Genomic DNA, 57,494 nt, shown 5'->3' with positions numbered 1-57,494 from the left:
TTTTTGAATGCGCTGCGCCGTGAGCGGATTCCTGTTTCTATCTATTTGGTGAACGGCATCAAACTGCAGGGTCAGATCGAATCGTTTGACCAGTTTGTCATTTTGCTGAAGAACACCGTGAGCCAGATGGTCTACAAGCACGCCATTTCCACCGTGGTGCCGGCCCGTGCCGTCAACCATCACCAGCACGCCCCGGGCGCCGCCGGTGAAGAGCAGGGTGAAGCCGAGGCGTGATATCCCGCGGCGAGCCCACTCGCCAACTCAGAATCATCATGATACCTGTCAAGGAGCAAGCGCTTGTTTGACCGTTACGAAGCTGGTGAACAGGCCGTTCTGGTACATGTCAACTTCAGCGATGAGGGTGAGCGGGAGGATCTGGACGAGCTCAAGATGCTGGTGAGCTCGGCCGGGGTCAATGCGCTGGGGGTGATCACCACCAGTCGCAGCGCGCCCAGTGCCAAGTATTTTGTCGGCAGCGGCAAGGCGGAAGAGATCGCGTCCCAGGTCCAGATGCTGGGCGCGGACGTGGTCATCTTCAACCATGCCCTGACCCCTGCCCAGGAGCGCAACCTGGAGCGTCTGTTCCAGTGCCGTGTGGTGGACAGGACAGGCCTCATCCTCGATATCTTCGCCCAGCGCGCCCGTACCCACGAAGGCAAGTTGCAGGTCGAATTGGCCCAATTGCGCCATCTTTCTACTCGCCTGGTGCGAGGCTGGACCCACCTCGAACGTCAGAAGGGCGGGATAGGTCTGCGCGGCCCGGGTGAAACCCAGCTTGAAACCGACCGACGCCTGCTGCGAGAGCGCATCAAGGCGATTCTGCGCCGGCTCGACAAGGTGGCGAAGCAGCGGGAGCAGGGTCGTCGCGCCCGCAACCGCAACGAGGTGCCGACCGTGTCGCTGGTGGGCTACACCAACGCCGGAAAGTCCACTTTGTTCAACCAACTTACAGATGCCAGCGTGTATGCTGCCGACCAATTGTTCGCAACCCTGGATCCCACCCTGCGTAAATTGGTGATCCAGGATGTGGGTGATGTGATCCTGGCGGATACAGTTGGATTTATTCGGCACTTACCCCATGATCTGGTCGCGGCCTTCAAGGCGACGCTGCAGGAGACCCGTGAAGCGGACCTGCTGCTGCACGTCGTGGACTGTGCCGATGAGCAGATGCAGGAGAATGTCGATTCGGTGCAGACAGTCCTGGCCGAGATCGAGGCGGACGACCGCCCCCAGCTGATGATCTGCAACAAGATCGACAAGCTGACCGATCGTCCGGCCGGTCTGGAGCGGGATGACGAAGGGCGCCCGCAGCGAGTCTGGCTGTCGGCCCAGACGGGTGAAGGCAGTGAATACCTGTTCCAGGCCCTGACCGAACTGCTGGCCGGATCCATGGTCCATCACACCCTGCAGTTGCCGCCCTCGGCCGCGAGATTGCGCAGTGCGCTCTATCGGCTGAAAGGCATCGAGCAGGAAGGTTTCAGCGAGGAGGGGGATTTTGTCCTGGAGGTACGCTTGCAGCTTGCCGACTGGAACCGCCTCATGAAACAAGAAGGTGAGAGTTTACAACGCTTTATCAGGCATTGATCCGGCGATGAAGACAGGCTTCGTCAACGGTTGATGGCCCGATAGAGATGATATCCATCCGCATGTATTAATGGAGACGCTGATGGCTTGGAATGAGCCTGGTAACAACGGCAAAGACCGTGACCCTTGGGGGAACAACGGCAAGAATCAGGGACCCCCTGATCTGGATGAAATGCTGCGCAAGGTGAGCCGTCGTTTCGGTGGCCTGTTCGGTGGTGGCAAATCGGGTGGTGATGTGGGCAAGTTTGGCCTCTCCATCGCCCTGGTGGTGGCCGTGGTGGTGTGGGTCGTCAGCGGCTTCTACACCATTCGCGAAGCCGAGCGGGGCGTGGTGCTGCGTTTTGGGGAGTACTCCCATAACGTGGATCCGGGCCTGCGCTGGAAGCCGACCTTCATCGATCGGGTGATCCCGGTGGATGTGGAATCGGTGCGCTCCCTGCCTGCCTCCGGCTTCATGCTGACCCAGGACGAGAACGTAGTCCGGGTCGAGATGGACGTGCAGTACCGCGTGGTCGATCCCGAGCAGTATCTGTTCAGCGTCACCAATGCCGACGAGAGTCTGAGCCAGGCCACCGACAGCGCCCTGCGCTACGTGGTGGGTCACACCAAGATGGATGATGTCCTGACCACGGGTCGGGAAAAAGTTCGTCAGGAGACCTGGCAGGTGATCGATGGCATCATCGAGCCCTACCAGATGGGTCTGCAGATCGTCGACGTCAACTTCCTGCCGGCGCGTCCGCCGGAAGAGGTGAAGGACGCCTTCGATGACGCCATCTCCGCCCAGGAAGATGAGCAGCGCTTCATCCGTGAAGCGGAAGCCTATGCCCGTGAAGTCGAGCCCAAGGCCCGTGGTCAGGTCAAGCGTCTGGAACAGGAAGCCGAAGGCTACAAGTCCCAGATCGTGCTGAAGGCCAAGGGTGAAGTCGCGCGCTTCAACGAGCTGCTGCCCCAGTACCAGTCCGCCCCCGAGTTGACTCGTGAGCGTATCTACCTGGAAACCATGGAAGAGCTCTATCAGCAAGCCAACAAGGTGCTGGTCGACATGCCTGCTGGCAACAACAGCATGATCTACCTGCCGCTCGACAAGCTGTCCGGCAAGGCGAATGCCGTGCAACCGGCGCGTCCGGCGGGCACACCTGCGGTGGAGCCGGCCCAGCCGTCCAACGAAGGGGCCAACTCCACTCCGACCCCGCTCCGTGGCGGTGATCGTTTCAGCACAGGGAGAAACTGATAGATGAAAAAGCTAGCTATTGGTGTCATCGCTGTGGCCGCCATGGTCTGCTTCTCTTCCGTCTTCATCGTCGATGAAGGGCAGAAGGGAATCGTGGTGCAGTTTGGCAAGGTGAAGCGGGTTGACTCCGGCGAGCCGCGTCTCTATGAGCCGGGCCTGCACTTCAAGGTGCCGCTCATCGATCAGGTACGCAAGATGGATGCCCGCATCCAGACCCTGGAAGGCCAGGCGGATCGTTTCGTCACCTCCGAGAAGAAAGACCTCATCATCGACTCCTACGTGAAGTGGAAGATCGAGGACTTCTCCAAGTACTACCTGGCGACCGGTGGTGGCAACAAGATCCAGGCCGAAGACCTGCTCAAGCGCAAGATCAACAACGGTCTGCGTTCCGAGATCGGTAACCGCACCATCAAGGACATCGTCTCCGGCGAGCGCAGTACCGTGATGGAAGACGCCCTGATGAAGATGGCGCGCTCCTCCGAGCTCGGCATCAAGGTGGTGGATGTGCGCATCAAGCAGATCAACCTGCCGGTGGAAGTCTCCAGCTCCATCTATCAGCGGATGCGTGCCGAGCGGACTGCAGTCGCCCGTGAGCACCGCTCCCAGGGCCGCGAGCAGGCCGAGATCCTGCGTGCCGACATCGACCGCAAGGTCACCGTGATGATCGCGGACGCCGAGAGTAATGCGCGTCAGCTGCGTGGTGAAGGGGATGCCGAAGCCGCCAAGATCTACGCCGACAGCTACAAGAAGGACCCCGAGTTCTTCAGCTTCGTGCGCAGCATGGAGGCCTACCGCAAGAGCTTCGCCGGCGGCAACGACCTCATGGTCCTCAAGCCTGACAGCGAGTTCTTCCGCTACCTCAAGTCGCCTCACGGTGACAAGCAGTAAGCAGGCATAGCGCCGTAACCCAAAGGGCCTGATGATTCAGGCCCTTTTGCTTGATGAGACAAGGGCCCAGAGGGCAGGAGGAGTCATGCTGACAGCCATCTTGATGGGAGTGGGGCTGTTGCTGCTGTTCGAGGGGCTGGGCCCCTTGCTGGCGCCGAGGGCCTGGCAACAGATGCTGAGACTGATGAGCGATCAGCCGCCGGAGCAGTTGCGTCGCATCGGCGGTTGTCTGGTGGTGGCGGGTGCCGTCATCCTCTGGGCGCTGGCCCACTGAGCAGTCAAGGCAGCGCCTGAGTACAAAGTGCAGACCATAAAAAAGAGGCCATAGGCCTCTTTTTTCTTGGATGCTGACACAGTGGTTCAGGCGCTGCGCTGTACCGCCATCTGGGCCAGGGTCTCCAGCGCCTGCCTGTGCTGGGAGTCCGGCAGGATGGCGAGGGCGGCAATGGCCTTGTCGGCCTCTTCCCGGGCCCGCTCGCGGGAGTATTCCAGGGCCCCTGTGCGATCCAGGATGGCCAGGATGCGCTCGAGATGCTCCATGCCGTTGCGGTGCTCGATGGCGTCGCGGATGAGCTGACGCTCTTCCGGGGTGCCCACGGCCATGGCGCGCAGCAGCGGCAGGGTGGGCTTGCCTTCGGCCAGATCGTCACCGACGTTCTTGCCCATATCATCGCTCTGGGAGCAGTAATCCATGACGTCATCGATGATCTGGAAGGCGGTGCCCAGGTACTTGCCGTAGTCGGTCATGGCCTGTTCGACGGGCTCGGGCTGATGGGTCAGCACGGCGGCGAGGCGGGTGGCGGCTTCAAACAGCTTGGCGGTCTTGCAGTAGATGACCGTCATGTAGCTCTCTTCCGTGGTGTCCGGATCGTTGCAGTTCATCAACTGCAGCACTTCCCCTTCGGCGATGGTGTTGGTGGCATCCGACAGGATCTCCATCACCCGCAAGTTGGAGAGTTCGCTCATCATCTGGAAGGAACGGCTGTAGAGGTAGTCACCGACCAGGACGCTGGCGGCATTGCCGAACAGCGCATTGGCGGTCTCCCGGCCGCGGCGCAGGTCGGATTCATCGACCACGTCGTCATGCAGCAGGGTAGAGGTATGAATGAATTCGATGATGGCGGCGAGCTTGAGATGGTCCTGACCTTGGTACCCCAGTGCGCGGGCGGCCATGACCGTCAGCATGGGGCGCATCCGTTTTCCGCCTGCACTGACAATGTAGAAACCCAGCTGGTTGATCAGGCTGACATCGGACTGGAGTCTGGCCAGGATCAGTTCATTGACCGCCGTCATGTCGGCGGCACAGAGCGCACGGATAGTCTGTTGGTCCATAAGTCTCGTAACGTGACGGCAGCAATTACTGCGTTTTTAGCAATGGCGGGGATTCTACACGATTTCACAATGGGTTACAGTTAAGCGTTTATTCACGGCGGCAGATATGCGCACAAAATAAACTTTTTGCTAAATTGGCCTTGCCTAGGCAAATCGTTCTGCGTAGAATGCCCGCCCATTGTTATAGGTTTTTGCGCGTGTCTGGCCTTGAGCAAAAGACACGCCTTTACGGAGTTAATCAAATGTACGCGGTATTCCAAAGCGGCGGAAAACAACACCGTGTGGCCGAAGGTCAAATCGTTCGTCTGGAAAAGCTGAACGTTGAGACTGGCGCTACCATCGACTTCAACGAAGTTCTGATGGTTGCTGCAGGCGACACTTTTAAAGTAGGTGCTCCTTTCGTTGAAGGTGGCAAGGTTGTAGCTGAAGTTGTGGCTCACGGCCGTGGCGAGAAAGTGACTATCGTCAAGTTCCGTCGTCGTAAGCACCATCGTAAGCAAGCGGGCCACCGTCAGTGGTTCACTGAAGTCAAAATCACTGGCATCAGCGCTTAATTAGAGGAGTCCGATAAATGGCACATAAAAAAGCTGGCGGTTCATCCCGCAACGGTCGCGATTCTGAAGCTAAACGCCTTGGCGTTAAGCGTTTCGGCGGCGAAACAGTTCTGGCAGGCAGCATCATCGTTCGTCAACGTGGCACCAAGTTCCACGCTGGCACCAACGTTGGCCTGGGCACCGATCACACCCTGTACGCGAAAGCGACTGGCAAGATCCTGTTCGAAGTTAAAGGTCCGCTGAATCGTAAGTACGTCAGCATCGTTGCTGAGTAATTACGGACCGCAAGGATCCGAAGCCCCGCCAACAGGCGGGGCTTTTGTTTTTCTGACGTCTTTCCTGATGTCGTTGACGAAAAAACGGAACGCAGCTGACTTTGGCTCTGACGAGCATGATTGGCAAGATGCGTATCGCCCGCAGGGGTCTGTACCACTATAATTGCGTATCGGTTTTTCGAATTAAGGTGACGGTTACCTATGAAGTTTGTTGATGAAGTCCAGATTCGAGTCGATGCCGGTGACGGTGGTAACGGTTGTGTGAGCTTTCGCCGTGAAAAGTACATCCCGAACGGTGGTCCGGACGGCGGTGACGGTGGTGACGGTGGCGATGTCTATCTGATCGCCGACGAGAACCTGAACACCCTGATCGACTACCGTTTCGAGCGTTTCCATGCCGCCGAGCGTGGCGAGAACGGCCAGAGCGCCAACTGCACCGGTCGTCGCGGCAAGGATCGCACCCTGCGCGTCCCGGTCGGTACCCGCGCCAGCGATGAGGATACCGGTGAACTGCTGGGGGATCTGACCACCCACGGCCAGAAGCTGCTGGTCGCCAAGGGCGGTTTCCACGGCCTTGGCAACACCCGCTTCAAGAGCTCGGTCAACCGCGCCCCCTATCAGAAGAGCAACGGCACCCCGGGTGAAGTGCGCACCCTGAAGCTGGAGCTGCTGCTGCTGGCTGACGTCGGCATGCTGGGTCTGCCCAACGCGGGCAAGTCCACCTTCATTCGCGCCGTCTCTGCCGCCCGCCCGAAAGTGGCCGACTACCCCTTCACTACCCTGGTGCCGAACCTGGGGGTGGTGCGTGGGGAGAACTCCCGCTCCTTCGTCATCGCCGATATCCCGGGTCTGATCGAGGGTGCCGCCGAAGGTGCCGGCCTCGGTATCCGCTTCCTCAAGCACCTGGAGCGCTGCCGTGTGCTGATCCACCTGGTGGATATCTGCCCGGTTGACGGTTCAGATCCCGCCGAGAATGCTGTGACCATAGTCCGGGAGCTGGAGAAGTACAGCCCCGAGCTGGCGGGCAAACCGCGCTGGCTGGTATTCAACAAGATGGATCTGATCCTGGAAGAAGAAGCCCAGGAAGTGATGGACAGAGTCAAGGCAGCCCTGAACCACGAAGGCCCTGTCTATGCCATCACTGCCATCAGCAAGGAAGGCACCAAGAAGGTCTGCTACGACATCCTGGATCTGCTGGACACCATGCCCCGTCAGCTGGAAGCCGATGCCAAGGCCGCCATCGAGAAGGTCGAGTTCAAGTGGGACGACTACCACAAGAACCAGCTGGCCCAGGCCGAGGCGGAAGCCCTGGCAGCCTCCAAGGCCTTCGATGAGGCGCTGGACGATGACGACGACTGGGATGACGAAGATGACGACGGCGTCGAAGTGATCTACGTCCGCGACTGAGACTCTCTTTCGTGACAAGACCGGAGCCCCGACAGGCTCCGGTTTTTTTTATGGGAGGATCGACGGGATCACCTTATAGATATATTTCTCATGCCACTTATTGCCTGCCAACCGCAACTGATTATACTGCGCCCCTGAACGTAACCTGTATGAAACATTATGCTAACCTGTTGAATTGAATTGATATGCATGACTGTTTTGGTTTGTTCTTATGGATGGTTTGCCTGATAAAATATTTATGCTTGAAATAATCCATTAAAAGCTTGTTTGTGCAGTTTTTTGGGTTATTCTTGCGCCCGTTTGTCGGGCGAGGGCATGAATATGCAGGCGGCCTGGCTGAAGGAAAAGTCACATTTAAGGCTGTCTATCATGTTGGAAAAGACCCTGCAGGCACCGGCGATCCATACTCGCCGCAATGTGCTGATGTTTTTGATCCCGTCGCTCATCGGGATCCTGCTGTTCATGACCCCCGTCATCTATGACGGCAATGTCACCATCCCTGTCGCCGTGCTGGCGAAGCTGGTACAGACGGTGTTCGCCGACTATCTGGTGGCCATGGTCAGCGCCATCATTACCACTACCATGCTGATGACCTTGATCGCCTGGTTGTTCAAGCCGGCGATCCTGGTGAGACGCCCCTTCCTCAACAGCCTGTTCAACGTCTCCCCCTTCTGGGCCTGCGTGCGGGTGCTGGGGGGCCTCTTCGTGCTGCTGACCTTCTTCGAGGCCGGTCCCGAGGTGCTGCGTTCCGGGGCGACCGGCGGCCTGGTGCTGCACGATCTGCTGCCGGTGCTGTTCTCCGTCTTCATCTTCGCCGGCTTGCTGCTGCCGCTACTGCTGGACTTCGGCCTGCTGGAGTTCGTCGGCACCATGATGACCCGCATCATGCGCCCTGTGTTCCGCCTGCCCGGTCGCTCCGCCGTGGATTGCTTCGCCTCCTGGCTCGGGGATGGCAGCGTCGGCATCCTGCTTACCAGCAAGCAGTACGAGGGCAAGTTCTACACCCAGCGTGAAGCCGCCGTCATTGGCACCACCTTCTCCGCAGTCTCCATCACCTTCTGTCTGGTGGTGATCTCCCAGGTGAAGCTGGAGCACATGTTCGTCCCCTTCTACCTGACCGTCTGCCTGGCCGGCGTGGTTGCCGCCATAGTGGTGCCGCGCCTGCCCCCGCTCTCCTGGAAGAAGGATGTCTACAGCGACGGCACTCCCCTGTGCCGCAAGCAGGAGGCCATTCCCCATCAGCACAGCGTGCTGAGCTATGGCTATCAGCGTGCCCTGGCCAAGGCCGACAGCATGACTGATCTCGGCGCCGTGGCGCGGGAAGGGGTGAAGAACGCCCTGGACATGGTGTTTGGCGTGCTGCCGGTGGTGATGGCGATCGGGACCTGTGCCCTGATGCTGGCGGAGCACACCCCCATCTTCAACTGGCTGGGCGCTCCCTTCGTCCCCTTGCTGGAGCTGCTGCAACTGCCGGAGGCCGAGGCGGCGTCCAAGACCATCATGGTGGGCTTCGCCGACATGTTCATCCCGGCGGTGCTGGCCTCGACCATAGAGAGCGACATCACCCGCTTCGTGATCGCCGCCATGTCGGTGACCCAGCTCATCTATATGTCGGAAGTGGGCGCCCTGCTGCTGGGCAGCAAGATCCCGGTCAAGCTGTGGGAGCTGTTCGTCATCTTCCTGCTGCGTACCCTGGTGACACTGCCGGTGATCGCCGGTGTGGCGCACCTGCTGTTCTAAGGGGCAGCCTGGAGATGAAAAAACGGTCAACCTCGGTTGACCGTTTTTTTATGGGCGCCCGGTAATCGCGGCTAGCGTGGCTCCGCCAGCAGGGCCTGGCAGGCCGCCTCGTCCAGCTGCTCGGGGGTGAGGAAGCGCAGGGCATAGTCCCGCCAGACGCCGCTGTCGAGGAAGAGGGAGAACAGGGCCGGGTCTATGTGCTGCTCCTGCACCATCCTCTGCATGATGGTCAGGGACTGGGAGACCGTCTTGCCCGACTTGTAGGGACGATCGCTCGCGGTCAGGGCCTCGAAGATGTCGGCGATGGCCATGATGCGGGCGGGAATGCTCATCTGCTCACCCAGCAGCTGGCGCGGGTAGCCGGTGCCGTCCATCCGCTCGTGATGGCCCCCTGCGATCTCCGGCACCTTGCGCAGGTGGCGGGGGAAGGGGAGCCGCTCCAGCATGCGGATGGTCTGGATGATGTGATCGTTGATCTTGTAGCGCTCCTCCTCGGTGAGGGTGCCACGGCCGATGGCGAGGTTGTAGCGCTCTCCCCGGTTGTAGAGGTGGGTGGGCACCCGCACCTTGAAGCCCCAGGGATTGTGCCTGGCCAGGTTGTCGTGGGCGGGGCGGGGAATGAGGTGCGCCGGCTTGTCGGCCAGCAGTGGCTCGCGGCAGGGCAGCGGCGCCGCCTCCCCGGGATGGCGCCTGAGCTCCTCCGGGCTGACGCCGAGGCGATCATCCAGGGTGCGCAGCCAGGTGCGGCTGGCGATGGCATCGAGCCGCGCCAGTTTTTCCGGTGCCATCCACTCGCCCCCCAGGTTGCACTCGGCGACGAAGGCGAACTCCTGATCCAGCATCTGCCAGGTCGGGGTCACGGCCTCGAGGGCTGCCTGCCGATCGGAGGCGGGCAGCCGGGCCGCCAGCGCCTCTATATGGGCGTCGCGCTTGAGCACCTCGAAACGGGTGCGGATCTCGTGGATCCTGTCGTAGATGGTCTCCAGCTTGGTGGCCTTGTCCACCACGAACTCAGGTGTGGTGACCTTGCCACAGTCGTGCAGCCAGCTCGCGATATGGATGGCCTCCCACTCCTCGTCGCTGAGGGTAAAGTCGCCAAAGGGCCCCTGCTGCTGGGCGCAGGCCGCCTCCGTCAGCATGCGGGTCAGTTCGGGCACGCGCTGGCAGTGGCCTCCGGTGTAGGGGCTCTTGGCGTCGATGGCGCCGGCGATGAGTTCGATGAAGGCCTCCAGCAACTGCTTTTGCTCCTCCAGCAGGCGCTGATTCTCGATGGCGGAGGCGGACATGCCCGCCAGCGCCTCGATGAGGCTGATGCGTGACGCCAGCTCCCGTGGTACGCAGTCCGGCAGGATCAGCAACAGGCAGCCGATCAACTCCTGGCGGTGATTGTAGAGGGGCTCGGCCAGCAGCTGGCGGGGGCCGGGGAAGGGGCCCCAGTCGGCGAGGTAGTGCGACCACTGCTCGGCGTTGAGGGGCAGGCTGAGCCGCTCGCTATGGTAGAGGCCGCCGAGCAGGGACTCCTGCCACTGCACCCGCTCACAATCCAGGGGCTGCCGTTGCCAGATGGCCTGAACCGCCTTCATCTGCCTGTCCTGGGCCAGATAGAGGCAACCGCCCTCCGCCTGGGCCGCCGCCACCGTCTCCTGCAGTATGCGGCTGAGCAGGGAATCGAAGCGGTGCTCGGCCGTCAGCGCCAGACCCATGCTCATGAAGTTGCCCAGGGTCAGCCGCATGCTGGACATGGCCCGGGCGAGATCGTCTATTTCGCGGATCGCCGAGTCGGGCCGCTCGCTCTCGCCGAAGTCGAAGTGCTGGATCCGCTCGGCCTCTTGCGTCAGCGCCAGCAAGGGGGCGGCGGTGCGCCGCGCCACCAGCCAGATGACGGGCAGCAGCAGCAGCAGACCGGCACATGCCCAGGCCAAGTTGCGCAGGGCATCGTGGCGGGCCGGTGCGGTGAGCGCGTCCGCCGGGACCAGCAGGGCCAGGTAGAAGGGGGAGTCCTCGTCGAGGGAGGAGAGGTTGACCAGCCAGTCACGGCCATTGCCATCGTCCAGCGTCAGCTCGGCCGGCTCGTGCAGCAGGGCGGGCCTGGAGGCCATCTCCTGTTGCAACCTGGCCAGTATGGGGTGCTTGAGCGCAGACAGCATGGGCAGGCGGCTCAGCTGTTCGAAACTGGGCAGCTGCTCGGGATCCGTGGCCAGCAGGGTTCCGAATTCGTCGAACATCACCAGCTGGCAGTGGCTCGGCAGGGGCAGCTCGCCGATGAGGGAGGAGAGCCCCTCCACGCCGGCATCCAGCCCGATCACAGCCCGGCGATCGTCGCTCTCCACCGCCAGCGTCATGCCCGGCTCCTTGGTGGTGAAGAAGAGATAGGGGTGGGTCACTATGATGCCGGTGCCCCAGCGAGCCTCCTTGTACCAGCCACGATCGCGGGGATCGAACTGGTAGTCCGGCATGGGCCGCCGCTCCAGCAGCCGCAGGCGCTGGTTGAAATAGAGGTACTCTCCCCGGCCCTGGCTCAGGCTCTGCACCAGCAGGTGGCTCCCGGGAGGGGGGTTGTCGAGCAACCCCCTGGCCCGCTCGGTCAGCTTGCGCACCAGGAAGAAGTCGCCGTTCTCGTAACCGGCATAGATGGCGCCATAGCTGGCGCTGTTGGCCAGCACCTCGGCCAGCTGGGGCAGGTAGCCGAGGCGGGACTCCAGGCTGGTCATGGCGGCCAGCTGGCCACTGCGCAACAGGCTGAGCGACATGCGGGCCGGGCGCTGGTTCAGCTTGATGGCGAGCGCCAGCTGTTCCCTGTACTGCTGGAAGTTTTGCCGTTCGTGCTCCAGCCCCTGCTGCATGCCCTGTTGAAACTGCAGCATGATGAGGGCGCCCCCCAGCACGGAGAACAGCAGTATGAAGAGGGTGGCAATGTGCACGTAAAAGGGCTTGCTGCCGAGGCTTGCTTTTGTCATGGACCTGTCCTTGTCCTGCGGGGGCTCCCCGCGATGATCTGCTAACAGTGTGCTCGCAAGATGACAAAAAGCATAGGAGGTGGGGCCAGAAGGGGGGGGGGGCTTTATCTTCTGGCGTTCCCCTTGCCGCGAGCTGCATGGCGCGGGTCCCGGCAGCCTGGTCAGGTGATTCATTCAGATATCTCGTGCTACATTGCTCAACTGGTGAATCGCCTGTGAATCAATGGAGTGTCCCATGTCTGCCATCCCCTATTCCGTCCTGGATCTGGTGCCCGTCCCCGAAGGAAGCCAGCCGGCCGAGTCGTTTCGTCATTCGCAGGATCTGGCCCGCCATGCCGAGCGCTGGGGCTACCACCGCTACTGGCTGGCGGAGCACCACAACATGCCGGGGATCGCCAGTGCCGCCACCTCTGTGCTCATCGGCCATCTGGCCGGTGCCACCAGCACTCTGCGGCTGGGGGCCGGCGGCATCATGCTGCCGAACCACTCCCCCCTGGTGATCGCGGAACAGTTCGGCACCCTCGCCTCTCTCTACCCGGATCGCATCGATCTCGGTCTTGGCCGTGCGCCCGGTACCGATCAGCGCACCATGCAGGCGCTGCGCCGCCAGCGCAGCGGCGAGGTGGATGACTTTCCTGCGGACGTGCGCGAGCTGATGGGTTACTTCGGTGACGAGGTGGGCGCTGTGCAGGCGGTGCCCGGTCAGGGGCTGCATGTGCCGATCTGGCTGCTGGGCTCCAGCCTCTACAGTGCCCAGCTGGCGGCCGCCATGGGGCTGCCGTTCGGCTTTGCCTCTCACTTTGCCCCCGGCCTGCTGTTGCAGGCACTCGAGATCTACCGTACCCAGTTCCGCCCTTCCGCGCGCTGGCCCAAGCCTTATGCGGTGGTCTGCATCAACCTGATCGCCGCCGACACGACCCGGGAGGCCCGCTTCCTGTTCACCACGCTCCAGCAGCAGTTCCTGCGCCTCTACCGGGGGGATGCCGGCAAGCTGCCGCTGCCGGTGCAGAGCCTGGGAGAGGCGTGGTCACCCCGGGAGCTGATGGCGATGGAGCAGACCCTGGCCCGCTCCCTGGTGGGGGATCCGGATCAGGTGCGTCACGGCCTCAAGGCCTTGCTGGCCGAAACCGGGGCCGACGAGCTGATGTTCAACGGCCCCATCGTCGATCATCAGGCCAGACTTCGCTCCTTCGAGATCGCCGCCGAGCTGATGCGGAGCCTGTGACGGCCTGTGCGGGCACACCAGCTCGTGTGCCCGCACCGGGGTGAACCTCCCGTTCATATTTCAAGTCTTTGATTTGAAACGATAGTCAGGTTTATGTCGGCCCTCTGTCGTGTCACCTCTCGCCGTGTCGGCTCTATGCTGGCCCCGTCAATCACCACAAGGAGTCCAAGATGATCGTCAGGAAGTTGAGATTGCAGCGGGGTTGGTCCCAGGATCAGTTGGCGACCCTGACTGGCTTGAGTGTCCGCACCATACAGCGGATCGAGCAGGGCCAGCAGCCCGGACTGGAATCCCTCAAGGCCCTGGCCGCCGTCTTTGAGCTCGATGTGACTCAACTGCAGGAGAGCGAGATGAAAGGGAACGAGACCGACAGCCAGGGGACAGTGCATGTGGCCAGGGATGAGCGGGAGGCGATGAAGTTCGTCGAGGGGCTCAAGGGCTTCTACGGCCACCTCATCAGCTATGTGCTGGTGATAGGGGGGCTGTTTGTCATCAACTACCTGAGCAACCCGGACTATATCTGGGCCTGGTGGCCCATGCTGGGCTGGGGGCTGGGCCTGATGTCCCACGCCATCAACCTGTTCCAGCCATTCAGGCTGTTCGGGCCCGAATGGGAGCGGCGCCAGGTCGAGAAACGGCTGGGGCGCAAGCTGTAAACCACGACCTCACCCCATAAAGCACGGGCCCGGCAATGCCGGGCCCGTTTTATATCAGCTCTTCCTGATGACTGCTTGCCATAAGGAGGCAGGGGGTCGCCTCACTTGGCATAGGCAGGGCAGGGGGTCGCTATCAGGGCATCGTCCTCGTAGCGCCAGAGGGTGAGGCTGTTGCCCCAGACGCAGCCGGTGTCCAGCCCCTTGATGTCATCTTTGCCGGTGGCTCCCATCAGGGCCGCCCAGTGGCCGAACACCAGTATGGGATCGTCCACATGGTGCTCCCGCTGCTCGAACCAGGGACGCAGACCGGGAGTGGACTCCGTGGGCCCCTTCTTACACTTGAAGTCGAGCCGGCCATCGAAGTAGCAGAAGCGCATCCGGGTGAAGGTGTTGATGATGTAGCGGTAGCGCTCTATCCCCAGCAGATTTTCGTCCCAGCTATCGGGCTGATCGCCATACATGTTGTGCAGCAGCCAGCTGTACTGATCGCCGCGCAGCAGCGTCTCCACCTCGCGGGCACAGCTGCGTGCCGTGTGGGCATCCCAGGCCGGAGAGAGACCGGCATGGATCATCATGATGGGGAGATCCGGGTGCTCCGCCAGCAGGGGACGGTGGCGCAGCCACTCCAGCAGCTCGTCCCGATCCGGGGCTTCCATCAGGGCCTGCAGCTTGTCTTTCTTCTTGAGGGGGGCGACCCCATGAGCCACCGCCAGCAGGTGCAGGTCGTGGTTGCCGAGCACGGTCACGGCGCGGTTTCCCAGTGACTTGACGAAACGCAGGGTGTTGAGAGAGTCCGGCCCGCGGGCGACCAGATCGCCGCACAGCCAGAGGGTGTCGTTGTCGGGGTCGAATTCGGCAAGATCCAGCAGACGGCGCAGATCGTCGTAGCAGCCCTGGATATCACCGACGAAACAATTCGCCATGAAACCTCAGTTGATAATGTTGGGAACGGCCAGTGTGAAGGGGGCTATGGGGGCCTCAAACTGCTGCCCCGATTCGTCTTGCAGGGTGTAACTGCCTTCCATCACGCCGAAGGGGGTGGGGAGGGGAACGCCACTCTGATAGGTGAAGGTCTCGCCGGGGGCGATGAAGGGCTGCTCGCCCACGACCCCGGGACCTTCCACTTCCAGCATCTTGCCATTGGCATCCGTGATGAGCCAGCGCCGATGCAGCAGCTGCACCTTGCCCGGCCCCAGATTCTCTATCTCGATGAGATAGAGAAAATGGTAGGGATCCTCGGTGCCCGCCACATAGCTGGGGTGCGGGCGAACCACTATCCGGGGGGATGCCATGGGATCAGGCCTGCTGCTGATCGGCCAGCCAGTTGGCTATCATGACGAACTGCTCGAGGGAGAGGTTCTCCGGGCGCAGGTTGCCATCTATGCCAAGCTCGGTCAGCTGAGCGTCGGTGATGAAGTTGGAGAAGCTGTTGCGGATGGTCTTGCGACGCTGGCCGAAGCCCTCGGTGCAGACCCGGCTCAGACAGCGGATGTCTTTCGCGACTATGGTCGGGTTCTTGTGCGGGATGAGGCGCACCACGGCCGAGTCGACCTTGGGGGCCGGCTTGAAGGCGCCCGGGCCCACTTCCAACACGGGGACGACCTGGCAGTAGTACTGGGTCATCACGCTCAGGCGGCCATAGGCCTTGCTGCCGGGACCGGCGGCCAGACGCAGTACCACTTCCTTTTGCAGCATGAAGTGCATGTCCTCCACCCGGTCGGCGAACTCGCACAGGTGGAAGATGAGCGGGGTGGAGATGTTGTAGGGCAGGTTGCCGAAGATGCGCAGGGGCGGTTTGCCTTCTCCCATCAGGGTGCCGAAGTCGAAACGCATGGCATCGGCCTCGATCACCGTCAGCTTCTCCTTGAGGGTCGGGTGCTCGCGCAGGCGAGCCGCCAGATCTCGGTCAAGCTCGACCACCGTCATCTTGTCCATCTGGGAGGCGACCGGTTCGGTCAGTGCCGCCAGACCCGGGCCGATTTCCACCAGGTTTTGACCCGGTTGCGGATTGATGGCGGCGACGATCTGGTCGATCACATAACGGTCGTGCAAGAAGTTCTGACCGAAACGCTTACGGGCCGTGTGGCCCATGTGCACCTTGTTGCTCTGCACCTTACTGCTCATATCTTTTTTTCTCTACCATCTGGATGGCGTGGTTAATCGCGGTGACCAGGCTGCCCGAGTCTGCCAGGCCCTTGCCTGCCAGATCCAGCGCTGTGCCGTGATCCACCGAAGTACGGATGAATGGAAGTCCGAGGGTGATGTTGACCGAGTTGCCAAAGCCCTTGTATTTGAGCACCGGCAGCCCCTGGTCGTGGTACATGGCGAGTACCGCATCCGCATCCTTGAGGTATTTCTCCTGGAACAGGGTGTCGGCCGGCAAGGGGCCGACCAGATCTATCCCCTCCTGGCGCAGACTGGCCAGGGCGGGTTCGATCACGTCGATCTCTTCACGGCCGAGATGGCCCCCTTCCCCGGCATGGGGGTTGAGGCCGCAGACGTAAATTCTGGGGTGTGCTATGCCGAACTTGCCCTTGAGATCCGCATCCAGGATGCGGATCACCTTGGCAAGGCGCTCCTGCGTGATGGCCATGGCCACGTAGGCGAGGGGAATGTGGGTGGTCGCCAGCGCCACCCGCAACCCTTCGGTAGCCAGCAGCATCACCACGTCGGCGGTGTCTGACTGCTGGGCGAAGAATTCGGTGTGGCCGCTGAACGAGACGCCCGCCTGGTTGATGATCCCCTTGTGCACCGGGCCTGTCACCACGGCGGCGAATTCGCCGCTCAGGTTGCCGTCGCAGGCGCGCTGCAGGGTGGCCAGTACATAGGCGCCATTGCCCTCGTCGAGCTCGCCCGGCACCACGGGGGCGCCGAGGGGGACGGGACAGACCGTCAGGGTGCCCGCCCGCTGACCCCTCACGGGGGCAGCGGGATCATAGGGTTCCAGCTCGATGGGCAGCCCCAGCAGGGCGGCGCGCTCGCGCAGCAGCGCCGGGTCGGCAATCACCACCAGCTGGTGCGGCCAGTCCCGCTGGGCTATCTGCAGCACCAGGTCCGGGCCTATGCCGGCGGGCTCACCCGGCGTGATGGCAAGACGATGGCTGTTCATCTGCTCGTCGCCCATTAATTGGGTTCGATCTGGATGTAGGCTTCGTCGCGCAGCTCATCCAGCCAGGCCTGGGACTCTTCGGTGAAGCGGCGGTTGAAGATGAGCTGATAGGCGCGCTGTTCCTGGGCCTTGCCGGTGGCATCCTGGCTGCGGCGATCTTCCAGCTGCACTATGTGCCAGCCGTGGCTGGTACGGAAGGGCTCGCTGATCTGGCCCGGTTGCAGGCGGTTGACCATGTCGCGGAATTCCGGCACATAGACGTTGGGATCAGACCAGCCCAGCTCGCCACCCTGCACCGCAGAGCCCGGATCCTCGGAGTACTTCTCCGCCATGCTGGCAAAGCTCGCCTTGCCGCTCTTGATGTCGTGCAAGATGCCGTCCAGGGTCCCCTTGGCCTTCTCCTCGCTCAGTATGATGGAGGGCTTGATCAGGATGTGGCGGGCCTTCACCTCGGTCTGCATCACTTGCTGCTGACCCTTGGTGTCGAAGATCTTGATGATGTGCAGACCGGCGCCGGAGCGCAGCGGACCGACGATATCGCCCTTGCCGGCGCCCTGTACCGCCTCGGACATCAGGGTGGGCATCTCCTGCGGGCTCATCCAACCCCAGTCACCCCCTTCCAGGGCCTTGGGGCCGTTGCTCTCGGCGATGGCCAGCTTGCGGAAGTCCGCCCCCTCTTTCAGCGCAGCCAGGATGCGCTCTATCTTGGCCTTGGCGGCGTTGAGCTGTTCGGCATTGGGGTTGTCAGGCAGGGCAACCTGGATGTGGCCGACATGGTACTCGGTCTGTTGCTGGCCCTGCTTGCTCAGGGCCTCGACCACCTGCTTCACCTCCTGCTCGGAGATGTTGATGCGGCGGCGAACCTGGCTGCGGCGCACCTCGTTCATCAGGATCTCGCGGCGCACCTCTTCCCGGTACTGGGCATAGGTCAGCCCTTCCCGTTCGAGCTGGGCACGCAGCTGCTCCAGGTTCATCTTGTTGTCGGCGGCTATGCTCTGGATGGCCTGCTCCAGCTGGGTATCACTGATCTTGAGCCCCTGGCGATCCGCCAGCTGCAGCTGCAGGCTCTCCTGGATCAGACGATCCAGCGCCTGCTTGCGCAGGGTGACGTCATCGGGCAGGGATTGGCCGCTCTCCTGCGCGGAAGCCTTCACCTTCTGTACCAGGGCTTCCTGCTGACTGGCCAGCACCACGTCCTTGTTGACCACGGCAAGCACCTTGTCCACCAGCTCGGGCGCGGCAAGGGCGCCCTGGCTCATGACTCCAAACAGGCCTGCGGTCAGCAGGGAAATCAACGTCTTCTTCATATCCATCTCTCAAGGCGTTTGCCAGACCCGTTATTGGTCTCGCAGGTTAAACGGACGAATGTAAGGCAGTGCTTCGGTGTCAAGGGAGGTGCCCTTGGAGCCGGTACCCACGCTACCCAATCCTTTCATTTCAAATTGAATGCCGAGGCTGCGCTCGGACGTCGGGGCCAGGTTCACGTTGTCCGGCGTATTGACCCACTCCAGGTTGAAGTTGATGCTCCAGCAGCAGGAGTCATATTTCAGGCCCACCTTGCGGTCAACTTTGACGTTCTGATCGAGCTCCTGATAGTAGCCGCCATAGAGGTGCCACTGATCGTTGAGCGGTGTGGTCAACAGCAGGCCGATCTGGTTGAGATCCGTCACCTCGCCCTTGCGATCCAGGTCGTAGTTGGCGTCCCGCACGAAGCGATGGCTCAACTGGCTGATCAGCTTCTCGTGGCGGTACTCCAGGGCGCTGTTGGAGGAGCTTATCTGACGCTGCTCCAGATCATATTGTGCCCCGGCATGGGCATACCACTGCTCGTTGATCTTGGCGTCACCCTCGAACGACAGCGGGGAGCGGGTATTGGTGCTCAGCTCGTCGCTGGAGTAGAGCTTGACCCTGGGCGCCACGAAGTCGAAGGCTTGGGCAACGGCCAGCCGAATTCGTTCATCTCCGGCCGGATCATAGATACGGGTGGTGACGCCGACCGAGAGCCGGTTGGAGTCGCTGATGCGGTCCAGGCCGGCGAAGCGGCGGTCGCTGAACAGGCTGTAGTAGTCCTGGCGCATGGTGGTGGAGTCGTAGACCCCGATGTTGTCCTGATCCTTGTAGGGCACATAGAGGTACTGGAACTCGGGCTCCAGGGTCTGGCTGGCCCCTTCGCCGAACCACTGCTGGTCGCGCTCGAAGGTCATGCCGCCCTTGAGGCGAAACGAAGGCAGCACCCGGGTGATGATGCCCTCTTCCAGGGTGACATCCCCCCCACCCTGCGGCGTGAATCGGTTGGTGAAGGTGCTGCTCATGTCATCCGGCACCGTCTGATCGTAACGGGTGTACATCAGCTTGTACTGGCTGTCGAGGAAGTAGCCGGCTTCGTCGATGAGCGGTATGGTCAGGGTGGGGGCCGTGTAGACCCGGGTGCCGGTGTAGGCGCTACCCTTGTTCTGCTCGATGGCCTGGTCGTTGTTGTAGCCGAAGTTGGTCAGCTCTGTGTTCCAGGCCAGATCGTACCAGCTGCCCTGCTGGTAGTAGTTGTGGTTGATACGCGGCATCAGCTCGTGGGGCTGCTGGGCGCTGGCCAGCAGGATCTGGTAGGTGCGCACCTCGGCATTGAGGTTCCAGCTCTGCTGGAAATAGCCGGCTTTCAGGGATTGCTGCAACTGGTTGTCGACCTGGGTCCCCACCTTGGGGGAGAAGTCGTTGAAGTAGTTGTAGTCCTGATCCCGCACCTTGGTGTAGTCCACCGACACCCGCATGGCGTTGTCCATGAACATGGAGGTGTGGCGGGCACTGAGCAGGTAGCGGTGACCATCGGAGAGGTGATCGTTGAGGCTGTCCGTCTCGTCGTACTGCTTGTCATCCGCCAGGTTTTCGAAATAGAGGCTGCCCACGTGGGCCGGGTCCGGCATGTAGCGGAACTCGACCTGCTCCATCAGGCCCCGTCTGTCCATGAAGCGGGAGGTGATGGTGGCATCGTAGTTCGGCGCTATGTTCCAGTAGAACGGCTGGGTGATGTCCATGCCGTTCTTGGAGCTTTGGGTATAGCCCGGGTAGAGCAGGCCCGTCTTGCGTTCATCCTTGATGGGGAAGTTGATATAGGGGAAATAGAAGACCGGATAGTCATAGAGCCAGAGGCTGGCGTTCCAGGCTTCCCCGAACACCTCGGACTGATCGATGTCGATGCTGCCCGCCTTCAGGGTCCAGGCCTCCTGACCCGGTGGGCAGGTGGTGTACTGGGCCCCCTCCAGGGTGATGTTCTGGTTGTTGTTGGTCATGGTGACTTTTTCGGCGAAGCCGCGCACCGGTGAACCATGCACCTGATACTTGCCCTCTTCCAGCTCGGAGTTCTTGGTGTCTAGGTTGGATTTGAGGGTCTTGTCGCTGGTGACAGTAATCTGGCCATCGTTGTAATAGATGTTGCCGATGGCGATGACATCCCGGCTCTTCTGATCGAGCTGGGCGTAGTCGGAGTCAAATTTGCGCACGCCCTGACGCACCTTGACGTCACCTTCATAGACGGCGGTGCCACCCTGCTTGGCCTCAAGGCGATCGGCATCCACTTCGACGGGCTGGGCATTGGCGTCCTGATCCGCGCTGGGTTTCTCGACCTTGGGGACATAGTCATAGCAGAGGCTGTTGAGGATCCCGGTGGCCGGTGGCGCATTGAGGGGCGCCGCCTGTACCGTGAACGGACTCAGGGCAGGAACAAGGCTGATGGTCAGGGCGATGGGATAAGAAGACCCCAGTGTCCATTTTGTCATGTGAAGGGCTCGCGCAATCCGTAGTAAAAACGGTTGATTCAGGGCATGCATTTTATGTCAGGATCCATCGAGTTGACATTGCATGTCATTGCTTTATGTTAGCCGGCAATGATAAAGCATTATTGCGGCCAGGGCTAACAGCCAAGTGCTGCTTTCCAATTTGGTTCCCGACTCATGCACGATCGCGCTTCCCTGCTATTGCAATGGGCACGCCGGATTACCGGTGATGCCAACCTCTCGTTGACGCTTATTTCCGGTGACGCCAGTTTCCGCCGCTACTTCCGTGGAGGTGGCCTGGTGTGGGTGGATGCTAATCCGAAAACCGAAAAAAATCATGAATTCGTTCGCAATGCCGCCGCCCTGCACGGCGTTGGGCTGCTGGCCCCCGAGGTGAAGGGGGTCGACTATGAGCAGGGGCTGCTGGCGGTCAGTGACCTTGGCGATACCCAGCTTATCGGCTGCCTGAACGATGACAACGTGCTGGCCTGGTATGGCAAGGCCATCGCCCTGCTGCCCCGGCTCGGATCGGTGGGGCTCGAGCTCGAGCCCTTCGACGAGGCCTTCATGGCCCGCGAGAACGCCATCTTCCCCGAGTGGCTGCTGGGTCATCACCTGCATCTGAGTCTCGGCGAGACCGAACAGCAACTGCTGGACGAGATGTTCGCCTGCCTCACGCAGAACAACCTGGCCCAGCCCCAGGGGGTGATGCACAGAGACTTCCACAGCCGCAACCTGATGGTGTGCGGCGGCGATACGCCGGACGACAGCCGGCTTGCCGTCATCGACTTCCAGGACATGGTCATCGGGCCCCTGAGCTACGATCTGGTCTCCCTGCTGAAAGACTGTTACGTGCGCTGGCCCGATGAGGTGATCGAGCAGGGCATGCGACTCGGCTTCGACACCCTGCAAGGGGCCGGCCTGCTCGACGGGCTCGATTATGCCAGCTTCCGTCGTCACGCCGACCTGACCGGCATGCAGCGCCATCTGAAGGCGGCCGGCCTCTTCACCCGTCTCTACCATCGCGACGGCAAGTCCGGCTACCTCAAGGACATCCCCCGCACCCTGGGCTATGTGGTGGACGTGTGCCGCCAGCATGGGGCCGAGCATCCTGTGCTGGCCCGCTTCGGCGACTGGTTGCAGCAGGTAGTGCTGCCGGGCCTGGCCCGGGCGGCTGAGGCACGGCGTGCCGGGGAGCCGTCATGAAGGCGATGATCCTGGCCGCGGGCCGTGGGGAGCGGATGCGCCCGCTCACCGACCTGCTGCCCAAGCCGCTGCTGGCGGTGGGGGGCAAGCCTCTCATCGTCCACCACATCGAGAAGCTCAAGGCGGCCGGGGTGACCCGGCTGGTCATCAACCACGCCTGGCTCGGTCACAAGCTGGTGGAGGCCCTCGGCGATGGCCGCCAGTTCGGGGTCGAGATCCTGTGGTCGGCGGAGGAGAGTGCCCTCGAGACCGCTGGCGGCATAGTGCAGGCATTGCCACTGCTGGGGGCAGAGCCCTTCTTGGTGATCAACGGCGATACCTGGATTGATGCGGATTATGGCGCTCTGGTGAATCAGCCGTTGGAGGATGACCTGGCCCATCTCTGGCTGGTACCCAATCCGCCCCAGCACCCTCGGGGGGATTTCTCCCTGCGAGACGGCCGGGTGCTGGACGTGCCAGCCCTCACCTTCAGCGGCGTCGGCCTCTATCACCCGGCGGCCTTTGTCTCCCTGCCTTGCGGTGCCCGCAAGCTGGCACCCCTGCTGCGCGACTGGATGGCACAAGGCCGGGTCGGTGGCAGTTTGCTGGCCGGCGAGTGGCGGGACATAGGCACAGTCGATCGGCTGCGGGAGCTGGATGATCAGCTGCTTGCCGGCACTCATTAACATCACGAGGTCTTGAACCATGCGTATTTGGGGTAAGGTGCTTGGCGCCTTCTTCGGTTTTCTGCTCGGCAACATCTTCGGCGCCCTGCTTGGCCTCTGGATCGGCCACCGCTTCGATCGGGGCATGGGCATTCGGGGGGCGTTCCAGCGAGCTCCCAGCCAGCAGCAGCAGGCGGTCTTCTTCCACGCTACCTTTGCCGTCATGGGCCACATCGCCAAGGCGAGCGGTCAGGTCACCGAGCACGAGATCCGGGTCGCCTCCAGCCTGATGGACAGGATGCGACTCTCCGGCGAGCAGCGGGTGCGGGCCCAGGAGTCGTTCCGCCAGGGCAAGGAGAGCGATTTCCCGCTGCGCGAAACCCTGGCGGAGTTCCGCCGCGCCAGCCTGGGGCAGCGCGACATCTTGCGTTTCTTCCTCGAGGTGCAGCTGCAGGCCGCCTTTGCCGATGGCAAGGTGGAGGCCAACGAGCGTGCCATCCTGCAGACCATAGCGGACGAGCTCGGCTTCAGCCGTATCGAGCTGGCGCGGATCCTGGCGATGGCGGAGGCGCAGATGAACTTCTTCCACCGCCAGCAGCAGGGTGGACAAGGGCAACAATACCGCCAGGAGGCCCCCTCCGAGGATCGCCTCAAGGATGCCTACCAGCTGCTGGGGGTGAGCGAGAGCGACAGCGATCAGGATATCAAGCGCGCCTATCGCAAGGAGATGAGCAAGCATCACCCGGACAAGCTGGCCGCCAAGGGGCTGCCCCCCGAGATGATGGAGATGGCCAAGGAGAAGACCCAGGAGATCCAGCAGGCCTGGGAGTGGATCCGCGAGGCCCGCGGCATCCGTTGAACCCTGCCCTTTGCCAGCCATAAAAAATGCCCGTCGATGACGGGCATTTTTGTATGCGAAAGCCGGGATTAGTGGCTGTCGACCCAGACGAACTTGAGCACGAACAGCAGGGCCACCACCAGCACGCAGGGGTTGATCTCGCGCCAGCGGCCGGTGCCCGCCTTCATCACGCAGTAGGAGATGAAGCCCACGGCTATCCCCTCTGTGATGGAGAAGCTGAACGGCATCATCACCGCTGTCATGAAGGCCGGCACCGCTTCGGTCAGGTCTTCCCACTTCACCCGGGTCAGCTCGGAGCACATCAGCACCCCCACGTAGATGAGGGCGCCGGCGGCGGCATAGGCCGGTACCATGGCGGCAACCGGGGAGAAGAAGATCGCCAGCAGGAACAGCACGCCGACCACGATGGCGGTCAGGCCGGTACGGCCGCCGACGGCCACCCCTGAGCTGCTCTCGATATAGGCGGTGACCGATGACGTGCCCATAAAGGCGCCGCCGACCGAGCTCACGCTGTCCACCACCAGCGCCTGCTTCATGCGCGGGAAGTGGCCCTTGTCATCCGCCAGCTTGGCGCGGTTGGTGACGCCGATCAGGGTGCCGGAAGAGTCGAACAGATTGACCAGCATAAAGGAGAAGATGATCCCCGCGAGGCTGATGTCCAGCGATCCCATCAGGTCCAGCTGACCGAAGACGGGGGTGATGCTCGGCGGCACAGAGACGAAGCCTTTGAAGGTCACGTCGCCAAACAGCCAGCCCAGGGTGGTGGTGACGACGATGGCGATCAGCACGGCGGAGTGCACACCGCGGGCGGAGAAGATGCAGATCAGGAAGAAGCCGAGCAGCCCCAGCAGGCAGGGCAGGGAGGTGAGGTTGCCCACCGTCACCATGGTAGCGGGGCTTGCCACCACTATGCCGGCGTTGTGCAGGCCGAGCAGGGCGATGAGCAGGCCTATGCCGGCTGTGATGCCGACCCGCAGGGTGAGGGGGATGTTGGCAATCAGCCAGTAGCGTACCCGCAGCAGGGTGAGGATCAGCAATCCTAAGGCGCCCCAGAAGATGGTGCCCATGCCGACCTGCCAGGAGTAGCCCATGCCGGCCACTACCACGAAGGCGAAGAAGGCATTCAGCCCCATGGCGGGGGCCAGGGCGATGGGCAGGTTCGCCAGCAACCCCATGAGAATGCTGCCGATACCGGCGATGAGGCAGGTGGTGACGAATACCGCCTGGGTGTCCATGCCCGCCGCAGAGAGGATCTGCGGGTTGACGAACACTATGTAGACCATGGTCAGGAAGGTGGTGATGCCGGCGATGACCTCGGTGCGGGCCGTGGTGCCATGGCCTTTCAGGGCAAACAGGCGCTCGAGCAATCCTTGCCCGGCGGCCGGGTTGGCTGCCTGCTCTGTGGCGTTGTGTGGTTGATTCATGTTGGATTCCAATGGGTGACGTGAAATAAGCAGCAGGCGAACAGTCAACTCCATCCATGGGGGCTGGGTTGCCCTGTTTCTGGCGACTGAGCGACCAGACTCGTCCTGATACCGTGACAGCGCGCACATTTTTACACAGGCGGCGACGTTTACAAACCCCGGATCTGCGAGGCGGATCAATGAATAGAGTAAAAATTCAAACGTTTGCCCGTCGAGGTGCAAAAACAAGGTTCGATAGAGGCTTGTGTTGCCATGGTGCCCCTCAGCGGCTCTTGAGGTAGCGCTCCACCAGCTGGGCCAGCACGGCGTCGCTGTGCTCCTGCAAGGTGGCGAGCGTCAGCCCCATGCGCTGCAGCAGCAGGCCGGCCTGTGCCTCGCTCAGGGTGCGCCCGTCGATGAAGTAGGCCTGCTCGGGCAACTGCTTGTCATGGCGGGGAAGCAGCACCCAGCTCACCCGGTCGGGTTCGATGGCGGCAAAGATCCGGCTGGCCGCGGTGCAGAAGGTATCGATGTGGCGCTTGCCATCCGGGCCCAGGCAGCCGGGTTCGATCCGGATCTGGATGGTGACTCTCTTCGGGGGGGCGCTGGTCTGGGTCATCGGTGAGTGCCGGTAGGGGGAAGCGGGAGAGTGTAAGCGAAAAGGCAAAAGAAAGGGGAGCCCGGGCTCCCCTTGTGACGTTGCAATCCCCCTGATGGGGCGACGCATCACTTCGCTTGCATGGCGGTCCGCTTACTTGGCGATGCGCTTGTACTTGGCGCGGTGCGGCTGGACGGCGTCGGCGCCGTAGGTCTTCTTCTTCCACTCTTCGTATTCGGTGAAGTTGCCCTCGAAGAAGGCAATCTTGCCCTCGTCCTGGTAGTCCAGGATGTGGGTGGCGATACGGTCGAGGAACCAGCGATCGTGGGAGATGACCATGGCACAACCCGGGAACTCCAGCAGGGCGTTCTCGAGGGCGCGCAGGGTTTCGATGTCCAGATCGTTGGTCGGTTCATCCAGCAGCAAGACGTTGCCGCCGGTTTGCAGCAGCTTGGCCAGGTGCAGACGGCCGCGCTCGCCACCGGACAGCTCGCCGACCCGCTTCTGCTGATCGGCGCCCTTGAAGTTGAAGCGACCTATGTAGGCACGGCTCGGGAACTCGTAGTTGCCGATGCGCAGGATATCCTGACCGTCGGCGACCTCTTCGAACACCGTCTTCTTGTCGTTCATGCTGTCGCGGAACTGATCCACCGAGGCCAGCACCACAGTATCGCCCAGGGTGATGGTGCCGGAGTCCGGCTGCTCCTGACCCGACATCATGCGGAACAGGGTGGATTTACCAGCGCCGTTCGGACCAATGATGCCGACGATGGCCCCCTTCGGAATGGAGAAGGAGAGATCGTCGATCAGCTGCCTGTCACCGTAGGACTTGCAGAGGTTTGCCACCTCCACCACCTTGTCGCCGAGACGGGGTCCGGGCGGAATGAACAGCTCGTTGGTCTCGTTGCGCTTCTGGTAGTCGTTGGTGTTGAGCTCCTCGAAGCGAGCCATACGGGCCTTGGACTTGGCCTGACGGCCTTTCGGGTTCTGACGCACCCACTCCAGTTCCTTCTCGATGGACTTGCGACGGGCCGCTTCCGAGCTGGCTTCCTGAGCCAGACGGGCGTCCTTTTGCTCCAGCCAGGAGGAGTAGTTGCCTTCCCAGGGGATACCTTCGCCACGGTCCAGCTCCAGGATCCAGCCCGCCACGTTGTCGAGGAAGTAGCGGTCGTGGGTGATGGCGACGACGGTCCCCTCGTAGTCGTGCAGGAAGCGCTCCAGCCAGGCCACGGATTCCGCATCCAGGTGGTTGGTCGGTTCGTCCAGCAGCAGCATGTCCGGCTTTTCCAGCAGCAGACGGCACAGGGCTACCCGGCGGCGTTCACCCCCGGAGAGGTGCTTGATCTGGGCGTCCCAGGCCGGCAGGCGCAGGGCATCGGCCGCGCGCTCCAGCTGGTTCTCCATGTTGTGACCACCCTGGGCGGCGATGATGGCTTCCAGCTCGCCCTGTTCGCGGGCCAGCTTGTCAAAATCCGCATCCGGGTCGGCATAGGCCGCATAGACCTCATCCAGGCGAGCCATGGCGCGTTTCACCTCGCCGACCGCCTCTTCCACCGCCTCGCGGACTGTCTGCTCCGGATCCAGCTTCGGCTCCTGGGGCAGGTAGCCGATCTTGATGCCGGGCTGCGGACGGGCTTCCCCTTCGATCTCGGTGTCTATCCCCGCCATGATGCGCAGCAGGGTGGATTTACCGGCGCCGTTCAGACCCAGCACGCCTATCTTGGCGCCCGGGAAGAAGGAGAGGGAGATGTTCTTGAGGATATGACGCTTGGGCGGCACGACCTTGCCTACCCTGTTCATGGTGTAAATAAATTGAGCCATTGGCTAATTCTCTTCCTTTTCAGCAGTTTAATGTCTTTGCATTAACAAACTGACGTCGTGGTGGGGCCTGGTCGGCAGGGGCCGACCCGGTTCCAAAAAACCCGTCGATTGTAAACCAATGGGAAGAGGGCGGCAAAGTAGACAACCGGGGCATTGAGTGCAGGGAGTCCCATCGGCAGAGGGGTGAAAAGCGGCGAGCATCTGGCAGATGCCCGGTCAGGGTTTCGAGCCGAACTGGCTTAAGACTTCCTTAATTCTGGCTCGATAGGATTCATCAGCCGACCTTGAGAAGTCATGGGATCAGCTTTTGCCAGGGGTCAGCGGGGCCGCCTGGTGCTCTTGGCCGCGTCCTGCCCCGAGTAGTAGAGCACCCGCTGCACATACTCCTGGGTCTCCTGGTAGGGCGGTACACCGCCATGGCGGATCACGGCCTGTTCACCGGCGTTGTAGGCTGCGCTGATCCTGACCCAGTCGGGGCCAAACTGCTTCTCCAGCCACTTCAGGTAGATCATGGCGCCGCGGATGTTCTGCTGGGCGTCGAAGGGGCGGGTCACGCCGAAGCGCACCTGGGTCTCGGGAATGAGCTGCATGACCCCTTGCGCCTGCTTGGGGGAGACGGCTGTGCTGTTGAGATTGGACTCGGCGATGGCGATGGCGAGCGCCAGTTGGGGGTCGACCTTGTGACGGTGGGCGGCCTGGCGGATCATGACGGCCAGCTTCTGTTTGGTGAGGGATTGGCGGGCCAGATAGCTATCCTGATCGAAGGGGGCACTGGGGCGCACCCAGGGAGCGCCGCCTCCACCCCCGCCGACGCCACAGGTGCCAAGGGGGGCGTTGCCCACCCGCTCGTTGTAGTAGCGAGCCGCTTGCTGATTGCCAAGGCGCATGGCCATGGCGAGGTAGGCGTTGGCGTGGCGGGGGCTGCGGATCCCCTGGGGCCCGCGAGCCAGCAGGCGGCCGATGCGATAGTAGGCTTCCGGGTTGCCCAGGCTGGCTGCGGTGCAGTAGTGGGCTATGGCTCGCCGCGGGTTGCTCTGCTCCATGGCGGCGCCCTGGCGCAAGGCGCTCATGGCCTTGGGGGCCTGGCGAAAGGTGTCGGCATGGGAGGAGGTGGCAAGCAGCAGCAGGACTCCCCAGCCCCAGGTGCAGAGTCTCTGCATGATGGATACCTCGAATTAGTATCCGGAAGATATAGGCCCGATATGGGGGGGGCGCCAGCCAGGGGATGGAACATCTGGTTATGTGTCAGGCCATCAGAGATGAAAACGGTCTGGAACTTTTGGCAGAGTAAAAAAGGCGCTTCTGGTGAGTGTGATGGGGAGTCTGGAGTGTACGCGGTCAGCCCCTCTGCTTGCGGCACAACTCAAATTGATGGATTTGTTACTGTCGGGGCAATAAACTGCCGGTCTTGCACTCTAACGTCTTGTATTTGCATGATGTTAGCCACCTTGTCGATAAAATAGAAATGGGGGACGCAGTCGAACCGATTGCATCCTTCGTCATGATTGGGAAGCGCATATGGTTGATTCGATCGATGTCTCTGTCGTGGTGCCCGCCAAGGATGAGCGGGACAATCTGGCCCCCCTCATCGGCGAGATCGATGCCGCGCTGGCGGGGAAATACAGCTACGAGCTGATCTATGTGGACGATGGCAGCGAGGATGACAGCTATGCCCTGCTCTGCGGTCTGAAGGCGCAATTCCCCGCGCTGCGGGTGGTGCGTCATGCCAGGGCCGTCGGCCAGAGCATGGCGGTGCTGAGCGGCGTGCGCCAGGGGCGCGGCGACTGGCTGGTGGTGCTCGACGGGGATGGCCAGAACGATCCGGCCGACATTCCCGCCATGCTGGAGGAGGCCAGGCGCCGCTTCGCCTCGGACAAGAATCAAGTGGGGCTCATCGGTCACCGTGTCAATCGCCGGGATGACTGGGTGAAGCGCCTCTCGTCCAGGCTGGCCAACGGTTTTCGCGATCTGTTGCTGCGGGACGGGATCCCGGATACCGGCTGCGGTCTCAAGGTGGTGCGGCGCGACTGGTATCTGCGCCTGCCCGGTTTCAACCATATGCACCGCTACATCCCTGCCCTGATCCAGGCCCAGGGCGGGCGCATGTCCCCCTGGCCGGTCAATCACAGGCCACGGCAGGCGGGTGTCTCCAAGTACGGGGTCTGGAACCGGCTCTGGGTCGGGCTGGTGGACGTGGTCGGCGTCTGGTGGCTGCAACGCCGATCCAAGGTGGTCGAAGTCAGGGAGATGCTGGAGTGATGGAGACCCTGCTTTCGTTGCCGTCGATCTGGCTGGATAGGGATGTGCTTGCCCTGCATGTCGGCGGGTTGCACCCGGGATGGTGGCGATGATCGATGCCCTGCTCTCCATGGAGCTGACCTGGTTCGACTGGACCGGCCTGCATGTCACCGGCTGGAAGCTCATCGGCTACACGGGGGCGCTGATGTTCGGCGGCCGCTGGCTGGTGCAGTTCCTGGCCTCCAAGCGGGCCGGCAAACCCGTCATCCCGCGCCTGTTCTGGTACATGAGCGTGCTCGGCAGCCTGATGACCCTCAGCTACTTCGTTTTCTCCCCCAAGCAGGACTCCGTCGGCGTGCTGCAGAATCTCTTCCCCACCTTCACCGCCCTCTACAGCCTCTACCTGGATATCCAGCACAGGGGCTGGAAGCGGGACAAACTCGTCGAGGACAACGAGATCCGCCATAACAAGGCCGTCGATGACAACGAGATCCACCATGGCAAATGACCGCTTCCTGCTCAATCAGGCCTCCCTCGGCTGGCTGCTGCTGATCGCCCTGATAGTGCTGGGTGCCGGCCTCGGCCTGCGGGATCCCTGGCCCGCCGACGAGCCGCGCTTCGCCCTGGTCGCCAAGGAGATGGTGGAGAGCGGGCAGTGGCTCTTCCCCATGCGCGGCGGCGAGATCTACCCGGACAAACCCCCCCTGTTTATGTGGGGCATCGCCCTTGGCTATCTGCTGACCGGCTCCATCAAGGTGGCGTTTCTGCTGCCCTCCCTGCTGGCGGGCCTGCTGACCATAGCGCTGGTGTGGGATCAGGGTCGCCGCCTGTGGAACCCGGCAACGGGCTTCATGGCCGGGCTGCTGCTTCTGTTTACCGTCCAGTTCACCCTGCAGGCCAAGACGGCCCAGATAGACGCTCTGGTGACCTGCTTCATCACGCTGGGGGTCTACGGTTTCGTGCGCTTCCTGCTCTGCGGGGGAGGCTGGCGCTGGTACTGGCTCGGCTGGTTTGCCGCCGGGCTCGGCATCATCACCAAGGGGGTGGGGCTGCTGGCCCTGCTGATCCTGATCCCGGCAATCTGGACCCACAGAGACAGGATCCGTGCCGCCTCCCCTGCCGACTGGTTGAAGGCGCTGGCGGGGCCGCTGTTCATGCTGCTGGCCATCGGGCTGTGGCTGGTGCCCATGCTGACGGCGGTGGCCCAGAGCGGAGACCCAGTGCTGCAGGCCTATAGAGACAACATTCTGCTGCGCCAGACGGTGACCCGCTATGCGAATGCCTGGCACCACGTCAAACCCTTCTGGTACTACCTCAGCTCGGTGATCCCGCCGTTCTGGCTGCCCCTCTCCCTGCTGCTGCCCTGGCTGGTGGTGGCGTGGCGCAAGGCCATCCAGGGGCAGGACAAGCGCATCATATTGCTGCTCGGCTACCTGGTGCTGGTGGTGCTCTTCTTCTCCCTGTCGCCGGGCAAGCGCGGCGTCTATGTCACGCCAGGCACCCCGGCCCTGGCGCTGCTGACCGCCCCCTACATAGGTTCACTGCTGGCGCGGGTCTGGCCCGGGCGTCTGCTGGGAGGGCTCGGCTGGCTGCTGGGGATCCTCTGCGTGGGTGGCGCCGGGGCCCTGGCCGTCAGCGACAAGCTGGCGAACCGGTTGGGGGATCTGGGACCGGCCCCCTGGCTGCCTCTGCTGGCGCTGGGCGTTGCGCTGCTGCTGGTCAATGCGCTGCTGCGCCGGGCGCCGCTCAGCGCCATCCTCTGTTCGCTGGCGGTGGGTTGGCTCATCTACTCCTGCTGGATCTGCGTGCGCCTCAACGACATGCGCACGCCGCAGGGGGTGATGGCGCTGGCACAGCAGGAGGTGCCCGCGGGGGACGAACTGCTGCTGGCCGGTTTCAAGGAGCAGCACCTGCTGTTCGCCCGGCAGCCCGTGCAACATTACCCCTACCTGCTGGGGGATGGGGAGCAGGCTCGCGAGGCTGCTGCCTGGGTGGCGGCCGGGCCCGGGCGCCATGTGCTGGGCAGCGCGGATCTGATGGTGCTCTGTTTCGAGCCCGAGAAGATGGAAAACCTCGGCAACCGCCATCGCACCGACTGGCTGCTGGCAGGCGCTGAGGCCCTCAAGCCCGCATGCCAGGGGCTGACCCCAAGGCTCGAACCTTTCCGCTATACCCCTGGCCCCTGAGGCCCCAGCAAGAGGGGCTGCCACTGGCAGCCCCTTTTCATCTCGGGCGATGGGGTCAGACCCCGTAGTAGGCCCTGTACCAGTCGACGAAACTCGCCACCCCTTCTCTGAGGCCCACGCGGGGTCGATAGCCGGTCACCTCGAACAGGGATTCGGTATCGGCCCAGGTGGCGAGCACATCCCCTGGCTGCATGGGCAGCAGGTTGCGGATGGCCCGCTTGCCGAGCGCCGTCTCTATGGCCTCCACGAAATCCATGAGTCGCACCGGGCTGCCATGGCCGATGTTGAAGAGGCGGTAGGGGGCCGGGCTGGCGTCGGCCGCCCCCTGCCAGTCCGGGTCGCCTTGCGGGGGCCTGTCCGCGACCCGCACTATCCCCTCCACTATGTCGTCTATGTGGGTGAAGTCCCGGCTGAGCCGGCCCTGGTTGTAGATGTCGATGGGCTTGCCGTTCAGGATGGCGCGCACGAACTTGAACAGCGCCATGTCGGGCCGCCCCCAGGGGCCGTAGACGGTGAAGAAGCGCAGGCCCGTGGTGGGCAGCCCATAGAGGTGGGAGTAGGAGTGGGCCATCAGCTCGTTCGCCTTCTTGCTCGCGGCATAGAGGGAGACGGGGTGATCGACCCCGTCCGAGGTCTTGAACGGCATCCGCTCGTTGAGGCCGTACACCGAGCTGGAGGAGGCGTAGACCAGGTGCTGTACCCCGTGATGGCGGCACCCCTCGAGGACGGTGAGGGTGCCGTTGAGATTGCTGTCGGCGTAGGCAAAGGGGTTGTCCAGCGAATAGCGCACCCCGGCCTGGGCCCCCAGGTGGATCACCCGATCGAACCGTTCTCCGGCAAAGAGCGCCGCCATGGCGGTACGATCGGCGAGATCACCGCGCTCGAAGCGAAAAGCGGGTAGTGGCAGCAGCAGTGCCAGTCGCGCCTCCTTCAGGCTCACCTCGTAGTAGTCGTTGAGGTTGTCCAGGCCAACCACCTGATGGCCGTCGCGGCAGAGCCTCTGCGCCACATGAAAGCCGATGAAGCCGGCGGCGCCGGTGACCAGATATTTCATTGCCGTTGCTCCTCGCGCAATTCGGTGGTCAGGCTGTCGCCCCGACCTATGGCGTAGTAGATGAAGCCGCGCTGGCGCAGGCGGGCCGGATCATAGAGGTTGCGGCCGTCGATGATGAGGGCCTGCTTCAGGGTTTGGCGCAGCAGCGCGAAGTCCGGGGCGCGGAACTGCTGCCACTCGGTGCAGATGAGCAGGGCGTCGGCTCCCTTGAGGGCGGCCTCCTGGGTGCCGCACAGGGTCAGATCGTCCCGCAGGCCGTAGAGGCGCTGGGCCTCGCTCATGGCCTCGGGATCGAACGCCTGCACCTTGCCGCCGGCGGCCCAGATGGCCTCCATCAGCACCCGGCTCGGGGCTTCGCGCATGTCGTCGGTGTTGGGCTTGAAGGCCAGGCCCCAGAGGGCGAAGGTCCGCCCCCTGAGATCGGCACCGAAGTGCTGCTGCAGGCGCGCCATGAGCTTGTGCTTCTGGCCGTCGTTGACCCGCTCCACCGCATGGAGCAAAGGGGCATCGCAGCCAATCTGGCCGGCGGTGTGGATCAGCGCCTTGACGTCTTTCGGGAAACAGGAGCCGCCGTAGCCGCAGCCGGGATAGATGAAGTGATGGCCGATGCGCGGGTCGGCGCCTATGCCCTTGCGCACGGCTTCGATGTCGGCCCCGAGCCTCTCCGCCAGGGTGGCCATCTCGTTCATGAAGGAGATCTTGGTGGCCAGCATGGCGTTGGCGGCGTACTTGGTCAGCTCGGCGCTGCGAGCATCCATCTGTATGATGCGATCCCGGTTGCGGTTGAAGGGGGCATAGAGCTCTTCGAGCAGGGAGAGGGCGTGGGCCGAGTCTGTGCCTATGATGATGCGATCCGGCCGCAGGCAGTCGGCCACCGCGGCCCCCTCCTTGAGAAACTCCGGGTTGGAGACCACCTCGAGGGGAAAGTCGACTCCGCGATCGCGCAGGATGGCGGCGATATGTTGGTGCACCCGGTTGGCGGTGCCGACCGGCACCGTGCTCTTGTTGACCACCACCTTGCCGCCCTGCATCAGGCGGCCTATGGTGCCGGCCACCGCCAGCACGTGCTGCAGATCGGCCGAGCCGTCTTCATCGGGCGGGGTGCCGACCGCGATGAAGATGAGCTCGGCGAACGCCACCCCCTCGGCCACGTCCGTGGTGAATTGCAGGCGACCGGCCTGATGGTTGGCCTGCACCAGGGGGGCGAGACCGGGCTCGAAGATGGGGATCACGCCCTCTTTGAGGCGCTCGACCTTGGCGGCGTCCACGTCCACGCAGGTTACCCTGTGACCCATCTCGGCGAGCACGGCGGCCTGAACCAGCCCCACATAACCTATCCCGAATACGCTGACTCTCATCTGCTGTCGCTCCGCAGCCTGTGGCAAGGGGGTTATTTTAGAACGATTCCCGCCTGCTGGCAGCGAAATAGCCCGGGTTTTTCAGATGCGCTTCAGGCTGGCTTCAGCCTGAGAGGGGAAGGGCGTGACATATTTTGGTGCAAGGGTTGTAACGCGGCGCTGACGCGCACCATTTCGGCGCATGCGATCCCGTACTTGTGATCCGGGTCACTCAAAACGGACACTGTGGCCATAACGAAGTCCCGACTCACGGGGCTCGCGCCCGTCATCGGGTCTCAGACACTCTTTTCACTTCGCTACTGGACATAAGGTTATGGACAACACCCCCCGCTCGGCTCATCCGCTCTATGAGGATGTGCTCGCCCTGCTGACCGCGGCAGGCTTCGTTTCCCTCGGCATCTTCCTGTTTCATCAGGTCGGTCTGCTCACCGGCGGCACCGCCGGGCTGGCGCTGCTGTTGCAACAGGTGACCGGCCTGAGCTTCGGCCTGCTGTTTTTCACCATGAACCTGCCGTTCTACGCCCTGGCCTGGCTCAGGATGGGGCCGCGCTTCACCCTCAACACCTTCGCCGCCGTGGCCACCGTCTCCTTCATGACGGATCACCTCAACGCCGTGCTGCAAATAGGCAAGATAGAGCCCGTCTATGCGGCCCTGATCGGCGGCACCCTGATCGGCATGGGGCTGCTCATCATGTTCCGCCACAAGGCGAGCCTGGGGGGCTTCAATATCCTGGCGCTGTTTATTCAGGACAAGTTCGGCATCCGCGCCGGAAAGCTGCAAATGGGGCTTGATTGCGCCATCGTCATCGCCTCCTTCTTCGTGGTCTCCCCCTGGCTGCTGGCGCTCTCCGTGGTCGCGGCCATCATCTGTAACCTGGTGTTGACACTCAACCACAAGCCGGGCCGCTACCAGATCGCCTGAGCCTACCTCCACTTTGCAAGCAAAAGAGCGCCTGATGGCGCTCTTTTTCTATTCGGGATGCTGACTTGATCCACACCACCATGGGCTGCCCCGTCTCGGGGTGATGGATGGCTTGGACGGGGCAGTCGTGGATACGAAAGACAATGCGCCCGTGTTCGCACCACCACCCATATCACACCACCATGGGCTGTCCCGTCTCGGGGTGGTGGATCACCTGGGCGGGGTAGTCGTAGAAAGGGAGGGCGATGCGCTCGTTATCACACCACCATGGGTTGTCCCGTCTCGGGGTGGTGGATGGAGCCGGACGGGATAATCGCGGAAAGGGGGACGATGCGCTCGTTATCACACCACCATGGGCTGTCCCGTCTCGGGGTGATGGAGCACCTGGGCGGGGTAGTCGTAGAGGCGGGCGATCAGTTCGGGGGTCAGCACCTCTGCCGGGGAACCGTCCGCCATCAGCCTGCCCTGCTCCAGCATCACCAGCCGGTCGGCGTAGCGCGCCGCCAGGTTGAGGTCGTGCAGCACCACCAGCACGGCGGTATTGCGGGCGGCCAGGGCGCGGGCCATGGTGAGCAGCTGATGCTGGTACTTGAGATCGAGGGCCGAGGTGGGCTCGTCGAGCAGCAGCAGTCGCGGCTGCTCGGGATCGGGCAGCCGTTCCGGTGACGGCTCCTGCCAGATCTGGGCCAGTACCCGGGCGAACTGCACCCGCTGGCGCTCTCCGCCGGAGAGGCCGGGGTAGAGGCGGCCGGCCAGGTGCTCGACGCCGGCATGGGTCATGGCGGCCCGCACTATCTGGTCGCGGCGGCTGACGGGTTCGCTGTGGGGCAGTCGCCCCATGGCTACCACCTCCTCGCACAGGAAGGGGAAGCTCAGGGACGAGCTCTGGGGCAGCACCCCGACTCTGTGGGCCAGGGCATCGCCGGCCCACTCTTGCCGCTTGCGACCGAACAGGGAGATGCTGCCGTCATAGGCCAGCTCGCCGGTCAGGCACTTGAGCAGCGAGCTCTTGCCCGCCCCGTTCGGGCCGAGCAGGGCGGTCAGGCTGCCCCCATGCAGGTCGAGATCCAGGTTGTCCAGGATGAGGCGATTGCCCCGGGTGAGGTTGAGACCGCGGCAGGCGAGCAGGGGGGAGGGGGATCCAGGCAAGGTGGCGTTCTCCTGTTACAGCGTCCGGCGACTCTTGACCAAGAGCCAGATGAAGAAGGGGGCACCCAGCAGGGCGGTGATGATGCCCACCGGCATCTCGGCCGGTGCCAGCAGGGTGCGGGCCAGCATGTCGGCCCCCAGCAGCAGGGCGGCGCCGAGCAGGGCGCTGAGCGGCAGCAGCCTGACGTGATTGGGCCCGGCCAGCAGCCGCACCAGGTGCGGCACCACCAGGCCGACGAAGCCGATCATGCCGGCCACCGCCACCGCCACGCCGACCCCGGCGGCAGTGAGCAGGATGAGGCGCCGCTTGAGGCATTGCACATTGACCCCCAGATGACGGGCCTCACCTTCGCCCAGCAGCAGGGCGTTGAGGGGGTTGGCATCGCGCATGAAGAGCCACAGCAGGGCGACCAGGGTCAGCAGCGCCAGCCCCACGTCCACCGGCTTGCCGGCGGCCAGGGAGCCCATCTGCCACAGGCTCAGGTTGCGCAGCATCTGATCGTCTGCGAGGTAGGTGAGGAGCCCGATCACGGCCCCTGACAGCGCCGTGATGGCGACGCCCGCCAGCAGCATGACGGTGACCGAGGTGCCCCCCTCACGGGTGCCCAACAAGTAGACAAGGGTGGTGGTGAGCGCCCCGCCGAGGAAGGCGAGCAGGGGCAGCAGACCGAGGCCGAGCAGGCTCTGCAACTGCTGGCCGAGGGGGGCCAGTAGCACTATGGCCAGGGCGGCCCCGAGCGCCGCACCGCCGGAGACCCCTATGATGCCGGGGTCGGCCAGGGGGTTGCGAAACAGCCCCTGCATCACGGCGCCGCAGAGGCCGAGAATGCCCCCCACGGCGATGCACAGCAGGGTGCGTGGCAGGCGGATCTCCTGCACTATCAGCAGCTTGTGTGCTTCTATCCCGCTCTCTTTGCCGGCGAACAGGGCCTGCAGACTCTCGCCGAAGGAGAGTGACATGGGGCCGGTGGCGAGGGAGCCGACCAGCAGCAGGGCGAGCGTGCAGCCGGTGAGCGCGAGCAGCCAGGGCAGCGGCAGACGCATCATGAACCCTGCTTGATCCACTGGGCTATCTGGTTGGCCTGCTGCAAGGATCTCAGGCTGAGCCCCCCTTGCAGGGCGTGACCGTCGATGGCGTGGATGGCCCTGTTCTTGCCTGCCGGCGTGGCGGCCAGGGCCGGCACCTGGGCCAGCACGCTGTCGACGCTCTGGTATTGCTGCCAGTCACGACCGCTCACCAGCACCAGATCCGGCTGCAGTTCGATCAGGGATTCGGTGGAGACGGGCTTGTAGTCGTGCAAGCGGGCGACCGGGTTGACGCCGCCGGCCAGGGTCACCAGGGCGCTGGCGGTGGTATTGCCGCCGGCTATGCTGGTGGGCTGGCCCTTGTGCAGCAGCAGGAAGGCGACCCTGAGGGGTTTGTTCTGTTTCGCCTGGGCCGCCAGCTTGTCGCTCTGGACGGCTATCTCGGCCTTCAGCCTGGTGCCGGCGGCCTGATTGCCCAGCAAGCCAGCCAGGGCGTCGATCCGCTCGTTGAGGTTGGCCAGGGTGGGCGCCGTCGGCAGCACTGTCACCTCGACGCCGGCCCGGCGCAGCTGTTCCAGAGCCGGTGGCGGCCCCATCTCGTCGCTGCCGACCAGTCGGGTCGGAGCCAGGCTCAGTATCCCTTCGGCAGCCAGGGCGCGGTGGTAGCCGACTCTCGGCAGCCCCTTGGGTTCAGGGCTGCTGACGTCGGTGGCAATCAGGCTCTGCTCGCCCCCCAGGGCCATGATGAGCTCTGTGGTGGCCGGGCCTATGCTGACGATACGTTCCTGCGCGGCAGCTGGCAGGGAAAGGGCTGAACAGCCGAGCAGGCTGAGTGCGAGGGCAAAACGACGGCCCATGCGAACCTCCGAAGGGTGTATGAGAGTGGGATTGCCGCCGAGAATATCAAGCTCGTGAAAAAAATGCACTGATAATGAAAGCGATTATCAATTGCGTTCAGGGGGCCGCTTTATTACAGTATCCGCCGCGAGACCGAGTACCATCGCCAGATCATCCAGGGAGAACCGATGAGCATTGCACAACGCATTCATGCGCTGCTGGAACAAGATCCCAGCGCCCATCCTTCCAGCATCGCCACCGAGCTGGCCGTCAGCGAGTGGGAGGTGGTGCGCCACCTGCCCGCCGAGCTGATGACGCTGGTGCCGAGCGATCAGGCCGAAGCCCTGCTGGCGGATCTGGCCAGTTGGGGTCAGGTGACCACCATTGTGGAGTCCGACGGCTCCATCTTCGAGGTGAAGGCCCCCTTCCCCAAGGGCAAGACGGCCCGTGGCTACTACAACCTGATGGGTCGGGACGGCGAGATGCACGGCCACCTCAAGCTCGACAACGTGGTCGGCATTGCCCTGGTCAGCAAGCTGTTCATGGGCAAGGAGGGGCACTCCTTCCAGTTCTTCGGCCACAGCGGTCGCTGCATTTTCAAGATCTACCTGGGCCGTGACGAGCAGCGTCAGCTGCTGCCTGACCAGGTGGAGCGTTTCAAGGCCCTGCGCCACCAGTATCAAGAGGAAGTGAAAGCATGAGTGAACGTCAGGAGCGTCTGCAGAACCGTCTGCAACCGGAGATCCGCGAATTTCGTGACGGTTGCCGTACCCTGCAGCTCGCGACCGTGGATGGCGAAGGCAACCCCAATGCCAGCTACGCCCCCTTCGTGCTGCAGGAAGATGGCTACTATGTGCTGATCTCCGAGATAGCCCGCCATGCCCGCAACCTGCAACAGGTGCCCAAGGTCTCCCTGATGCTGATCGAGGACGAGACCGGCGCCCGCGAACTGTTCGCCCGCAAGCGACTCACCTTTGACGCCGTGGCCGAGGTGGTGGCGCGGGATGACGAGCGCTGGGGCAAGGCGATAGCGGCGCTGGAAGGGCGTTTCGGCGACATCGTCAAAGGGCTCTCCAACCTCAAGGACTTCGTGCTGTTTCGCCTCAAGCCCGAGCAGGGTCTGTTCGTCAAGGGCTTCGGCCAGGCGTTTCGGGTCTCGGGTGACGAGCTGGTGGACTTCGTCCATCTGGTGGAAGGGCACAAGCGCGTCGACAACGGCGCCGAGTTGACCAGCGAGACGGACGCACCTGTCTGAGGCGCGAGGTCATGAGATGAAAAACGGGCAGCCTGGGCTGCCCGTTTTGTTACCTGTCCCCCAATTGGGATCACTCCTGCCAGGAGGCCTTGTTGGGGAAGGCGTCGCGATCGGCCTGGGTGGCGGTTTCGTTGCACTCCCCCCGGATCTTCCAGGAGGTCTGGCTGAGGACTATGTAGCCGGTGCGGCAATAGTTGCGCGCCGCCAGCGTCTCGGTCAGTTGCTCGTCCTGCAGGGCCTCGCGGCGCTCCAGCAGGCTCTTGCTGTTGCGGCTCAGCCGGCTGTCATCCTCCTGCAACCGGCTCGGCAGGACGTCGAGGGGCGCGGCTTCGAAGGTGAAGCGCTTGCTCCCCTCTTCGTTGATGTTGGTATGAAACAGGGGGGCCGGGCCGTCGGGCGTGGTGCCCGGCATTCCGGAGCAGGCCGTGATCGCCGGTAACAACAGCACAAGGGCAACGGCAGAGAATAGACGCACGCAAGACTCCAATCAGGTGATCACTTCAAGGCAGGCAGATTAGCACGCCAGCGCGGGTTGAGCCGCCTCGAGCAGCTGATCCGTGGTGAGCAGGGTTATGCGTCTGCCCTCGGGCAGGTCCAGACGCTGCCACATCCAGTTGTGGTGCTCGATGATCTGCTCGGCGCTCAGGTGGGGACGATCCGCTGTGGTGTGACCATCCTGCAACACCAGCACTTCAAAGCCATGGGCCGCGGCGCTGCGTACCGTGGTATCGACGCAAAAATCGGTGTTGCTGCCACAGAGGATCAGCCGGTCGACGGACTGCTCGGCCAACAGGAAGGCCAGCTCGGTCTCGAGGAAGCTGTCGCACGCCGTCTTGCGTACCCGGCTATCCCCCCTGGCGGGTTGCAGGGCCGGGTGCAGTTGCCAGCCCGGGGTACCGGGCTCCAGCTCGCCCCCTGGCAGCTCGTCATGCTGGATGTAGATGACCCGGCCATGATGCTGTCTGACATGGGCCGCGGCCCGGTTGATGTTGGCCAGTACCTGTGGCTGTTGGTGATGGGTCGCTTTCATGACCCCTTGCTGCACATCGATGATCAGTAACACGTCCATATTTTACCCGCCGTATCCTGGAAGATTAGGGTTGCAGCCACTGGCTGCAGTCACGGCTGCGGGATTGATGCAGCGCGCCCATATCTTGCTTCATTTCTGCTGCATTTAGCCAGCGTTCCGGCAGGGGGGCTATGTGCACCCGCACGTCGGCACTCCGTCCGGGGGCGGCCTTGCCATCCTGGGAGCCAGTCTCAGGCACCACCAGGGCGACTCTCAGCGCCGGATTGCGGCTGGCGATGCGGCTCGCGATACCCAGCCCCCCCTCCACGTGGAAGTTGCCGGCGATGTGCATGATGCGCCGGCCGGGATGCTGCTCGAGATAATCGACCATGCTCTCGGCCATGGTGTCGTCCCAGCTGGTCTGGGCGGCGAAGCGGCGGGCATTGCCGTCCGCATCCCCATGATGCATGGAGGCCATGAACTTCTGGCGATAGGGATCTTCCCCCAGGGTGAGCTCGCGGGCGAGCTGGCTGCGGCGGCTGGCAGGCAGCTTGTCGAGCCACTCGGGGCCTTCCTGACCGACACAGCTCACCAGCGGCTTGGGGGCATTGGCGGCGATCACCGTCAGCTGCTGCGCCTTGGCAAATTCCACCAGGGGGCGGTAGTCGCTCGGGTAGTTGGGCCAGGCATGGCCCTCGCGGATCAGCGTGGATTCGCCGATGCGCCCGGCCAGGTAGGCATCCAGCACCGGTTGATCGGCGCGGGTGAACTGCTCCATGGAGAGCACCAGGGCCCGGCCATCGACGCGCGACATGCCGGCAAGCTGTGCCAGCAGGTTTGCCTGCAACAGGTGCACGGCAGGGTGGCTGTGGAGCTCGCCCACCAGCACTATGTCGGCATCCCTGACCTTGTCCACCGCCTGGGCGAGGCTGAGGGGCCTGTCGTCCGTCCCCTCGCCAAGCTGGTAGTGATAGAGGGTCTGGGGAGGCTGGCTCTGCGGCGGGGTGGCACAGGCGGCCAGCAGCAGGGGCAGGGCGAGCAGGGGGAGTCGTCGAGTCATGGCATCTCACTCACAAAGGCAGAGATTGGCAAAGGAACAGCACCATACGATGGCAGCATGGCGAGCAGGAAAAAAGAGGCGCTAGTGTAAAACCGTTCAGAAGCAAAAGAAAATGAGAATGATTCACTTTATTATTGATCTTTGTCGCGAGCTGGGTAAGATGCCGTTCGGTTGATAATGATTCTCAATAAGGACTTTGCAGTGGCGCACAACAACACCCCCTCTCTGATTGCCCTCGCCGTGGCGGCCGGGCTGGTATCTCCTGCTTTCGCCGCAGACAAGAAAACGGATGAAGTCATGGTCGTCAGCGGCTCCCGCATGGAGCAGAAGCTGGAAGACGTCTCCGGCCCCATCGCCGTCATTACCTCGGAGCAGATCGAAGAGCAGGTTGTCAGCAATGTCGCCGATCTGTTCCGTTATGAGCCGGGCGTGAGCGTGCAGGGGGGGGCGGGGGATGCCCAGACCTTCACCATTCGCGGCATGAGCGAGAACCGGGTCAAGGTGGTGCAGGACGGGGTGCGCCAGAACGACGCCTACAAGAATGGCGGTGTGGGCCAGACCTACTTCGACACCGACATGATCAAGCAGGTGGAAGTGGCCAAGGGGCCGGCGTCCGCGGCCTACGGCTCCGACGCCCTGGGGGGCGTCATCGCCATCACCACCAAGGATGCCGGCGACTTCCTCAAGGGGAAGGACAGCTACCTGGACGCGACCACCGGCTATGCCTCCAGCAGCCACCAGAAGATGGCCGGCATCACGGGGGCGCTGCGCACCGGCGAGTTCGAGAACCTGTTGCGCTACACCTGGCGCGACGGCGGGGTGACCCAGAACTACGACAGCGACAAGGACGAGTTCGACATCGTCAGCCAGGCGGTGCTGCTCAAGAGCAAGTGGAACCTCTCCGATGATCAGTTCCTGAAGCTGACGGTCGACTACTTCACCGAGGGGCAGGATCCGGATGCCATCGATCTGACCAAGGCGGGCTCCGTCTTCAATCAGCCGATCACCGATAAAGACACCGACAACCTCTCCCTGGTGCTGGATCACGGCCTGGCCCTGAACGCCCCCTGGGCGGATCGGGTGGACAGCAAGATTTACTACACCCGCACCAAGCAGACCCTGGATCAGTACGCCTCCTCCAAGTATCCGGTCAACCCGCGCAACCCCTATGTGACCAAGAACTCCCTGGATCACAACGGCTTCGAGCAGGAGAGTCTGGGGGCCCAGGTGAAGTTCAGCAAGGCGCTGGAGAGCCAGCGCCTGGCCTGGGGTGTCGAGTATGAGCACACCGACAACGAGCGTACCCGTTTCAAGGCGCCGACCGTACCGGGCGACTTCGTCGGTTACAGCGAGCTGAGCTTCCCGTCCACCACCAGCGAGCGCAGCGCGCTCTGGGCCTTCGACGAAATCAAGTTTGGCGAGCGCTGGGTGCTGACCCCGGGTGCCCGTTACGACTACTACAAGATGACCCCGGACGAGGATCCCGCCTACACCGGCGAGAACATGCAGAAGATCTCCGAAGGGGAGTTCTCTCCCAAGCTGGGGCTGGTGTTCAAGGCACACGAGGCGGCCAACCTGTTCGCCCAGTACAGCCACGGCTTCAAGGTGCCCATGTATGACAACGCCTTCTCCACCCTGAACCACCAGGCCTACGGCTATCGCATCGAGCCGAACCCTAACCTCAAGCCCGAGAGCAGCGACGGCATCGATCTCGGGGTGCGCGGCAGCAGCGGCGGCTTCAGCTACGAGGTGGCGACCTTCTACAACCAGTTTGACGACTTCATCGAATTGGCTCAGGTCGGTACCGAAGGGCGCACCGCCATCTATCAGTACCAGAACCTGGACAAGGCGACCACCAAGGGGGCCGAGGTCAAGGCGGACTACTGGCTGAACGAGCTGGTGAACGTCTGGGGCAACCTGGCCTACATCGAGGGCAAGGACGGCGACGGCAACTACATCAACAGCCTGAGCCCGTTCAACGGCAGCCTTGGGGTGCGTCTGGAGCAGCCGAACTGGAACATCAACACCGCCCTGCGCTTCGCCGACGACATGGACAAGGTGGGCAAGGACGCCAGAGGCAACGACAACATCAAGAGCGCCGGCTGGGGCGTGGTGGATATCTACGCCCAGTTCAAGCCGATGCAGGATCTGCAGCTCAACGTCGGCGTCTTCAACCTGTTTGACAAGGAGTACGTGAGCTACGAGAGCATCACGGGCCTTGCGGCCAGCTCGGACACCAGCAACCAGACTGAGCCGGGTCGCAACCTGAGCGCAAGGGTCAAGTACGTGTTCTGATACTTGCCAGTGACGACGATGATGAAGGGGCCCCTGGGCCCCTTCTCTGCGTCTGGCGGCCCAAACCGGCCCCAAAAAGAAACCCGCCAGGGGCGGGTGTAAGGATTGCAACACTCATCAGGAAGCGGTGTTATCCAGATAGACAGGGGGATGTGACAAAGGTTCAACTTTATTGATATTTATCGTTTTTATCTCCCCTTGCCCCTGGGGATCCCCGCGCCAAAATCGGTTATCATTTGTGCCCCTTGTCCCGCTGCCGAGCCCCTATGCCCGCCTTCTCCTGGTTAGCCCTGTTCTTTGGCGCCTTCTACTTCGTCTACGGCGCCTATCTGCCGTTCTGGTCCCTGTGGCTCGAGGGCATAGGGGTGAGCGCCGAGCAGATAGGCTTGCTGCTGGGGGTCGGCATGGCCATCCGTTTTGCCGGCAACCTGATGGTGATGGGACGGGTCAAGGGGGCCGGTCAGTTGCTGCCCGTCACCCGGCTGCTCTGCCTGCTGAGCCTGCTGGCGTTTCTGGGCTTCTACCTCAGCCACAGCCTCTGGTGGCTGGTGCTGCTGACCCTGGTGGCGAACTTCATCTACCCGACCCTGATGCCCATGGGGGAGGCGCTCGCCACCCGCATGGTGGTGCAGACGCACCTCGACTATGGCAAGGTGAGGCTGTGCGGCTCCTTCGCCTTTATCGCCGCCTCCACCCTGGTGGGGGCCCTGGTGAGCAACTTCGGCAGTGACTGGGTGCTGCACACCATGGTGGCGGGACTGCTGGCCATGCTGGCGCTGAGCGCGCTGCCGCTGCGGCCGCAGCCCCAGGAGCTCAAGGGGGAGCGGGCCCGGGCCTCCCTGATCGTCACCCTCAGGTCAGCGCCGGTGCGCCGCTTCCTGCTCATTACCGCCCTGCTGCAGGGCAGCCATGCCGCCTACTACGGCTTCAGCGCCATGTACTGGAAGGGGGCGGGCTACAGCGGCACCCTGATCGGCTACCTGTGGGCCCTGGGGGTGGTGGCGGAGATCGCCATGTTTGCCGCGGACAAGCGCTTCTTCCACCGCTTCGGGGCCCAGACCCTGTTTCTGGTGGGGGCCGTCGGCTGCGTGGTGCGCTGGGTGCTGCTCGGCGCCTCTACCGAGCTGGCGGTGCTGGTGCTGGGTCAGCTGCTGCACGGGGTCACCTTCTGCATCAGCCACCTCGGCGCCGTGCGCTTCATGACCCGCCAGCTGCCCGCCGAGCAGCAGATCCCCACCCAGGCGCTCTATGCGGCGCTCGGCCTCGGCATGACGGTGGCGGCCCTGATGGCGATCTGCGGTGTGCTGTTCGAGCCGCTCGGTGGGGGCATCTTCTTCATCATGGTGCTGGTAGTGCTGCCGGTCTTCGTCCTGCGGCTGCGCGGGGAGCATGAGGGCGCCGCCGCCTGAGCGGGCACACTCAATGACGGTTGCCCGTCGGCACGCTGAGCCGGCGCGGCGCTCAACACATCTGAACAAGGGAAGAATGTAGATGCACCAAGGATGGCTGCTGATCGGGTTGTCGCTCGCCTATCTGGGCTTGCTGTTCCTCATCGCCTATGTGGCGGACAAGAGCAAGCGCCGTCGGCTCAAGGGCCAGCCCCTGCTCTACAGCCTGTCGCTCGCCGTCTATTGCACCTCCTGGACCTTCTTCGGCACAGTGGGGCAGGCGAGCGAATCCCCCTGGTCGCCTGTGCCCATCTACCTTGGCCCCATGCTGGTGTTCCTGTTTGGCTGGCGCCTGCTGGCCCGCCTCATCCTGGTGGCCAAGCGCGAGCACATCACCTCCATCGCCGACTTCATCGCCGCCCGCTATGGCAAGTCCCAGCGCCTGGCCATGGTGATCAGCCTGATCGCCGTCATGGGGATACTTCCCTACCTGGTGCTGCAGCTCAAGGCCATCGTCACCGGGCTGGATCTGCTGATGGCCAACTCGGTGCCGGCGGGGCCCACGGGCAACACGGCCGAGCTGGCCCTCGGCGTCGCCCTGTTGCTGGCCCTGTTCAGCATACTGTTCGGCACCCGCAACCTGGACGCCACCGAGCACCATCGCGGCATGGTGGTCGCCATCGCCTTCGAGTCCGTGGTCAAGCTGCTCGCCTTCATGGCGGTGGGGTGCTTCGCGCTCTGGCTCATCATCGCCAGGCCGAGCGAGGCCCGCACCCTGGTGGCCGGGGACTTTCTCGATGCGGTGGTGGCGGTGTCGCCGGGCAGCCTGCTGGAGCTCGCCATCTATACCCTGGTGGCCATGTGCGCCGTCATCTGCCTGCCGCGCCAGTTCCACGTGACTGTGGTGGAGAACAACCAGGGCCAGGATCTGCACTGGGCGCGCTGGCTGTTCCCGCTCTACCTGTTCCTGATGGGGCTCTTCATCTGGCCGCTGGCGCTGGCGGGCAAGCAGTGGGTCGGGGCCGACATGGCCTCGGACACCTATGTCATCAGCCTGCCCATGTCGCTGGGCTTCGACGGCATGGCGATGCTGGCGTTTCTCGGCGGCACCTCGGCGGCCACCGGCATGGTGATCGTCTGCACCATAGCCCTGGCCATCATGGTCAGCAACGATCTGGTGCTGCCGGTGCTGCTGCGCCGCTTCTGGCAGCAGGGGCGGGATGAGCGGCTGATGCGGCTGCTGCTGCAGGTGCGCCGGGGCGCCATACTGCTGATCCTGCTGGCGGCCTGGGTGCTCTATCTCTGGCTTGGGGATCTCACCAGCCTGTCGCGCATCGGCTACCTGTCGTTCGGCGCCGTGGCCCAGTTCGCCCCGGCCCTGCTGCTCGGCCTCTACTGGCGGCACGGCAACCGCAAGGGGGTCTATCTCGGGCTCGCCCTCGGGGTCAGCCTCTGGTTCGTGACCCTGCTGGCCGAGAGCGGCCTGCTGGCGGGCTCGCCCCTGGAGGCGCTGCTGGCCCCCCCCGACTGGCCCGCCTTCCGCGAGCTGAGCCTAGGGGCCTGGTGCATCTTCCTGAGCCTCTTGCTCAACCTGCTCGGCTACGTGGCGGGCTCCCTGCTGTCGCGGGCGGCGGTGAGCGAGCGGCTGCAGGCCGCCAACTTCGTCGGCAAGCCGAGCCGGGATACCACGGCGCTCTACCAGGCGCGGGTCTCGGTCAAGGAGCTGGAGATGCTGGCGGCCCGCTTCGTCGGCTCGAGCCGGGTCAAGCGCGCCTTTGGCCGCTTCGCCGGCGAGCGCGGCGGCACCCTGGCGCCCCAGATGCAGGCCTCTGCCGATCTGATTGCCCACACCGAGCGGCTGCTGGCGGGGGTATTTGGCACCTCCTCCGCCCGGCTGGTGCTGGCCTCTGCCCTGCAGGGGCGCAACATGCAGCTCGAGGAGATAGCCACCATAGTGGACGAGGCCTCGGACGTGTTCCGCTTCAACCGCGGCCTGCTGCAGGGAGCCATAGAGCACATGGGGCAGGGGATCTCGGTGGTGGACAGGGAGCTCAAGCTGGTGGCCTGGAACCGGCGCTACATAGAGCTGTTCCACTATCCGCACGGGCTCATCCAGGTGGGGCGCTCCATCGAGGAGATCATCCGCTACAACGCCGGGCAGGGGCTCTGCGGCCCGGGGGAGATCGAGGCCCAGGTGGCGCGCCGGGTCGCCTTCATGAAGCGGGGCAGCCCCCATGTCTCGGCGCGGGAGCGACCGGACGGCCGGGTGATCGAGATGCAGGGCAATCCCATGCCGGCGGGGGGCTTCGTGATGACCTTCACCGACATCACCCCCTTCCGGGCGGCGGAGCGGGTGTTGCGGGAAGCGAACGAGCACCTGGAGGCGAGGGTGGCCGAGCGTACCCACGAACTCTCCGAGCTCAACCGACAGCTGCTGCTGGTGAACCAGCAGGTGGAGCGGGCGAATCACTCCAAGAGCCGCTTCCTGGCGGCGGTGAGCCATGATCTGACCCAGCCGCTGAACGCGGCCAAGCTGTTTACCTCCTCCCTGCTGGAGATGCTGCCGCAGGGAGGAGAGCAGGCGGCGGAGCAGGTCCGCATCGCCCGCCACATCGACGACGCCCTAGGGGCAACCGAGGATCTCATCACGGATCTGCTGGACATCTCGCGCCTCGAGGCGGGCAAGTTCAAGGCGAAGAAGCTCGATTTCGCCCTGAGCGACGTGCTGGGCAACCTCAAGGCGGAGTTCGGGGTGCTGGCCCAGGCGGGGGAGATCCAGTTCTCCGTGGTGGAGAGCCGCCTCGCGGTCTACAGCGACGTGCGCCTGCTGCGCCGGGTGTTGCAGAACTTCCTCACCAATGCGTTCCGTTACAACCCGGGCGGCCGGGTGCTGCTCGGCTGCCGCCGCCTGGGGGACAAGGTGCGCATCGAGGTGTGGGACAATGGCCCCGGCATTCCGCTGGACAAGCAGGAGGCGATCTTCGACGAGTTTTCCCGCCTCGATCACTCCCGCACCGCCAGGGAGCAGGGACTTGGCCTCGGGCTCGCCATCGCCCGCGGCATCTCCCAGGTGCTGGGACATCAGCTCTCCCTGCGCAGCTGGCCCGGGGCGGGGTCCGTGTTTGCCATCACCCTCAACCTCGCGACCCGGCCGGTGACGCCGAGCCAGCTGGCGGCCCCCGTGGTGCGGGACAGCCAGCTCGAAGGGATCCGGGTGCTCTGCATCGACAACGAGGAGGACATCCTCATCGCCATGGCCTCCCTGCTGGGACGCTGGGGCTGCGAGGTGCGCTGCGCCCAGAGCCTAGAGCAGGCAGAGGAGATCATAGGGGCCGGTTTCCTGCCCCGGCTGGTGCTCTCCGACTACCACCTGGATGACGGCAAGACCGGGTTGCAGGCGCTGCACATGATCCGGCTGGCCCATGGCAACGACATCGGCGGCATCATCATCAGCGCGGATCGCAAGAGCGAGCTGCAGAACCAGATCCGCGAGCACGGCTTTGGCTACGTCAGCAAGCCGGTCAAACCCCTCAAGCTGCGGGCGCTGATGAACAGCCTGCTGCTGCCAATACAGTGACAGCCTTCACACAATCAAGCATTGTTTGGCAAGTTCGGGAACTGTCATCAGGCGCCAGCATCACCGATGTTGGCGCCAGCTTGCCGGCATGTTCGCGAACAATCTGGAAAATGAGTCCTATTCGCTGTCATTTTTACTAGGTAGCGCCTCCTCCGACTCCCTCCTATAGTCATTCGGCGATTATTTTTGTCGCAAATCAAGTTGTGCAAAAAGGCAAACCGGACGAAAGTCCGGGACGCAAAGCCTCCGGTCTAAGGGTCAAAGCACCTAGGATAGCGGGGTCACCACAGGTTGTATCGTCCATGGGCCAAGCCATGGTGGCGATGATGTCTGCGTTACCTGGCAGGTTGCGTTGCCTTTTTCGTTGTTAATTCCAATAACGAAATAAGGAAGTTCAAATATGTTAAGTCCAAAACTTTCCCTGCTGGCGCTCCTGGTCGGGGGATTCTGTGCTACCTCCGCCTTCGCCGCAGCCCCGGGCAAACCCACCATAGGTTCGGGCCCCACCAAGTTCGCCATCGTCGAAGTCAATCAATCCGCCTCGGCCTACAACCAGCTGGTGACAGTCCACAAGGATGGCGCCCCGGTCAGCGTGACCTGGAACCTCTGGTCCGGTGACGTCGGTCAGACCGCCAAGGTGCTGCTCGATGGCCAGGAGGTATGGTCAGGCCCCGCTTCCGCCGCGGGCACCGCCAACTTCAAGGTGACCAAGGGGGGCCGCTACCAGATGCAGGTGGCCCTGTGCAACGCCGACGGCTGCACCCTCTCCGACAAGAAGGAGCTGATGGTCGCCGATACCGACGGCAGCCACCTGGCGCCGCTCAATGCGCCCCTCAAGGAGAACAACAAGCCCTACGCCAACAAGTCAGGCAAGGTGGTGGGGGCCTATTACGTGGAGTGGGGTGTCTACGGCCGCAAGTTCACCGTGGACAAGATCCCGGCCCAGAACCTGACTCATATCCTCTACGGCTTCACCCCCATCTGTGGCGGCAACGGCATCAACGACAGCCTCAAAGAGATCTCAGGCAGCTTCGAGGCGCTGCAGCGCTCCTGTGCCGGTCGTGAGGACTTCAAGGTCTCCATCCACGATCCCTGGGCGGCGATCCAGATGTCCCAGGGCAACCTCAGTGCCTGGGATGAACCCTACAAGGGCAACTTCGGCAACCTGATGGCCCTCAAGCAGGCCCACCCTGACCTCAAGATCCTGCCGTCTGTCGGGGGCTGGACCCTATCCGACCCCTTCTACTTCCTGGGGGACAAGAGCAAGCGCGACACCTTCGTCGCCTCGGTCAAGGAGTTCCTGCAGACCTGGAAATTCTTCGACGGGGTGGACATCGACTGGGAGTTCCCGGGTGGCCAGGGTGCCAACCCCAGCCTGGGCGGTCCGAACGATGGTGCCACCTATGTGGTGCTGATGCAGGAGCTGCGCGCCATGCTCGACGAGCTGGAAGCCGAGACCGGCCGCCAGTATGAGCTCACCTCGGCCATCAGCGCCGGCGGCGACAAGATTGCCAAGGTCGATTATCAGGCGGCCCAGCAGTACATGGACCACATCTTCCTGATGAGCTACGACTTCAGCGGCGCCTTCGACCTGCAGAATCTGGCCCACCAGACCAACCTCTTTGCCTCAAGCTGGGATCCGGCCACCAAGTACACCACCGACAAGGGCGTCAAGGCGCTGCTGGGTCAGGGGGTGACACCGGGCAAGATAGTGGTGGGGGCGGCCATGTATGGTCGTGGCTGGACCGGGGTGAAGAACTACCAGGCCGGCAATCCCTTCACCGGCACCGCGACCGGGCCGGTCAGCGGCACCTGGGAAAACGGCGTGGTGGATTATCGCGACATCGTCAACAACCGCATGGGTGCAGGCTGGGAGCAGGGCTATGACGAGTCGGCCGAGGCCCCCTATGTGTTCAAGGCCAGCAGCGGCGATCTCATCAGCTTCGACAACGACCGCTCGGTCAAGGCCAAGGGGCAGTACGTGCTGGCGAACCAGCTCGGCGGCCTGTTCGCCTGGGAGATAGACGCGGATAACGGCGACATCCTCAACGCCATGCACGAGGGGCTGGGCCACGGCGAGGGTAGTCTGCCGCCGGTCAACAAGCCGCCGGTGGCCAATGCCGGCAGCGATCTGAGCGTCACTGGCCCGGCCGAGGTGACCCTCAACGGCAGCGCCTCCCACGATCCGGAAAGCGGCGCGCTGACCTACAGCTGGAAGCAGGTCTCCGGGCCCCAGGCCAGCCTGCTGGATGCCACCCAGGCCAAGGCCCGGGTGGTGCTGGACGCCGCCACTACCGACATCAATCTGGTGTTCGAGCTGACCGTGACCGACGATCACAACCTCAGTGCCAAGGATCAGGTGGTGGTGACCAACAAGGCGCCGCAGCCGAACCTGCCCCCCGTGGTCAGCGTACCGGCCAGCGCCACCGTCGAGTCCGGCAAGCAGGTGACCATCAAGGCCACGGCGTCCGATCCGAACGGTGATGCCCTGAGCTACCAGTGGAGCCTGCCAGCGGGTCTCACCGCCACCGGCCAGGACAGCGCGACCCTGGTGGTCACGGGCCCGAGCGTCACCAGCGACACTCTCTATGATCTGAGCCTGGTGGTGACCGACGGGGCGCTGGATGCCAGTGCCGGCACCCGCCTGACCGTCAAGCCAGCCAGTACAGGTGGTGGCTGTGAGGCAACCGATCCGGATGCGGCCAACTGGCCAGCCTGGAACGCCAGCACCGTCTACAACGCCGATACCAAGGTGAGCCACAACCAGCTGGTGTGGCAGGCCAAGTACTGGACCCAGGGCAACGAGCCAAGCCAGAGCGCCGATCAGTGGAAACTGGTGAGCCAGGTGCAGCTCGGCTGGAATGCCGCTGTGGCCTACAACGCCGGTGATCTCACCAACCACAACGGTCGCAAGTGGAAGGCCCAGTACTGGACCAAGGGCGATGAGCCCGGCAAGGCCGCCGTCTGGGTGGATCAGGGGGCAGCCAGCTGCAACTGATGGTCATAAGGAGTGGGGTCTTGGCCCCACTCCTTTTTCCTGTGGCGTTTCGCGGGCTGACCTCGGCCTGGGGCGGATAAACCGCCAGCCATGGCCATCGGCGTCAGTCTTTGCTAGGGAATTAATCATTTCACCCAAAGTTGAAAAAATATTTTCATCTTGAAAACGCTTTCAATGGAGTGAGTTGGATGGTTGACATCCGCTATCACGCCGAGCTTAACCCTGCCTTCAGGGGCATTTCCTGATAGAACACCCAGTCAGGATCCCGCTCTGCTATTTGCAGTGACTGCGGCTATGGAGAATAATCGCGGCGCACTACTGATTAATTTATGTATAAGGGCAAACCGGTTGAAAGGCCGGGACGCAAAGCTTCCGGTCTAAGGATCCATGATCTAGGACAGCGGGGCCGCCACAGGTCGTTTCGATCCTCTGCCAAGGGGAGATCTTGCACCATCTGCTGGTTACGTCGTCCTTATCGTATTGACTAATAACGAAAAAGGATTATTCGCCATGCAAAGTCCACCCCTTCTTACTGCCGACCTGTCTGGTTGGCTCCCTGCTTGCCTTCCCCCTTCATGTCGCCGCGCCAGGCACACCCCGCCTCGGCTGGGGTGAAACCAACTTCGCCGTCACCGGGCTCAGCCCGCCCGCTCACGCCCTGCCGCTCAAGGTGATCGCCGTCAGTGGCGGCAGGAGAAGGGGGTCGAACCCTGTGCTCATGTCAAGGCAACAACAACGACGCCCCTGCCACCGACGCAGGCGCCAAAAATAGGGACATCACGGAATGCAGATGAAAAAAAACAAGGTAAATCTGGCGATGCAGGGGGGCATGCTCGCCCTGCTGGCCGCAGGGGCGGTGCCGCAGGCGCTAGCCCAGCAGAACTCCCTCACCGGGGAGTGGCGCAAGGATCAGATCAAGCCAAGGCTCTACAGCCAGGAGGCCTGGGTCGACGGTTTCGCCTTGCAACTGCCGCTCGGGGCGGCCTTCGCCCCCCGGATAACGGCCTGGGACGAAAATGATGGGGATCTCAGCGGCCGCATCAAACAGCTCAGCGGTGTGAACACCCAGCAGGTCGGCAGCTATCTGGCAAAATACGAGGTGCGGGATAACGGCCTGCCCGAGATGGGGGGCTATCAGGGGGTTGGTGCAAGTACCACAACCTTTTCATTGCCCGTCACCGTCTATGATCCCGCCGTGGCCGTGCCGAGTGAGCTCAACAAGCTGGGTAGCCTCTGGCAGGAGAGCCCCGCCACTACAGGTCTCTTGCGTTTTCTCCCTGGCCAGAGCCTGAGCCGAACGATCCGTATCGCCTCAACCGGGCACCCCCTGACTGGGGACGAGCTGGAGATCACGACCTTCAAGGTGCAGGAGGGGGTCTGGGGCGGCAGCAACCGTCAGTTCAGCCTGCGCCTCACCGACATCGAGAGCGGCGAGTCTGCCTATGAAGGCAGCGTCCTGCTCGCAGCGGGTAAACAGTTGACCCTGCCAGCCCCCATCAAGGTGCGGGCCGATCGGGATTACGAATTCATCCTGACCTATCTGACCGGTCAGTACGAACAGGGTTTTCGCACCAACGAGGAGGGGGAACTCTGGTTGCTGGCAGATGGGCAGCAGACGCTCGAGGCGAACCCCTATGCCCAGGTGCTGCCCGACCCTGCCAACCAGCTGGCCTTCGATCCCGGTTTCAACTCTGCCCTGAAACAGAAACTGCTTAGCAGTCAGGGCGAGTCGGAGGCGCTGCTGATCGCCAAGGTGCCGGGTCCGCAACCGGTGGCGCTCAGTTATCGCATCGCCAACCCCGAACTGGCCAGTCTGCAACTGGTACCGGGAGCGACCCAGGATCGGCTGGTGCTGCAGGGGCTGGCAGAGGGCGAGACCACCCTCGAAATCCTGGCCGATGATCGGCAGGTGGATCAGGTACGACTGTTTGTTACCGCCCCCAAGACGGTCAGCCTCTCCTACAGCTACATCGCCTTCCCCGGCGAGCGTCAGAGCCATCTGTGGGACGACGGTGGCATCATCATGGCGGACATGAGCCGACGTTTTGCCCCCTACAACATCCGCCTCAGCTGGGTGGACAACGGCATCTTGGTGCACGAATGGGACAAGAATGGCGATGGCCAGGCCTACGAACCCAGTACTGTGGAGCTGACGGCGCCGCTGCGGGAGGGCTGGATCCCGAACGCGGAACAGGTCTTCTCCAACATCTATGTGCTGCGCGGCTACAAGGATGACAGCAGGACATGCAGCTACCAGGGGAATGGTCTCTCTGTCGGTATGGGAGCCACAGATGGTGCGCCGCGCGCTGGCTATCGATACGCCTGCCCCGGCAACGTCACCGTCCATGGGCAGTCGTTGACCCTGGCCCATGAGCTGGGCCACAACCTGGGGCTGTCGCACACGGGAGACGAGCCTTACCGGATGAGCAACATCATGACGGGAGGGCGGTTTGAGGGGGTCTTCTTCGGTTACCAGTGGCGCATCATGCACCAGACCCTTGAGGCCAGAATAGCGGCCGGTGATGCGGGGGTCAGCGAGGAGAGTGGCGAGCCTGAGTCGCCTCCGCCAGCTACCAACCAGCCCCCCCTGGCCAACGCCGGTGGCGATATGCGTACCACGGGCCCGGCCGAGCTGGTGCTCGACGGTGCCGCTTCCCGGGATCCGGAGAACGGTGCCCTGCGCTACCAATGGCGCCAGGTCGGCGGTCCGCAGGCCTCCCTGAGGGATGCGGAGCAGGCACGAGCCAGGCTGAGTCTGGGCACGGTCGCCCAGGATACCCAGCTGACGTTCGATCTCACCGTCACCGATGAGCAGGGGCTGGCGGGCGTGGACCGCGTGGTGGTGACCCACCAGGCACCACCGCCCAACCAGCCACCCGTGCTGACCGCGCTGGCTCCCGCCTCGGTGCAGTCGGGCATGCAGGTGAGCTTCACCGCCAGCGCCACCGACCCCGATGGGGATGCGCTCAGTTACCAGTGGACCGTACCAGCCGGCCTGACCGCCAGCGGCCAGAACGGTAAGACCCTGGTGGTGACAGGCCCCAACGTGGTGGCCAGCACGGATTACGATCTGACTGTCACCGTGACCGATGGCGCCCAGGATGCCCAGGGCCAGACCCGGCTCACCGTCACCCCGGCAAGCGGTGGTGAATGCAGTGCCACCGATCCGGACGCGGCCTACTGGCCGGCCTGGAGCGCCAGCACCGTCTACAACACCGATACCAAAGTGAGCCACCACCAGCTGGTCTGGCAGGCCAGGTACTGGACCCAGGGCAACGAGCCGAGCCAGACGGCGGATCAGTGGAAGCTGGTGAGCCAGGTGCAGCTCGGCTGGCATGCCGCCGTGGCCTACAGCGCCGGTGAGCTCGCCAACCACAAGGGACGCAAGTGGCAGGCCCGCTACTGGACCAAGGGCAACGAGCCCGGCAAGCACGATGTCTGGCTGGATCAGGGGGCCGCCAGCTGCAACCTATGACCATCAGGAAGGGGGCCCTGGGGCCCCATTCCTTTTTCCATTCCTGTTTCAGCCTGCGGTGATGCCGCTGTGCGGCAACCAGAACCGAGGCTCAGGTCGGGTGGTAGGACCTGGCCCCCGACGCCCATTTTGTAATGATTCCTGCAACAGGGCATGTGGACATGCCCACCACAACGAGAACCATAACAATGACAAAAACACAGTTAGCCAGCCTCATCATGGCCGCTCTGGCGAGCGGCCCCCTGTTGGCTGCCGTTCAGGCTCCCACCTCCTTGCCCTTCAATACCCAGCCACCGACCAACGATCTGCAAGGATCCCTGGCGGCGCAGGTTCAATTCGCCCAGAGCCAGATCCTGCCGGCCCATGTCGCCGAAGGGGACAGCCAGCCCAGGCTGACCGCCCTGCGCAAGAGCCTGCTGCTGGTCAGGCCGCTGCAAGCCGAGACCGGCGTGCCCATGACGGTGACGGCGCGAGATGGCGCCGGGCAGACCCTCGGGACGCTTAGCCTCAACCCGCCCGAGCAGTTGCCGAAGACGGCCTATTACCTCGATGGTTCGCCGGAAGAGGGGGTCGACTTCACCCCGGCGGCGGGAACCACCAATGTCATCAGCAGCAGTGCCGAGCTGGCCCGGCTGGATGATGCCACGGCGAGCTTGCTGCGGGATCGCCTGGGGCAGCATGCCCTGGTGGAGGTGAAGACCGCCGATGGCCGATGGGTCAGGGATATCTATCTGCCGGAGGGGATCGCCCTGGAAGGCAAGATGGTGCGTGCGAGTTCCAATGCCGGTTACAACTCGACGGTGCGCTACAGCGGCCGCCAGGTGACGCTCTCCCGCGGTCAGACCCTGCAGTTCAAGTTCGTCGGGGGTCAGTGGATCCGTGACGGGGAGCTCGAGAACAACGGCATCCGCTATGCGACCGACGCCTGGAGCGTGGTGCTGCCGGCGGAGTGGATCCGGCCAGGCCTGAGTCTGCAGTTCAATCAGGGAAGCCTCAGCGGCGAGCTGACGGATCTCGCCATCGGTGCCCCGAGCGAGCTGCTCATCCACACCATAGACCTCGGCATGCTGACCACCCCCCGGGATCAGTTTGCCTTCGCCAGGGATCCCGAAGCCCATCGCGAGTACTTCCAGACGGTGCCGACCAGCCGGCTGATCGTCAGCCAGTATGCTCCCCTGTCGCTGCCGGAGGTGATGCTGCCAAACGGTACCCTGCTCACCGACTTCGATCCCGGCCAGGGGGGCTGGCACGAGGGCACCATGCGCCAGCGCATCGGCAAGGAGCTGATCTCCCACGGGATAGACAATGCGAACTACGGCATCAACAGCACGGCCGGCGAGGGGGAGAGCAGCCATCCCTATGTGGTGGCTCAGCTGGCGGCCCATAACAGCCGTGGCAAGTACGCCAACGGCATCCAGGTGCACGGCGGGTCGGGCGGGGGCGGCATAGTCACTCTCGACAGCTCCCTTGGCAACGAGTTCAGCCACGAGGTGGGCCACAACTATGGTCTCGGCCACTATGTCGGCGGCTTCCAGGGCTCGGTGCACCGCAGCGCCGAGGCGGTCAATTCGAGCTGGGGCTGGGACGGGGATCGCAATCGCTTCATTCCCAACTTCGGCGCCAGCCGCAGCGGCCAGAGCGCCTGTCTCGACGGCCAGTGCCAGGCGCCTTTCGAGGGCCACCCGTTCGGTTTCGATGCCATGGCGGGTGGCTCGCCCTTCTCCGGCTTCAACCGCTTCACCCTCTACACCCCGAACTCGGCCGCCATCATCCAGCGCTTCCTCGAGAGCAAGGCGGTGTTCGATGCCGCTTCCCCGACCGGATTCAGCAAGTGGGATGCCGCCACCGCCACCATGGTGCCCTACCAGCACAGGGTGGAGCAGCTGGAGCAGATAAATGCGTCCATCAAGGATCTGGGCGAGGCGACGCTGGCGGCCCTGCTGGCGGAGTATGATCTGGTCAAGGTAGTCATGTGGGACGGCAACTGGACGCGCAACATCCAGGCGCCCCCTGCCGCCGCCGGGAATGCGGGGCGCATCCTGACCGTGGAGCACGGCGCCGGCTACAACAGCATCCTCTTCATCAACGGCCAGCCGATCACCGTCTCCCGCGGTTTCAAGAAGAGCTACACCTCGGACGGCAGCCGCTGGAACGAAGGGCCTGTGGTGGATACTCGGGTGGCACGCAAGCCGCAGGCATTCGGGGTGCCGGTGACGACCCTGGTGGGCTATTACGATCCTCGCGGGCTGTTGCCGAGCTACCTCTATCCGGCTCTGCACGGCGCTTATGGCTTCGGCTATGGGGATGACGGCGAGCGGATCGGGGCGGGGGATTGCCAGCTGCAGGTGGAGACCCGGGAGGGCTTGCTGCACTTCCGGCTGGCCAATCACCGGCTCAATGCCGGCGTGATG

46 protein-coding genes and 2 riboswitches (2 of these 48 only partly in view) are annotated in these 57,494 nt (G+C 63.3%); of the genes, 26 read left to right on the top strand and 20 right to left on the bottom strand.

The window, feature by feature from the left end:
* The 5 genes from hfq to AAHB08_RS09895 all read left to right on the top strand — a co-directional run.
* Window positions 1–234 carry the 3' portion of an RNA chaperone Hfq gene (hfq, locus tag AAHB08_RS09915; RefSeq protein WP_011704864.1) on the top strand. The gene continues 30 nt to the left of window position 1, outside the view, so the window shows 234 of its 264 coding nt (coding positions 31–264); its start codon lies beyond the left edge, outside the window; its stop codon occupies window positions 232–234.
* A gap of 63 nt (window positions 235–297) precedes the next feature.
* Window positions 298–1,584 (top strand): ribosome rescue GTPase HflX, encoded by a 1,287-nt coding sequence (gene hflX, locus AAHB08_RS09910; protein WP_139435032.1) that lies wholly within the window; start codon window positions 298–300, stop codon window positions 1,582–1,584.
* An 82-nt stretch (window positions 1,585–1,666) separates the two neighbouring features.
* A complete protein-coding gene (gene hflK, locus AAHB08_RS09905; protein WP_025328125.1) occupies window positions 1,667–2,815 on the top strand; it encodes an FtsH protease activity modulator HflK in 1,149 nt (382 codons plus the stop codon).
* Window positions 2,816–2,818: 3 nt separating this feature from the next.
* Window positions 2,819–3,703, top strand: coding sequence for a protease modulator HflC (hflC, locus tag AAHB08_RS09900; RefSeq protein ID WP_043130464.1), 885 nt, complete (start codon window positions 2,819–2,821; stop codon window positions 3,701–3,703).
* An 85-nt stretch (window positions 3,704–3,788) separates the two neighbouring features.
* Window positions 3,789–3,977, top strand: coding sequence for a DUF2065 domain-containing protein (locus AAHB08_RS09895; RefSeq protein WP_025328123.1), 189 nt, complete (start codon window positions 3,789–3,791; stop codon window positions 3,975–3,977).
* An 86-nt stretch (window positions 3,978–4,063) separates the two neighbouring features.
* On the opposite strand, the gene ispB is transcribed toward AAHB08_RS09895, so the two are convergent.
* Window positions 4,064–5,035, bottom strand: a complete 972-nt coding sequence (ispB, locus tag AAHB08_RS09890) for an octaprenyl diphosphate synthase (protein WP_342058826.1) — start codon at window positions 5,033–5,035, stop codon at window positions 4,064–4,066.
* Between the two features lie 242 nt (window positions 5,036–5,277).
* Between ispB and rplU the strand changes: the two genes are divergently transcribed.
* The 4 genes from rplU to AAHB08_RS09870 all read left to right on the top strand — a co-directional run bounded on the left by rplU (window position 5,278) and on the right by AAHB08_RS09870 (window position 9,011).
* Window positions 5,278–5,589, top strand: coding sequence for a 50S ribosomal protein L21 (rplU, locus tag AAHB08_RS09885; RefSeq protein ID WP_005304210.1), 312 nt, complete (start codon window positions 5,278–5,280; stop codon window positions 5,587–5,589).
* 17 nt (window positions 5,590–5,606) lie between these two features.
* Window positions 5,607–5,864, top strand: coding sequence for a 50S ribosomal protein L27 (rpmA, locus tag AAHB08_RS09880; RefSeq protein WP_005311678.1), 258 nt, complete (start codon window positions 5,607–5,609; stop codon window positions 5,862–5,864).
* Between the two features lie 201 nt (window positions 5,865–6,065).
* Window positions 6,066–7,271 carry an Obg family GTPase CgtA gene (cgtA, locus tag AAHB08_RS09875; protein WP_025328121.1) on the top strand — a complete coding sequence of 402 codons (1,206 nt, stop codon included), beginning with the start codon at window positions 6,066–6,068 and terminating at the stop codon, window positions 7,269–7,271.
* Between the two features lie 369 nt (window positions 7,272–7,640).
* Window positions 7,641–9,011 carry a YjiH family protein gene (locus AAHB08_RS09870; RefSeq protein ID WP_139435027.1) on the top strand — a complete coding sequence of 457 codons (1,371 nt, stop codon included), beginning with the start codon at window positions 7,641–7,643 and terminating at the stop codon, window positions 9,009–9,011.
* Between the two features lie 71 nt (window positions 9,012–9,082).
* On the opposite strand, the gene AAHB08_RS09865 is transcribed toward AAHB08_RS09870, so the two are convergent.
* Window positions 9,083–11,968 (bottom strand): HD domain-containing phosphohydrolase, encoded by a 2,886-nt coding sequence (locus AAHB08_RS09865; protein WP_342058825.1) that lies wholly within the window; start codon window positions 11,966–11,968, stop codon window positions 9,083–9,085.
* A gap of 235 nt (window positions 11,969–12,203) precedes the next feature.
* Here AAHB08_RS09865 and AAHB08_RS09860 point away from each other — a divergent pair, with 235 nt between their 5' ends.
* Together AAHB08_RS09860 and AAHB08_RS09855 are read left to right on the top strand one after the other, a co-directional pair.
* Window positions 12,204–13,193, top strand: coding sequence for a luciferase-like monooxygenase (locus AAHB08_RS09860; protein ID WP_342058824.1), 990 nt, complete (start codon window positions 12,204–12,206; stop codon window positions 13,191–13,193).
* 170 nt (window positions 13,194–13,363) lie between these two features.
* Window positions 13,364–13,849: a 2TM domain-containing protein gene (locus AAHB08_RS09855; RefSeq protein ID WP_342058823.1), complete on the top strand. Its 486-nt coding sequence runs from the start codon at window positions 13,364–13,366 to the stop codon at window positions 13,847–13,849.
* Between the two features lie 101 nt (window positions 13,850–13,950).
* Here the strand turns inward: AAHB08_RS09855 and AAHB08_RS09850 are convergent, their stop codons facing one another.
* From AAHB08_RS09850 to lptD, 6 genes are read right to left on the bottom strand one after another with little or no spacing between them, the layout of a single operon-like run.
* Entirely contained in the window at window positions 13,951–14,772 is an 822-nt protein-coding gene (locus tag AAHB08_RS09850; protein ID WP_342058822.1) for a symmetrical bis(5'-nucleosyl)-tetraphosphatase, read from the bottom strand.
* Window positions 14,773–14,778: 6 nt separating this feature from the next.
* Window positions 14,779–15,141 (bottom strand): Co2+/Mg2+ efflux protein ApaG, encoded by a 363-nt coding sequence (gene apaG, locus AAHB08_RS09845; protein ID WP_202047092.1) that lies wholly within the window; start codon window positions 15,139–15,141, stop codon window positions 14,779–14,781.
* A gap of 4 nt (window positions 15,142–15,145) precedes the next feature.
* Window positions 15,146–15,973: a 16S rRNA (adenine(1518)-N(6)/adenine(1519)-N(6))-dimethyltransferase RsmA gene (gene rsmA / locus AAHB08_RS09840; protein ID WP_162519146.1), complete on the bottom strand. Its 828-nt coding sequence runs from the start codon at window positions 15,971–15,973 to the stop codon at window positions 15,146–15,148.
* Window positions 15,963–16,958, bottom strand: a complete 996-nt coding sequence (gene pdxA, locus AAHB08_RS09835; RefSeq protein ID WP_342058821.1) for a 4-hydroxythreonine-4-phosphate dehydrogenase PdxA — start codon at window positions 16,956–16,958, stop codon at window positions 15,963–15,965. Before pdxA ends, rsmA begins: the two co-directional genes overlap by 11 nt.
* 14 nt (window positions 16,959–16,972) lie before the next feature.
* Entirely contained in the window at window positions 16,973–18,265 is a 1,293-nt protein-coding gene (surA, locus tag AAHB08_RS09830) for a peptidylprolyl isomerase SurA (protein WP_139435016.1), read from the bottom strand.
* A gap of 30 nt (window positions 18,266–18,295) precedes the next feature.
* Window positions 18,296–20,728 (bottom strand): LPS assembly protein LptD, encoded by a 2,433-nt coding sequence (lptD, locus tag AAHB08_RS09825; RefSeq protein WP_342058820.1) that lies wholly within the window; start codon window positions 20,726–20,728, stop codon window positions 18,296–18,298.
* Window positions 20,729–20,902: 174 nt separating this feature from the next.
* Between lptD and AAHB08_RS09820 the strand changes: the two genes are divergently transcribed.
* From AAHB08_RS09820 to djlA, 3 genes are read left to right on the top strand one after another with little or no spacing between them, the layout of a single operon-like run.
* Window positions 20,903–21,931 carry an aminoglycoside phosphotransferase family protein gene (locus tag AAHB08_RS09820; protein WP_342058819.1) on the top strand — a complete coding sequence of 343 codons (1,029 nt, stop codon included), beginning with the start codon at window positions 20,903–20,905 and terminating at the stop codon, window positions 21,929–21,931.
* Window positions 21,928–22,596 carry an N-acetylmuramate alpha-1-phosphate uridylyltransferase MurU gene (gene murU, locus AAHB08_RS09815; protein WP_342058818.1) on the top strand — a complete coding sequence of 223 codons (669 nt, stop codon included), beginning with the start codon at window positions 21,928–21,930 and terminating at the stop codon, window positions 22,594–22,596. The genes AAHB08_RS09820 and murU overlap by 4 nt, the downstream gene beginning before the upstream one ends.
* A 19-nt stretch (window positions 22,597–22,615) precedes the next feature.
* Entirely contained in the window at window positions 22,616–23,434 is an 819-nt protein-coding gene (gene djlA, locus AAHB08_RS09810; RefSeq protein WP_342058817.1) for a co-chaperone DjlA, read from the top strand.
* A 68-nt stretch (window positions 23,435–23,502) separates the two neighbouring features.
* On the opposite strand, the gene AAHB08_RS09805 is transcribed toward djlA, so the two are convergent.
* The 4 genes from AAHB08_RS09805 to AAHB08_RS09790 all read right to left on the bottom strand — a co-directional run bounded on the left by AAHB08_RS09805 (window position 23,503) and on the right by AAHB08_RS09790 (window position 28,416).
* Entirely contained in the window at window positions 23,503–24,858 is a 1,356-nt protein-coding gene (locus AAHB08_RS09805) for an NCS2 family permease (protein ID WP_171272518.1), read from the bottom strand.
* Between the two features lie 262 nt (window positions 24,859–25,120).
* Window positions 25,121–25,456 (bottom strand): hypothetical protein, encoded by a 336-nt coding sequence (locus AAHB08_RS09800; RefSeq protein ID WP_342058816.1) that lies wholly within the window; start codon window positions 25,454–25,456, stop codon window positions 25,121–25,123.
* A 132-nt stretch (window positions 25,457–25,588) separates the two neighbouring features.
* On the bottom strand, window positions 25,589–27,256 hold the full coding sequence (ettA, locus tag AAHB08_RS09795; RefSeq protein WP_005329110.1) for an energy-dependent translational throttle protein EttA: 1,668 nt from the start codon (window positions 27,254–27,256) through the stop codon (window positions 25,589–25,591).
* Between the two features lie 317 nt (window positions 27,257–27,573).
* The gene (locus tag AAHB08_RS09790; protein ID WP_342058815.1) at window positions 27,574–28,416 is read right to left on the bottom strand and encodes a lytic transglycosylase domain-containing protein; all 843 of its coding nucleotides are present in this window, start codon (window positions 28,414–28,416) and stop codon (window positions 27,574–27,576) included.
* 358 nt (window positions 28,417–28,774) lie between these two features.
* On the opposite strand from AAHB08_RS09790, the gene AAHB08_RS09785 reads away from it, so the two are divergent.
* The 3 genes from AAHB08_RS09785 (at window position 28,775) to AAHB08_RS09775 (ending at window position 31,680) form a co-directional block, all read left to right on the top strand.
* The gene (locus tag AAHB08_RS09785; protein WP_319917068.1) at window positions 28,775–29,515 is read left to right on the top strand and encodes a glycosyltransferase; all 741 of its coding nucleotides are present in this window, start codon (window positions 28,775–28,777) and stop codon (window positions 29,513–29,515) included.
* Between the two features lie 88 nt (window positions 29,516–29,603).
* A complete protein-coding gene (locus AAHB08_RS09780) occupies window positions 29,604–30,002 on the top strand; it encodes a lipid-A-disaccharide synthase N-terminal domain-containing protein (RefSeq protein ID WP_247627181.1) in 399 nt (132 codons plus the stop codon).
* Window positions 29,992–31,680 carry an ArnT family glycosyltransferase gene (locus AAHB08_RS09775; protein WP_342058814.1) on the top strand — a complete coding sequence of 563 codons (1,689 nt, stop codon included), beginning with the start codon at window positions 29,992–29,994 and terminating at the stop codon, window positions 31,678–31,680. The genes AAHB08_RS09780 and AAHB08_RS09775 overlap by 11 nt, the downstream gene beginning before the upstream one ends.
* 55 nt (window positions 31,681–31,735) lie before the next feature.
* Here the strand turns inward: AAHB08_RS09775 and AAHB08_RS09770 are convergent, their stop codons facing one another.
* Both AAHB08_RS09770 and AAHB08_RS09765 read right to left on the bottom strand, forming a co-directional pair.
* Window positions 31,736–32,734, bottom strand: a complete 999-nt coding sequence (locus tag AAHB08_RS09770) for an NAD-dependent epimerase (RefSeq protein WP_342058813.1) — start codon at window positions 32,732–32,734, stop codon at window positions 31,736–31,738.
* Entirely contained in the window at window positions 32,731–34,092 is a 1,362-nt protein-coding gene (locus AAHB08_RS09765; RefSeq protein ID WP_342058812.1) for a UDP-glucose dehydrogenase family protein, read from the bottom strand. Before AAHB08_RS09765 ends, AAHB08_RS09770 begins: the two co-directional genes overlap by 4 nt.
* 313 nt (window positions 34,093–34,405) lie before the next feature.
* Here AAHB08_RS09765 and AAHB08_RS09760 point away from each other — a divergent pair, with 313 nt between their 5' ends.
* Complete coding sequence (locus AAHB08_RS09760; protein ID WP_202047080.1) at window positions 34,406–35,014, top strand: YitT family protein; 609 nt, start codon at window positions 34,406–34,408, stop codon at window positions 35,012–35,014.
* A gap of 342 nt (window positions 35,015–35,356) precedes the next feature.
* Here the strand turns inward: AAHB08_RS09760 and AAHB08_RS09755 are convergent, their stop codons facing one another.
* From AAHB08_RS09755 to AAHB08_RS09745, 3 genes are read right to left on the bottom strand one after another with little or no spacing between them, the layout of a single operon-like run.
* Complete coding sequence (locus tag AAHB08_RS09755) at window positions 35,357–36,163, bottom strand: heme ABC transporter ATP-binding protein (protein WP_342058811.1); 807 nt, start codon at window positions 36,161–36,163, stop codon at window positions 35,357–35,359.
* Window positions 36,164–36,178: 15 nt separating this feature from the next.
* Window positions 36,179–37,210, bottom strand: a complete 1,032-nt coding sequence (locus AAHB08_RS09750; RefSeq protein WP_247627176.1) for a FecCD family ABC transporter permease — start codon at window positions 37,208–37,210, stop codon at window positions 36,179–36,181.
* Window positions 37,207–38,046, bottom strand: coding sequence for a heme/hemin ABC transporter substrate-binding protein (locus AAHB08_RS09745; RefSeq protein ID WP_139434986.1), 840 nt, complete (start codon window positions 38,044–38,046; stop codon window positions 37,207–37,209). The genes AAHB08_RS09750 and AAHB08_RS09745 overlap by 4 nt, the downstream gene beginning before the upstream one ends.
* A 168-nt stretch (window positions 38,047–38,214) precedes the next feature.
* Between AAHB08_RS09745 and hutX the strand changes: the two genes are divergently transcribed.
* Both hutX and hutZ read left to right on the top strand, forming a co-directional pair.
* Window positions 38,215–38,727, top strand: coding sequence for a heme utilization cystosolic carrier protein HutX (gene hutX, locus AAHB08_RS09740; RefSeq protein WP_005329147.1), 513 nt, complete (start codon window positions 38,215–38,217; stop codon window positions 38,725–38,727).
* On the top strand, window positions 38,724–39,281 hold the full coding sequence (gene hutZ / locus AAHB08_RS09735) for a heme utilization protein HutZ (RefSeq protein WP_005329149.1): 558 nt from the start codon (window positions 38,724–38,726) through the stop codon (window positions 39,279–39,281). The genes hutX and hutZ overlap by 4 nt, the downstream gene beginning before the upstream one ends.
* Window positions 39,282–39,351: 70 nt before the next feature.
* On the opposite strand, the gene AAHB08_RS09730 is transcribed toward hutZ, so the two are convergent.
* The 3 genes from AAHB08_RS09730 to AAHB08_RS09720 are packed head-to-tail and all read right to left on the bottom strand — an operon-like array spanning window position 39,352 to window position 41,350.
* On the bottom strand, window positions 39,352–39,756 hold the full coding sequence (locus AAHB08_RS09730) for a hypothetical protein (RefSeq protein ID WP_025328092.1): 405 nt from the start codon (window positions 39,754–39,756) through the stop codon (window positions 39,352–39,354).
* Between the two features lie 39 nt (window positions 39,757–39,795).
* Window positions 39,796–40,350 carry a cysteine hydrolase family protein gene (locus tag AAHB08_RS09725; protein ID WP_342058810.1) on the bottom strand — a complete coding sequence of 185 codons (555 nt, stop codon included), beginning with the start codon at window positions 40,348–40,350 and terminating at the stop codon, window positions 39,796–39,798.
* Between the two features lie 25 nt (window positions 40,351–40,375).
* Window positions 40,376–41,350: a ChaN family lipoprotein gene (locus AAHB08_RS09720; RefSeq protein ID WP_202047074.1), complete on the bottom strand. Its 975-nt coding sequence runs from the start codon at window positions 41,348–41,350 to the stop codon at window positions 40,376–40,378.
* A 201-nt stretch (window positions 41,351–41,551) separates the two neighbouring features.
* On the opposite strand from AAHB08_RS09720, the gene AAHB08_RS09715 reads away from it, so the two are divergent.
* The 6 genes from AAHB08_RS09715 to AAHB08_RS09690 all read left to right on the top strand — a co-directional run.
* Window positions 41,552–43,645 carry a TonB-dependent hemoglobin/transferrin/lactoferrin family receptor gene (locus AAHB08_RS09715; protein ID WP_342058809.1) on the top strand — a complete coding sequence of 698 codons (2,094 nt, stop codon included), beginning with the start codon at window positions 41,552–41,554 and terminating at the stop codon, window positions 43,643–43,645.
* Between the two features lie 266 nt (window positions 43,646–43,911).
* A complete protein-coding gene (locus AAHB08_RS09710; RefSeq protein ID WP_342058808.1) occupies window positions 43,912–45,054 on the top strand; it encodes a 3-phenylpropionate MFS transporter in 1,143 nt (380 codons plus the stop codon).
* Window positions 45,055–45,136: 82 nt separating this feature from the next.
* On the top strand, window positions 45,137–48,610 hold the full coding sequence (locus AAHB08_RS09705; RefSeq protein ID WP_342058807.1) for a hybrid sensor histidine kinase/response regulator: 3,474 nt from the start codon (window positions 45,137–45,139) through the stop codon (window positions 48,608–48,610).
* Between the two features lie 202 nt (window positions 48,611–48,812).
* A riboswitch (cyclic di-GMP riboswitch) is annotated at window positions 48,813–48,899 on the top strand.
* A gap of 111 nt (window positions 48,900–49,010) precedes the next feature.
* Window positions 49,011–51,608 (top strand): glycosyl hydrolase family 18 protein, encoded by a 2,598-nt coding sequence (locus AAHB08_RS09700; RefSeq protein ID WP_342058806.1) that lies wholly within the window; start codon window positions 49,011–49,013, stop codon window positions 51,606–51,608.
* A 328-nt stretch (window positions 51,609–51,936) separates the two neighbouring features.
* Window positions 51,937–52,022: riboswitch (cyclic di-GMP riboswitch) on the top strand.
* A gap of 376 nt (window positions 52,023–52,398) precedes the next feature.
* Complete coding sequence (locus AAHB08_RS09695; RefSeq protein WP_342058805.1) at window positions 52,399–55,083, top strand: PKD domain-containing protein; 2,685 nt, start codon at window positions 52,399–52,401, stop codon at window positions 55,081–55,083.
* 188 nt (window positions 55,084–55,271) lie between these two features.
* Window positions 55,272–57,494, top strand: the 5' portion of a protein-coding gene (locus AAHB08_RS09690; RefSeq protein ID WP_446699521.1) for a M66 family metalloprotease. Its footprint extends 144 nt past the window's final position; 2,223 of the gene's 2,367 nt are visible here — the first part of the coding sequence; it begins with the start codon at window positions 55,272–55,274; its stop codon lies beyond the right edge, outside the window.

Origin of the sequence: Aeromonas sp. OTU364 (assembly GCF_038440395.1) — a bacterium.
In the GTDB taxonomy this organism is placed as follows: domain Bacteria; phylum Pseudomonadota; class Gammaproteobacteria; order Enterobacterales; family Aeromonadaceae; genus Aeromonas.
This window is presented reverse-complemented; position numbering and strand designations above follow the sequence as displayed.

Coding starts and splice junctions, on each gene's coding strand:
- hflK (WP_025328125.1), top strand. CDS start 1,667: ATGGCTTGGAATGAGCCTGGTAACAACGGCAAAGACCGTGACCCTTGG.
- hflC (WP_043130464.1), top strand. CDS start 2,819: ATGAAAAAGCTAGCTATTGGTGTCATCGCTGTGGCCGCCATGGTCTGC.
- AAHB08_RS09895 (WP_025328123.1), top strand. CDS start 3,789: ATGCTGACAGCCATCTTGATGGGAGTGGGGCTGTTGCTGCTGTTCGAG.
- ispB (WP_342058826.1), bottom strand. CDS start 5,035: ATGGACCAACAGACTATCCGTGCGCTCTGTGCCGCCGACATGACGGCG.
- rplU (WP_005304210.1), top strand. CDS start 5,278: ATGTACGCGGTATTCCAAAGCGGCGGAAAACAACACCGTGTGGCCGAA.
- rpmA (WP_005311678.1), top strand. CDS start 5,607: ATGGCACATAAAAAAGCTGGCGGTTCATCCCGCAACGGTCGCGATTCT.
- cgtA (WP_025328121.1), top strand. CDS start 6,066: ATGAAGTTTGTTGATGAAGTCCAGATTCGAGTCGATGCCGGTGACGGT.
- AAHB08_RS09870 (WP_139435027.1), top strand. CDS start 7,641: ATGTTGGAAAAGACCCTGCAGGCACCGGCGATCCATACTCGCCGCAAT.
- AAHB08_RS09865 (WP_342058825.1), bottom strand. CDS start 11,968: ATGACAAAAGCAAGCCTCGGCAGCAAGCCCTTTTACGTGCACATTGCC.
- AAHB08_RS09860 (WP_342058824.1), top strand. CDS start 12,204: ATGTCTGCCATCCCCTATTCCGTCCTGGATCTGGTGCCCGTCCCCGAA.
- AAHB08_RS09855 (WP_342058823.1), top strand. CDS start 13,364: ATGATCGTCAGGAAGTTGAGATTGCAGCGGGGTTGGTCCCAGGATCAG.
- AAHB08_RS09850 (WP_342058822.1), bottom strand. CDS start 14,772: ATGGCGAATTGTTTCGTCGGTGATATCCAGGGCTGCTACGACGATCTG.
- apaG (WP_202047092.1), bottom strand. CDS start 15,141: ATGGCATCCCCCCGGATAGTGGTTCGCCCGCACCCCAGCTATGTGGCG.
- rsmA (WP_162519146.1), bottom strand. CDS start 15,973: ATGAGCAGTAAGGTGCAGAGCAACAAGGTGCACATGGGCCACACGGCC.
- pdxA (WP_342058821.1), bottom strand. CDS start 16,958: ATGAACAGCCATCGTCTTGCCATCACGCCGGGTGAGCCCGCCGGCATA.
- surA (WP_139435016.1), bottom strand. CDS start 18,265: ATGAAGAAGACGTTGATTTCCCTGCTGACCGCAGGCCTGTTTGGAGTC.
- lptD (WP_342058820.1), bottom strand. CDS start 20,728: ATGACAAAATGGACACTGGGGTCTTCTTATCCCATCGCCCTGACCATC.
- AAHB08_RS09820 (WP_342058819.1), top strand. CDS start 20,903: ATGCACGATCGCGCTTCCCTGCTATTGCAATGGGCACGCCGGATTACC.
- murU (WP_342058818.1), top strand. CDS start 21,928: ATGAAGGCGATGATCCTGGCCGCGGGCCGTGGGGAGCGGATGCGCCCG.
- djlA (WP_342058817.1), top strand. CDS start 22,616: ATGCGTATTTGGGGTAAGGTGCTTGGCGCCTTCTTCGGTTTTCTGCTC.
- AAHB08_RS09805 (WP_171272518.1), bottom strand. CDS start 24,858: ATGAATCAACCACACAACGCCACAGAGCAGGCAGCCAACCCGGCCGCC.
- AAHB08_RS09800 (WP_342058816.1), bottom strand. CDS start 25,456: ATGACCCAGACCAGCGCCCCCCCGAAGAGAGTCACCATCCAGATCCGG.
- ettA (WP_005329110.1), bottom strand. CDS start 27,256: ATGGCTCAATTTATTTACACCATGAACAGGGTAGGCAAGGTCGTGCCG.
- AAHB08_RS09790 (WP_342058815.1), bottom strand. CDS start 28,416: ATGCAGAGACTCTGCACCTGGGGCTGGGGAGTCCTGCTGCTGCTTGCC.
- AAHB08_RS09785 (WP_319917068.1), top strand. CDS start 28,775: ATGGTTGATTCGATCGATGTCTCTGTCGTGGTGCCCGCCAAGGATGAG.
- AAHB08_RS09780 (WP_247627181.1), top strand. CDS start 29,604: ATGATCGATGCCCTGCTCTCCATGGAGCTGACCTGGTTCGACTGGACC.
- AAHB08_RS09775 (WP_342058814.1), top strand. CDS start 29,992: ATGGCAAATGACCGCTTCCTGCTCAATCAGGCCTCCCTCGGCTGGCTG.
- AAHB08_RS09770 (WP_342058813.1), bottom strand. CDS start 32,734: ATGAAATATCTGGTCACCGGCGCCGCCGGCTTCATCGGCTTTCATGTG.
- AAHB08_RS09765 (WP_342058812.1), bottom strand. CDS start 34,092: ATGAGAGTCAGCGTATTCGGGATAGGTTATGTGGGGCTGGTTCAGGCC.
- AAHB08_RS09760 (WP_202047080.1), top strand. CDS start 34,406: ATGGACAACACCCCCCGCTCGGCTCATCCGCTCTATGAGGATGTGCTC.
- AAHB08_RS09750 (WP_247627176.1), bottom strand. CDS start 37,210: ATGATGCGTCTGCCGCTGCCCTGGCTGCTCGCGCTCACCGGCTGCACG.
- AAHB08_RS09745 (WP_139434986.1), bottom strand. CDS start 38,046: ATGGGCCGTCGTTTTGCCCTCGCACTCAGCCTGCTCGGCTGTTCAGCC.
- hutX (WP_005329147.1), top strand. CDS start 38,215: ATGAGCATTGCACAACGCATTCATGCGCTGCTGGAACAAGATCCCAGC.
- hutZ (WP_005329149.1), top strand. CDS start 38,724: ATGAGTGAACGTCAGGAGCGTCTGCAGAACCGTCTGCAACCGGAGATC.
- AAHB08_RS09725 (WP_342058810.1), bottom strand. CDS start 40,350: ATGGACGTGTTACTGATCATCGATGTGCAGCAAGGGGTCATGAAAGCG.
- AAHB08_RS09720 (WP_202047074.1), bottom strand. CDS start 41,350: ATGACTCGACGACTCCCCCTGCTCGCCCTGCCCCTGCTGCTGGCCGCC.
- AAHB08_RS09710 (WP_342058808.1), top strand. CDS start 43,912: ATGCCCGCCTTCTCCTGGTTAGCCCTGTTCTTTGGCGCCTTCTACTTC.
- AAHB08_RS09705 (WP_342058807.1), top strand. CDS start 45,137: ATGCACCAAGGATGGCTGCTGATCGGGTTGTCGCTCGCCTATCTGGGC.
- AAHB08_RS09700 (WP_342058806.1), top strand. CDS start 49,011: ATGTTAAGTCCAAAACTTTCCCTGCTGGCGCTCCTGGTCGGGGGATTC.
- AAHB08_RS09695 (WP_342058805.1), top strand. CDS start 52,399: ATGAAAAAAAACAAGGTAAATCTGGCGATGCAGGGGGGCATGCTCGCC.